The sequence below is a fragment of the Azonexus sp. genome, assembly GCF_049652925.1.
Classification (GTDB): domain Bacteria; phylum Pseudomonadota; class Gammaproteobacteria; order Burkholderiales; family Rhodocyclaceae; genus Azonexus.
This window is the reverse complement of record NZ_JBASFI010000019.1, coordinates 1-55,132: the sequence shown is the minus strand read 5'-3', so window position 1 is coordinate 55,132 and position 55,132 is coordinate 1. Positions and strand designations below refer to the sequence as shown.

Genomic DNA, 55,132 nt, shown 5'->3' with positions numbered 1-55,132 from the left:
CCGTCGTCGTCCTTGATTGCCCAGTCGTAGGAGGAATAAACCAGCGGCTCCTTGAACAGGGTGAAATAGGTGCTGACGAAACGATCGTCCTGGCCCCAGACGGTGGACAGGCAACCGGGCGGCAGCGGCGGAATGACGGCGGCGATGCCCTTCTCGTTGGCACCGCAGACCGAACCGTCTTCACGGAAGATCTGCAGGTTGTAGCCGTAGACCGGGAAGGACGGCGAACCGTACTTGATCGGTGTGTTTTCAACGCCCGGCAAGGCAGCCAGCATCGGCCAGCCGGTTTCGGTCTGCCAGTAGTTGTCGATAACCGGCTTTTGCAGTTCAGTCATGAACCACTCGTGGGTCGGTTGATCAAGCGGCTCACCGGCCATGAAGATGTGCTTGAGCGACGACAGGTCGTACTTGTGCATGAAGGCCGGATCCTGCTTCTTCAACACACGGGCAGCCGTCGGCGCCGAGAACATCACGGTGACCTTGTACTTCTCGACGATCTTCCACCAGATTCCGGCATCCGGACGCAGCGGCGTACCTTCGTACATCACGGTGGCCATGCCGGCAATCAGCGGACCGTAGATGATGTAGGAGTGACCGACCACCCAACCGATATCCGAGGTCGAGAAGAAGGTTTCGCCCTCACCACCGCAGTAGATGTGCTTCATTGACGAAGCCAGCGCCACGGCGTAACCACCGGTATCACGCTGCACGCCCTTCGGCTTGCCGGTCGTACCCGAGGTGTAGAGGATGTAGGACGGCTCGGAAGATTCCAGCCATTCGCATGGCACCTTGGCATCCATGAACTTGGCGCGCTCGGTGGCGTAGTCGACATCGCGACCGGCAACCTTGTTGAACTCCTTGTCCAGACCACGATCGATCATCAGCACCTTGGCCGGCTTGTGTTCAGCCAGTTCGATGGCTTCATCAAGCAGATGCTTGTAGGGCACGGCCTTGCCACCGCGCATGCCGGCATCGGCAGAAACGATCAGCACCGGCTTGGCATCGTCGATACGGGTCGCCAGCGAACCGGAAGCAAAGCCGCCGAACACCACCGAGTGAATGGCGCCGATGCGGGTTGCGGCCAGGATGGCGAAGGTTGCCTGGGCAATCATCGGCATGTAGATCAGGACGCGGTCGCCCTTCTTGACGCCGAGGCTCTGGTAAATCGCCGCCATGCGCTCGATTTCGCGTTGCAGTTCGGCAAAGCTGTAAACCGTTTCTTCATCGGTTTCGGTTGAAATGAAGATCAGCGCACGGTCGTTCGGACGCTTGGCCGCATGGCGGTCAACAGCGTTGTGGCAGAGATTGGTCTTGCCACCGACAAACCATTTGGCAAAAGGCGGGCGGGAATAGTCGCACACCTGCGTGAACGGCTCCTTCCAATCCACGAGTTGGGCCTGTTCGGTCCAGAACTCATCCGGTTTTTCGATGGAATACTGGTGAAACTCCTTGTAAGTCGCCATAAAACTCCCTCTAGCTAGGTTTTCCTGCACAACAAAATACAGAACGGATTAATTATTTTGCGATTTCCGTTCACTCAAAAGACGTTCAATTTCTGCCACCGGCAAAGCCAAATCGAGCTCCTGATTCATCAGTTTCATCAACGGCAACAAGCGCTCGGCCAGCGACGGCAGATGCGGAATGACCGGCGCCAGACGGTTGGCGGCCAGCAACTCCAGTGCGTGGTGAATTGAAATCGGCCTTGAGGCAGGCGAGACGCCACCTGACTCCGTTCGGTTCCCACCCGACCGCATGGCGGCATGCATGCGCTCACCGGCCAGATCGAGCAGCGCCCCGGCCGAGGTCACCAAGTCGGTCGGCACACTGGCCAAACCAATACTGACCGTCAGCGCCACGGTCTGCCCTTGGACCGACAAACGTGCCACCTCGACAGCCTCGCGCACCCTTTCGGCAAAGGTCGCACAAAACGCCGGAGCCGTCCCCGGCGAAACAACTGAATACTGCCCGGCACCAAAATGGCCAAGGCTGTCTTCCTGACGCATCTTGCCACCCAGCATCCGGGCGAAACGGTTGCCAACCTCCTCGGCAACCTGACTCCCGAGACGCTCGCACATCTTTTCATAGCCATCGAACCCGAGCACCATCACGCTGATATCAACGCCATGTCGGGTGGCATGCGACATCGCCTGAGCTGCCTGCAATTCCAGATACTTTTTGGTAAACAATCCGCTTGCCGGATCCTGAACCAGGTGCTCGCGACTGGCATCAAGATGTTCCTTGGCGTCAGTCAAGACCAGCAAGTTATTCAGACGGGTCAAAAGCTCAGTACATCCCGCGCCCTTGGTGACGAAATCGGAAACGCCAAGCGCCTTGGCCTTGGCCCGCTCTTCCTCGGTTTCCTCGCCGGAAACCAGAATGAACGGCAGCAACTGCAGGCGCCTGAGCTTCGACGTGCGGACGCGTTCCAGCAACTCGTAACCATTCAGTTTCGGCATCTGCAGATCGGAAATCACGGCGCGAATAGAGTGATCGAGCACCAGCGTCTGCCAGGCCGCCTCGCCGTCGCCCTCCTCCCGAACCTCATACTGCCCCTTCAAATGTTGAATGAGCGATATTCTGACCACCCGTGAGTCATCGACAACGAGAATGCGTGGCAACTCGGCCACGTCAGCCTCCGCCAATGTCAACCACCACTCGGCCCTTGGCCTGTCCGGCGATGTAATCACCGAAAGTGGCCGGCAGATCGTCAAACGGAATCCGCCGCGACATGGCGGCCAGATGCGGCGGACGCAAATCACCGGCCAGACGCTGCCAGACCCCGCTCCGATAAGGCTCCCGGATATAACCCGAGTCAACACCGAGCAAGGAAACCCCGCGCAGAATGAAAGGCGCCACCGTCGTGTTCAGCGACATGCTGGCCGCCAGCCCGATGCTGGCGATAGTGCCGCCCTGCTCCATGGTGCTGGCGATCCAGGCCAGAACATCCCCCCCGAGATTGTCCACCGCCCCCGCCCAGCGCGCCCGATCCAGCGGCCTGATTTTCAACAGGTCCAGACTCTGGCGCAACATGACCTCGGCGGCACCGAGGCCGCGCAAGTAATCCGCTTCACTCTCCTTGCCGGTCAGCGCCACCACGTGATAACCGATCCTGGCCAGCATATCGACCGCCAGGCTGCCGACACCGCCAGTCGCGCCGGTGACGATGACCGGCCCCTTGCTCGGCCGCAAACCGTTTTCTTCCATGCGGACAATGGCCAGCGCCGCGGTAAACCCGGCCGTACCCAAGGCCATCGCATCATAGAGAGACAGGCCGGCTGGCAAAGGCACCACCCAGTCACCCGGCACCCGGGCGAATTCGGCATAGCCGCCGTGGTGCGCGACGCCGATATCGAAACTCGTGGCAATCACCGAATCGCCGGGCTTGAAGCGAGCATCACCGCTCTCGATGACCGTTCCGGAGAGATCAATGCCACCAACGCAGGGAAAGCGCCGAATTATCTTGCCGGTCCCGGTCGCGGCCAGCGCATCCTTGAAATTGATGCTCGAATAGGCAACCTTGATCGTCACATTCCCGGCATCAAGCCCGCTTTCGTCCATCTGAACGAAACCACTGCTCACTTTGCCATCGCATTCTTCAATCAGCAGTGCCTTGAAGGAATCCATGTTTGCCTCGCGCTTCGGGAACGAAATTGTATTCATAATTACGGACTATGAACATAGTTGCAGGTGTTGAATTTTCATCGCCTTTACAGCGGACTACTTTTCAAATATATTTCGCCGCTATGCAAAAAGTAATGGTTTCGCTTCTGCTTGCCTCCTTGCTGCTCGTCGGCGGGATCAGTGCGCCGTCGGCAGCAGAATCGATTCGCAAGCCCGAAGAACAACAGTCATTTTTTGAACGTTACACCAACGCCGCTCAGGATGTCATCCTGCAAGGGCTGAAGCTGGTTGGAGTTCGTTATCGCTGGGGCGGCAACGACGAAGACAGCGGCCTGGACTGCAGCGGTTTCGTCCGTCTGGTGTTCAAGGACAGCACCGGCACCTCGCTGCCGCGCACGGCCCGCGAAATGAGCGAAGTCGGCCAGCAAGTTGATGCAAACCAGCTGAAGCCTGGCGATCTGGTCTTTTTCAACACCATGCGCCGCACCTTTTCGCACGTCGGCATTTACCTCGGCGACAACCATTTCCTGCATGCGCCGCGCAAAGGTGCCGAAGTACGTGTCGAAAGCATGGACAGTAGCTACTGGATGACCCGCTACAACGGGGCGCGACGAATACTCGAAGGAAATTAGACGAAAGCGGCTTCAAGCCGCTTTTTTTACGCCAAGAGAAGATAATCATTCTCATTTACACGGCGCAAAGCAGCCGGTAAACTGGATCCATTCTCATATCCAGTCGGAGTTTCCGCATGAAGCTGATACCTGCCCTGATCGCCGCCGCAACCTTCACCGTTGCCCACCCTGCGTTTGCCCAGGAAAAAATCCTCAATCTGTATTCCGCCCGCCACTACCAGACGGACGAGGCGCTCTATGCCAACTTCACGCAACAAACCGGCATCAAGATCAACCGGATCGAAGGCAAGGAAGACGAGCTGCTTGAGCGGATCAAGAATGAAGGCGCCAACAGCCCGGCCGACATTTTCCTGACCGTCGATGCCGCCCGACTGGCCAAAGCCCATGAACTTGGCCTGTTTGCTCCGGTTTCCTCGAAAATACTGGAATCGCGCATCCCGGCCCACTTGCGCACCGAAGACTGGTTTTCGTTTTCGACGCGGGCACGGGTGATCGTTTACAACAAACTCTCCGTCAAACCGGAAGATGTACAGAACTACGCCGACCTGGCCAACCCGAAGCTCAAAGGCAAGTTCTGCTCGCGCTCCGGCTCACATCCCTACAACCTGTCGCTGATGGCATCGATCATCGCCCACCAGGGAGAAGCCAAGGCAGAAGAACTTGCCCGCGGCATGGTGGCCAATTTCGCCCGCGCCCCGAAGGGCGGCGACACCGACCAGATCAAGGCGGTTGCCGCCGGCGAATGCGGCGTGGCAATTTCCAATACCTACTATGTGGCTCGCCTGCTCCGCTCGACCAAGGCGGAAGAACTTAAAATGATGGAACGGGTTGGCATCATCTGGCCGGACCAGAGCGGAAATGGCGCTCACATCAACGTTTCCGGCGGCGGCGTACTGAAGACTGCGCCTCATCGCGAAGCGGCCGTCCAGTTCCTCGAATACCTGGCCTCCGATCAGGCACAGCGCTATTTTGCCGATGGCAACAACGAATGGCCTGCGGTCGACAGCGTAAAAGTGGCGAATCCGGCACTGGATGCCATGGGCAAATTCAAGGCCGACAAATTGCCGGTCAAGAATCTGGCCATGTACCAGACCAAAGCCCAGATCATTTTTGACCGGGCCGGCTTCAAGTAACACCAGTTCTCGCCAAAGCCCCGGCAATTCCCTACAATTCCCGGGGCCTATGGGACAACTGGAATATGACGGTCAAAGGTTTTACAAGGAATAAACTGATTGATGCCATCCACTCTGGCAGCTTGAGTGGTGTGCTCAATGCGCTTGATGATGGCGGCGACATCGAGATGCCCGACATGCACGGCTACAGCGGCTTGCCGCTACGTACTGCCTGTTTTGAAGGGAACCTGGCAATCGTTCGCGAGTTGCTGAATCGTGGCGCCAATCCAGACGCCATCGCCAGCGACGGCGCGGGAGCGCCACTGCGCCTGGCTTTGAGAAAAGGGCATCAGGACATTGCCGATCTGCTACTGCAAAAGGGCGCCACACCCCCCGACGGCATGGTCATCCCCGCTGTGATCCTCGATGCACCGAGCGTCCCGTTGCCCGACGAAGGCACCAAGCCCTCCGAGACCAAGCCGGACAACATCGTCGAATTTACCCCCTCCGTCCCCCTTTCTCCGACCGACGAAGCGATTTATCCACCACTTCCCGGCAGCAAACCTGGCAACCTCATTGAATTTTCGTCTTCCGATTTACCCCTCTCGGCTGACGAGGCCGAGGCACCGTGCCACTTCGGGACAGATACCAGCCTTCTAAGCATGGACCTGCTTTTTCTCGAAGAAGACGACAACCCGGACGCGTCGCCACAGCCGCCAGAGAAGCACTAGCGATCTGTCTGGTTCCCGACGAGAAACGACGAAAGTCGGCTAGCGCCGGCGCGCTGCCGTAATCTGCCGCGACAGAGCAATCAGCGGCAACAAACCCACCGCGACGATGGCCAGGGCGGCCGTCGATGCTTCGGCCAAGCGTTCATCCGAGGCCAGCGTGTAGGCCTGTGTGGCCAGCGTATCGAAATTGAAAGGCCGCATGACCAGCGTGGCCGGCAACTCCTTCATCACATCAACGAAGACCAGCAAGCCTGCCGTCAGCAGACTGCCGCGCAGCATCGGCACATGCACCCGGCGCAGGGTTTCGCCCTGCCCCAGGCCCAGGCTGCGCGCTGCGTCGTCCATATTCGGCGTAATCTTGGCCAGGCTGGATTCAACCGTGTGCAGCGCCACGGCGAGGAAACGCACTAGGTAGGCGTAGATCAGGGCGGCAATGCCGCCGGTCAGCAACAGGCCGGGGTTGTGGCCGAACCACAACTCCCATTGGCCGGCCAGCCAGTTGTCGAGGCGCGTCACGGGAATCAGCACGCCAACGGCAATGACCGCCCCCGGGACGGCGTAGCCCAGGCCAACGAGGCGGTTCAGGCCGTTGGCAAAGGTCGTTTTCGACAGGCGGGCGCCGTAGCCCATGAGCAGGGCGAGCAGGACGGCGATGGCGGCCGTCACGCCGGCCAGCACGAAGCTGTTGCGGGCGAGCACCAGAAAGCGTTCGCCGAACTGGGCATCACCTTCAGTCAGGGCCATTTTGAGCAGCAAGATCGCTGGCAGAACGAAGCCGAGCAGCAGGGGCACGGTGCAGGCCAGCGTCGCCAGCCAGGCGGCCGGGCCGCGCAACTGCGCCCCCGCCATCGGCCGGTTGCGGCCGGTGGTGTTGTGATAGCGCGCCCTGCCCCGCGAAGTGCGCTCGGCCACGAGCAGGAAAAGTACGAAGGCGAGCAGCATGGCAGCCAGTTGGGCGGCTGCGACGCGGTCACCGAGCGAGAACCAGGCGCGGTAAATGCCGGTGGTGAAAGTGTTCACCGCGAAATAAGCCACGGTGCCGTAGTCGGCCAGCGTTTCCATGAGCGCCAGCGCGATGCCGGCGACGATGGCCGGCCGGGCCAGCGGCAGCGAGACCGCGAAGAAGCCGCGCCACGGCCCCATGCCCAGCGTGCGCGCGGCTTCCAGCATGCCGCTGGCGCGTTCAAGGAAGGCAGCGCGGGCCAGAAGATAGACGTAGGGATAGAGGACGCAGATGAACATCAGCATGGCACCGGGCAAGGTGCGGATGTCCGGGAACCAGTAGTCGCCGTGTTCCCAGCCGAAAGTGTCGCGCAGGAAAGTTTGCACCGGGCCGATGAACTGCAGGAAATCGGTGTAAACGTAGGCCATGACATAGGCCGGAACGGCGAGTGGGAGGACCATGGCCCATTCAAAAAAGCGCCGGCCGGGGAATTCGTGCATGGCCGTTAGCCAGGCCGTTGCCACGCCAACGATGCCGACGCCGCAGCCAACGCCAAGGCATAGCCAGAGCGAATTGGCGATGTATTCGGAAAGTACGGTGTCGGCCAGATGCGACCAGGTGGCGCTGGTGCCGCCAACAAAGAGATTGAGGCCGACGCTGGCCACCGGCAATCCAGCCAGCAGGGCGACGACGATTCCGACCGTCAGCAGGGGGGAATAATGGGCGGTACGCATGTGTGTGAATGCGAATTATAATCGACCGCTATGGCCCAACTTGAACTAAATGGCGTTGTCCAGCGCTACGGCAACCACACCGTCGTCGACGGCGTGAACTTCTCGCTCGAAGCCGGCAGCATCGCCTGCCTGCTTGGTCCCTCCGGCTGCGGCAAGACGACCTTGCTGCGCTGTATCGCCGGTTTCGAGGACATCGCCGGTGGCGAAATCCGCTTGCACGGCAATGTTGTCAGCCGAGCCGGTCAGCGTGTTTCGCCCGAAAAGCGGCGGATCGGCATGGTTTTTCAGGATTACGCGCTGTTTCCGCACCTTTCCATCGAAGCGAATGTCGCCTTCGGCCTCGGTCGCAATCCCGGTGAGGACGCCCATCTGCGCGTCCGCCAATTGCTGGCGACGGTCGGCCTGCATGGCCAGGGCAGCAAGTTCCCGCATGAACTTTCCGGCGGCCAGCAGCAGCGCGTGGCGCTGGCCCGCGCCCTGGCGCCCCGGCCGGAACTGATCCTGCTCGACGAGCCGTTTTCCAACCTTGACGTCGGCCTGCGTGAGCGGCTGTCGGCCGAGGTGCGCGAAATTCTCAAACGCGAGGGATCGACAGCGGTCATGGTCACGCACGACCAGAATGAAGCCTTCGCCATGGCCGACGAGATCGGCATCATGTACGAAGGCCGCATCCAGCAGTGGGACGTTCCATACAACCTCTATCACCGGCCAGCCAATCGTTTTGTCGCGGACTTTATCGGCCAGGGCGTGCTGGTGACCGGCACGGTCGGCGACAACAACAGCGTGCGGATGGAACTGGGCACGCTGATTTCCGACACCCCGGTCGAGTGCAACGAAACCTGTGCAGCCTGCGACAATGGTTGCAAGGTCGACGTGCTGTTGCGGCCGGACGATATCGTTCATGACGACACCAGCGCCGTCCAGGCCGAGGTGCTGAACAAGGCTTTTCGCGGCGCCGACATCCTGTACACGCTGCGTCTTGCCAGCGGTACGCAGGTCCTGTCGCTGGTCCCGTCGCACCACAATCATGCGCTCGGCGAAAAAATCGGCATCCGGCTCGATGCCGACCACGTCATTGCCTTCATGAAACACGAGGAATGCGCCGATCCAGCCTGCGAGATCAAGCTAGAACAGCAGGCCAAGCCGATCACCTGGCTGGCCAATAGCAGCGCCAGCTAATTCTTAACGATCACGCATGATCCCGTTTCTCGGCCCGCTCGACCTTTTCCCGCCGGTCGACATGGCCCGCGAAGAAATGGGTGGCCTGCTTGCCGTCGGCGGCGGCCTGCAGCCGGATCGCCTGCTCGAAGCCTACCGGCAAGGGATTTTCCCGTGGGGAACGGTCGATGGCCTGCCCCTGTGGTATTCGCCCGATCCGCGCATGGTGCTTTTTCCCGACGAGTTCCGGCTGACCCGCTCGCTGCGAAAAACGCTGCGCGCCGGGAAATTCGCGGTGCGCTTCGACACCGATTTTGCCGGCGTCATGGACGCCTGCGCGACGACGCCGCGCGACGGCCAGGACGGCACGTGGATCACCCCTGAAATGAAAGAAGCCTACTACCGCCTGCATGAACTCGGCTGGGCGCATTCGGTCGAAAGCTATGAGGGAGACACGCTGGTCGGCGGCATTTACGGGCTGGCCATCGGTCACATGTTCTACGGCGAGTCAATGTTCTCCCATCGTACCGACGCCTCGAAGGTCGCTTTCGCCCACCTCGTGCGTTATCTTGTGGCCAACCAATTCGGCATGATTGATTGTCAGATGCACACCGACCACCTCGCCTCGCTCGGCGGCCGCGAAATTCCGCGGGACTCTTTTTTGACCCGGCTGTCGGCGTTGACCGCAGCCGAGTCGGCGCGCGCCCGCTGGTCGGCCGATCAACTAGATCTCGCGTGGTAAGCCATGGCCCAGCCTGACGACGCCGAACTGCCCTTCTCGCTGCTCCAGTATTACGCCACGTCGCCCTATCCGTGCAGCTATCTGGCCGACCGCGAAGCGCGTTCGCAGGTGGCGACGCCGGCCCACCTGATCGACGGCGAAATCTACAGCACGCTGGTCCGGGCCGGTTTCCGGCGCAGCGGCATCTTCACCTACCGGCCGCATTGCGACAAATGCCAGGCCTGCGTGCCGGTGCGCCTGCCGGTCGCCGAGTTGCAGCCCAACCGCAGCCAGCGCCGGACTTCGAAGCACCACGCCAACCTGCGTGCCCGCGAGCTGCCGCTGCTTTACTACGAAGAACATTACACGCTCTACAACCGCTACCAGCAGGCCCGCCACCCGGGCGGCGGCATGGACGAAGACAGCCACGACCAGTACGCCCAGTTCCTCCTGCAAAGCCGCGTAGACACACGGCTGATCGAGTTCTCGGAAGACGGCATCGTGCGCATGGTAAGCCTGATCGATGTCCTCGACGACGGCCTGTCGTCGGTCTACACCTTTTACGATCCGGACATTCCGCACGCCAGTTTCGGCACCTACAACATCCTGTGGCAAGCTGCCCAGTGCGCCGCCCTCGGCTTGCCCTACCTGTACCTCGGCTACTGGATCGCCGAAAGTCGAAAGATGGCCTACAAATCGGCCTTCCAGCCCATCGAAGGTCTGCTCGACGGGCGCTGGATTCCCCTCCCCAAACCGGAAAACCCATGAACCTCCGCCCCCTGCCGGCGCTGCTGCTGGCGCTGCTCGTCCCGCTCAGCGCCTTGGCCGGCGATGAACGCATCGCCTACACCTGCGACAACGGAAGCCGCATCGACATTTCATTTTTGGCCGATATTTCCGGTCGACCGCAGGCAACGCTGCATTTCGCCGACCAAGCCGTCGTTTTGCCGCAAGTACCAGCCGCCTCCGGCGCGCTGTATCGCAGCGGCGCCATCCGCCTGGCCACCAAGGGCGACGACGCCATTTTCGAAGACGGCAAGAACAACCTGCGCCGCTGTTCGCGTGGCAGCGTGGCGCCGGTCATGCCACAGGCCGCTGCGCAACCAGCGGCGGCCAGCAGCTTCATCGACATCGCCGGCAGCGTCAGCTACCTCGCCCGCATTGCCCTGCCGCCCAACGCCATCCTCAAGATCCGCATCCAGTCCGGCCAGCGCACGCTGGCTGATCAACGCTACGAACTGAACGGCGCCCAGGTGCCGATTCCCTTCACCGCCACGGTCGACCGCGACCTCATGGGCAAGAAGGCCAACGCCACCGTCAGCGCCCGGATCGAGGCCGGCGGCAAACTGCTTTTCGCCAGTGCCAAACCGACTCCGGCAATCAAAAACGGCCAGCCGGTCCCGGTCGACATCGTGCTGAAACCGGCGAGCCGTGCGACTCCGCGCTAACCGCCGCGCGCTGCTCGGCGCCCTGCTCCTGGGCGCCGCAACGGCGCACGCCCGAGCGGGCGAAACCGTGGCCTGCCACGTCACCTACGGTGGCGAAACCAGAATCGTCGAAGCCCAGCCCGTCGCCTCGCCCTACACCGTGGCGCCGATCAAATTTGGCTCCTACCTGCTGTTCCGCATCGTTTTTCGCAACGAGCCAGCCGACCTCGCCAGCATCAAGCTCTACACCTACGCCCAGCACGGTGACGTCGACGGGCGCCCGCTCATCCACCAGGCGACCTACGCCTACCCGCCGGTCCACGCCGGCAGCTACGGCTTTACCGGCCTGAACCACGCCTACGAGCCGCGCTACGGTCTCGTCCTCGACTACTGGTGCGAGCTGCGCGAGGCCATTTCAAAATGAGCCAATTTTTCCGGTTGACCGTAGCAATGGCGTTTCTGGCCGTCCTTAACGCCCAGGCTGAGCCCATGACGCTCATTTTCGCCGGCGACGTCATGCTCGACGACGGCCCCGGCCGGCTCATCGCGCGCGGCGGCGATCCGCTCGCCCCCTTCGCCAAAACGCTCCGGGCCGCCGACTACCGCATCGCCAACCTCGAAACCTCCATCGCCAGGAGCGGCAAGCCCCTCGCCGACAAGCCCTACACCTTCCGCGCCCATCCGCGCACCCTGCGCATCCTGCAAGGCCGCTTCGACGCCGTCACGCTGGCCAACAACCACGTCGGCGACTACGGCCACAAGGCCCTGCTCGAAACCATGCAACGCCTCGACGCCGCCGGCATCGCCCATTTCGGCGCCGGCAAAAACCTCGTCGAAGCACACAAGCCGCTGTGGATTGAACGCCGGGGCCTCAAAATCGCCATCCTCGGCTACAACGAATTCGCCCCGCGCACCTTCGAAGCCAGCGCCGACACGCCTGGCACGGCGTGGAGCGAGGACGATCACGTCATCAGCGATATCCGCGCCGCCAAGGCCGCTGGCGCCGACCTCATCATTCCCTTCATGCACTGGGGCTGGGAATACGAACCGGTCGCCAGCCAGCGACTGCAAAGCTTCGCCCGGCGCATGATCGACGAAGGCGCCAGCATGGTCGTCGGCAGCCATCCACACGTCACGCAAGGCGCCGACGTCTATCAGGGCAAACCCATCATCTACAGCCTCGGCAACTTCGTCTTCGACGGCTTCGACGCCCCGGAAGCCAGAGTCGGCTGGCTGCTCCGCCTCAAGCTCGACAAAACCGGCGTCCTCGAATGGGACACCCTGGCCGCCCACATGGACAAGCACGGCACCCCGCACCCGATGCCCGGCACGCTGACACCCTGCGGCAAGGCCGGCGACACTCAGGTTGGTCAGTGCCGTAACCCGTAAGCCCCACACAATCAAAGGACTGAGCGCCATGGACACCCGTTTTCTCGACGACCTCGCCCCCGGCCAACGTTTCACCTCGCCGGGACTGACGCTGACCGAAGCCGAAATCATCGACTTCGCCTGGCGCTACGACCCGCAGCCCTTCCATCTCGATGCCAACGCGGCGGCCAACTCGCCGTATGGCGGGCTGATCGCCAGCGGTTTCCAGAGTCTGGCCATCTGCTTCCGGCTGTTCATCCAGTCCGGCATCCTGGCCGAATCGAGCATGGGTTCGCCGGGCATCGATGAGTTGCGCTGGCTGGCGCCAGTGCGGCCGGGCGATACGCTGCACAGCGAGATCGAAGTGCTCGAAGTGCGGCCGTCTAACACGAAGCCGGACCGCGGCATTGCGCGATTGAAGTATCAGGCGGTGAATCAGCGCGGCGAGGCAGTGCTGAGTTTCATCGTCATTCACTTGCTGCGCCGCAAACCGGCCTGAGGCGGTCGCGCGACGATTTCAATTTTGGTGCTTTTTTCCGGTTGACCGTGGGATCGGGCAGGCCCGACGAAACTTTACCAGCCCGGAAATATCACAATGGTATGGTGTACCGCGAACCATTTTTCGGGAGCCACCTTCATGCGCATTCGTCTCCACTCCATCCTCGTCCTCATCGCCACCCTGCTCTCCGGCTGCGGTTACAACCAGATCCAGATCAACGACGAGGGCGTCACCGCCGCGTGGTCCGAGGTGCTCAACCAATACAAACGCCGGGCCGACCTGATCCCCAATCTCGTTTCCGTTGTCCAGGGCTACGCCGCGCATGAAAAGGAAGTCCTGACCCGCGTCACCGAGGCGCGCGCCAACGTCGCCGGCATGAAGATCACGCCCGAACTGGTCAATGACGAAGCCGCCTTCGCCAAGTTCCAGAAGGCGCAGGGCGAACTGTCCGGCGCGCTGTCCCGCCTGCTCGTGGTCGCCGAGAACTACCCGAACCTCAAGGCCGACGCCAACTTCCGCGACCTGCAAGCCCAGCTCGAAGGCACCGAAAACCGCATCACCGTGGCCCGCAACCGTTACATCGACACGGTGCGCGTCTATAACATTTCGGTGCGCACCTTCCCGAACAACCTGACGGCGATGGTCATGGGCTACAAGCCCAAGGCCAATTTCACGGTTGAGGACGAGAAGGCCATTTCAACGCCACCGGTCGTCAAGTTCGACACCCCGGCCGCAGCCAAGTAAGCCCTGATGTTCCGCTGGCTCGCCGCTCTCTGCTTCGCGCTTCTGCCGATCATCGGCTGGAGCGCCAACGAGGTAGCGTTGCCGGCGCTCACCGAGCGCGTCACCGACCTGACCGCCACGCTGTCGGCCGAGGATAGAGCCGGGCTGACGGCGAGCCTGACGGCGCTGGAAAAGGACAAGGGCGCGCAGATTGCCATCGTGCTGCTGCCGACGACGCAGCCGGAAAGCATCGAGCAGTTCGGCATCCGACTGGCCGAGGCGTGGAAAATCGGTCGCAAGGGCGTCGATGATGGCGTGATCGTCATCGTCGCCAAGGACGACCGGCGCATGCGCATCGAAGTCGGCTACGGGCTGGAAGGCGCCATTCCCGACGCCATCGCCAAGCGCATCGTGGCCGAACAGATGGCACCGCGTTTCCGCGAGGGCGATTTTGCCGGCGGCTTGCGGGCCACCGTGGCAACGCTCGACAAGGTCATTCGCGGCGAGCCGCTACCGGCGCCTGTCGTGCAAACCGCCCCGAGCAGCGCCGATTCCGGCGATGCGCTGACTTTCCTGCTCATCGTCTTCTTCATGGCCGGCGTCATCCGCTCCATGTTCGGCCTGCTCGGCTCGCTCGCCGTTTCCGGCGCGGCTGGCTGGCTGGCGTGGACCCTCTTCACTTCGCTCGGCCTGGCTGGTGGCGCGGCGCTGCTCGCTTTCGCGCTCTCCTTCATCCGCCTCGGCCGCGGCGGCTGGCAATCCGGCGGCGGCTTCCCCGGTGGTTTTGGTGGCGGCTCATCGGGTGGTGGCGGATTTTCCGGCGGCGGAGGCGGCTTTGGTGGCGGCGGCGCCTCGGGGAACTGGTGAAACCATGCTGAAACGCCTGCTCAAACACCTCTCATCGCCCGGCTGGTGGGCCAGACGCGCCTTCCGCGCCGACGATCTGGCAGCCATCGGCGCAGCGGTAAAGGCTTCAGAATCGAAGCAGCGCGGCGAAATCCGCATCGCCATCGAAGGCCCGCTACCGCTCCGCGCCCTGCTCCGCGAAGAATCCTGCCGCGACCGGGCGGCAGCGCTCTTCCTGTCGCTCGGCGTGGCGGCAACGCGCGAGGCCAACGGCATCCTCGTTTATGTCCAGCTGGTCGACCATCAGGTCGAAATCCTCGCCGACAGCGGCATTTCTGCCCTCGTCCCGCCAGCCGAATGGGAAGCCATCTGCCACCGCATGGAAACCGCGTTCGCCGCCGGGAACTACCAGAGCGGCATGGTGGACGCCGTCGAGCGCATCACGGCCCTGCTCGCCCAGCATTTCCCGGCCACCGGCGATAACCCGAACGAACTCGACGACGCGCCAACCATGCTTTAAGTTTGGCTCGACAAAGGGAGGAGCCCTCATGCAAGCGCTGGAACTGAACAAGGCTTTCACCCTGATCGAATCAGGCCCGGTCGTCCTCGTCACCACCCATGATGACGAGAAAGACAACATCATGACCATCTCATGGACCATGGTGATCGATTTCACCCCGGTATTTGCTATCACCACAGGAGAATGGAATCACTCCTACGCGGCGTTGCGCAAGCATCGGGAATGCGTCATCGCCATACCCACCGTCGACCTGCTCGATACGGTCGTTGGCATAGGGACGTGCTCCGGGGCAGACACCGACAAGTTCGCCCGGTTCAAGCTCACGCCAGTCCCGGCCAAACTCGTCAAGCCGCCCCTGATCAAGGAATGCCTCGCCAATATCGAGTGCAAGGTCATCGACATCATCGAAAAGCACAACATCGTCGTGCTGGAGGCAGTCGCCGCCTACATCGACAGCGACCGCAAGGAAACGCGCACGGCTCACGCCGTCGGTGACGGCACCTTCATCGTCGACGGACGCAAGATCGACAGAAAGAAGATGATGGCCGCCAAGCTCCCGCCGGGGGTTTAGGGGTTATTGGCTTGGCCACCGGCGCAAGTCGGCCAATGTGGCCCTTCGCCCAGACCCACTCTGAAAATGCTAAAGAACCAGTAGCCGGCATCTCAAACTCAGTTCAGCGCCAGGCCTTTTTCTTCGTAGGTTTTCCCGTCGCGTATGTGGTAAATCCGCTTGAATGTCGGAATGATTTTCTCATCGTGGGTCACCACGATGATGGCCGTATTGAATTGCTGAGCCATCTGATTGAGGATGCGCACAACGCTCAAGGCGCGTTCGCTATCCAAAGGAGCCGTCGGCTCATCGGCGAGGATAACGGGCGGCTGATTCGCCAGGGCCCGGGCAATGGCCACGCGTTGTTGCTCCCCGCCCGATAGTTGCGACGGCTGGGCATTGGCGCGGTGCCCGACGTCCAGCGCTTCAAGCAACTCCAGCGCGCGCTTTCTCGATTCACCATTCGGTCTGCCCGCCAGCATGGGTAACAAGGCTACGTTGTCGATGACATCGAGGAATGGAATCAGGTAGGGAGCCTGAAATACAAACCCGATCCGGTCGCGGCGCAAGGCGCGCAGGTCAGGAATTTTCCAGCCATTGTCGTAGATGACCTCATCACCCAAGGTCATCTTGCCGGTAGTGGGTTCTATCACCGCGCCCAGGCACTTGAGCAGGGTACTTTTTCCGGAGCCTGAGGGGCCAATCAAGCCCACCACCTCGCCGGGGGCGACGATCATATTGACGTCCTTCAAGGCGTCGACCGCGGTATCGCCCTCGCCATAGCGCTTGCTCAAGCCTTCGATGCGAATTCCGAAACCGACCATCTCATCCTCCAATGGCGGTGGCAGGGTCTACGCGCAGGGCAGCCCGAATCGCCAGCGTGCTGGCCAGCGCACAAATGACCATCACCACGACAAAACCGCGCACTGCATCGCCTGGCTCGAGCAGAACATACTTGGGAAAGAATGGCGCCCATACCGTTGCCGAAACCTTGCCGACCAGAAAACCGATCAGCCCCAACCCCAGGGCCTGCTGAAGAATCATCCCGGCAATGGTCCGGTTACGCGTGCCTATCAACTTCAACACGGCAATCTCACGAATCTTGCCCAAAGTCATCGTGTAAATGATGAAAGCGACAATGGCAGCGCTGACCACCGCGAGAATGACCAGAAACATCGCGATTTGCCTGGCCGAGGTGGCGATCAGCTTGGCCACCAGAATCTCTTCCATTTGCACCCTGGTGAAAGCCTGCAGGTGCTTCCAGCGCCTGACTTCATTTGCCACAGTGTCGGGCTGGCTTCCTGGTGACACCTGAACCAGCACGGCATTCACGTTTCGGTTGGCGTTCTGCGATGCCAGGATGGCCTCGAGCAGGCCCGGTACCCCAGGGCGATTCAGTGTGGGATTGGCCGCTGTTCTTGCCCGCTCATTGAGGATGGCATCGTTGTCCTTGAGGAACTGGGCTTCCTGTGCATCCTTCAGCGGAATGAAGACCATGGGGTCGCCGCCGGACGAAACCATGCGTTTGGTCAGGCCGACGACTTTGTAGTCGTGCCGGCGAATTCGAATGGTATCGCCCAGCTGAAACCCGGTTTTTACGTCAGCCACTGCTTCGTAATGGTTGCGGGTAATGTGGTGGCCAGCCACCAAATACCCCGGTTCTCCCGGCTGCCCCGGTTCGAAGCCAACGACCATGGCACGCACATCGGTATTGCCCAGACGAACCTGCATGGTCAGATAAGTCACGTTGGCAGCGCGAGCCACGCCAGAAAGGCTCAGCAATGAGCGGTACACGTCATCCTTGATGCTCGACGACTCGGCATATGGTCCCTGCGTGTCCTGCTGAACGACCCACAAGTCAGCGCCACTGTTGTTGAGCAGCGCCTTGGCATCATCGACCATGCCGCGATACACCCCGGCCATGGTCAGCGTGACGCCAATCAGCAACCCAAGACCGATTCCGGTCAACACGAACTTCGACCAGGAATGCAGGATATCGCGCCCGGCCAGACTGATCACTTGCCTTGTCCCGCCAGTTGTTCGACGACTTTGACGCGGCCGCCTTCAGACAGCTCGCGCTCGCTGTGAACGATGATTTCGTCACCAGCGCCAAGTCCTTCCAGCACCTGCACCAAGCCATCCAGGCTACTGCTGCCGAGTTTGATGGCGACAAACGCTGGCTTGCCATCGCGTAGCATCCAGACGCCAGAACCTTCAGCTGTCTGTTTGATGGCGGCATTGGGCAGTATCAGGCCAGATTGATTGGCAGCCGTGTGCACAGTCACCTCAGCCATTTCGCCAATACTCAGGCCAGGAGGAATCTGGTCGAAAGTAACCAGGGTGATGCGCTCCTCGGTCACACTATCGCTGACCGGTTCAATCCTGACCACTTTCCCGGTTAAAGGCATTCCCGGATTGCTGCGCAGGGCAATGCTTGCAGCTTGTTCCAGGGCCAGCCCGCGGGACCGCCCCTGATCGAGTCGAACCTTGACCCAGAGACTGTTGGGCTCTATCAACTTGACTACCGATTGGCCGGCAATGACGGTCGAGCCAGCTTCAACGTCACGGCTGGTCACCACCCCGTCAACCGGCGCCACCAGGCGCAGGTTGTTCCGTTGCTGCCGCAAAGCATCCTGGTCGGCCTTCAGGCGGACGACTTCCTGCCGGGCGCTTTGCAGGTTGGCTTCGCTCGCATCGACGGCTGCTTGAGCCGATGTCAGTTCCTGTTGTTTGCTCTCGACAGCGCTCGGGCTGACGAAATGCTTATCACCGAGGTCGCGATAGCGCCTGGCATTCAAGCCGGCAACTGTCTGGCGGGCCAGAACATCCTTGCGCTGAGCATCAGCCGCCAAAACCGCGCTGGACGCCCGGGCGTATGAGGCCTCGATCGAGCGAAGTCGTTCGTCCAGGTCGACGGGGTCGATTTCTGCCAGCAGCTGTCCGGCCTTTACCTGCTCACCCACATCGACATGAACTGCTTTGACCCGACCAGCCGCCGTTGGGCCAATAAAATAGCTGCGTCGCGCTTCGACCGTGCCAATGCCGAACAGCGATGACGACAGGCTGCCAGTTTCGACCCGAGTGATGGTGACCTTGGTTGGCGCCAGCGGGCCTGACCGGGCGACCACAAAGCCAAATCCGAGCAGAAGAAACACGGCAAAAGCCACCAGGCCAAACTTTCGACTGAGAAATCCATTCAGCTTCATGACTTGCCCCCAAGGGCGGCAAGATAAAGTTCCAATACGCCCACAGCCTGTTGCTCCATCTGCCCAGTGCTTCCACTCAGCATGGATTGAATGACTAAGCCCTGGATGGCCCCAAGAAACAGGGCTGCTGCCGATGGGCAATCGACATCGGCGCGAATCAGCTTCGTCTCAATTGCCGCAGCCAGGGTTTGGGACAGGGTTTGCCGATAGCGCTCCATGATTAGCTGCACCCGCTGCTTGACGGGGGATGCAGCGGGTTGCTGAAGCTCGCCAAAAATCAGGCGAGGCGCCCCGGGGTGTGCTTTGGCAAAACCAACGTGAGCCATGAACATGGCCTTGAGGGCAGTCAGCGCATCAGGGGCGCTCTCCTTGGCTGCCATGAGTTCGAATATCAAATGCGCTTCAATCCATTCGACGACAGCCAGGCGGATGGCCTCCTTGGTGGCGAAGTGGCGAAAAAGCGCCCCCTGAGTCACGTTCATCGCTTTGGCAATGTCCGTTGTCGTTATATCGGCGGGGCTGCGCTCAGCCGAGAGCCGAACCATGGTGGCGATGATTTCTGCCTGGCGTGACTCGGTGGATTGACGAGGGTTGATAGACATGGCTTCTTGTAAGTAATAAGTCACTTACCAGTATAGGTGACCAATTCAGATTTTCCTAATATTCATTACATCAAATGCAACTATTTGTTGCTGCGTAAGTTTTTCTGAAAATCAGGGCTATAACTGAATTGAAGGTTTGGAAAAAGTATGCCGTAGCACTTCAGACCCAGTCGTTGTATTGAGTTAATTCTGTTTGATAGGGAGAGAGAAAATGACCAGGAACACAGTAAAAATCATGTTGTCTGCCATCGCTTTAGGCTTGATGACTTCAGGAGCCATTGCCGCTGATGAGACGGTTTACGGTAGTCAGATGATGACTAACCAGGAGCGGATTGAACATCGTACGAAAATAAATGCTGCAAAAACGGCCCAGGAGCGCGAACAGGTTCGCTTGGAGCATCATGAAAAAATGCAGCTCAGAGCCAAGGAGCGTGGCGTTACCTTGCCGGATACGCCGCCGGCTCAAGGTGCTGGCATGCGTCAAGGTATGGGACAAGGTGGCGGCATGGGCGGCATGGGTGGAGGAATGGGTGGCGGTAGAGGCCGCTAACCGTCAATGGAAAAAGGGCGTCAGTTAACAAAGAAATAACTGGCGCCTCGTATCGATCCGTACCTGAATCGCCTTCCGGATTCGATTTGGCAACGCATTTCCAGAATGATGTCAGCTGTTGCCCAACTCCAATCAACTCAGCTGACCGGCAAATTGATGATTGACATCGCGATGCATGGCCTCATCGGCACGGACGGCGATGATGACTTCGCGCAGGCGTGCGTCAGGCGCCAATTTCCAATAATCGATGGCGATGGCGGGGGCCGGGACGTTGGCGTAGGTGCCGTTGTCTACGCCAGCCAGATAGGTCGTGTAACTCGTGACCGCTTCTTCCTCCAGGTAGCCGACGACACGATGTGCCGTTGCTGGAGACAGCAGGTAGAGCAGGAAATAGAAGTTATAGAACACCCCTTGAACGATGAGGATCAGCAGGCGTTCAAACTGCGATGGCCGGGCGATGAGGATGAAGGTCATCAAATGCATGCGCTCGTTTTCTGCTTCGTCCAGCAGGGTGCGGATCCAGCCGTGGTCGGATTCCATGCGGCGTAGCGATTTGAGGTGCTGGAGCGAACCGCCGACCATGCCCGGCACTGCGGCGACGGTTTCGAGAATAACGGCACGATGACCGTAGCGTCCGGCAAAAAAACTATCCGCAAAAAAGCGCAGGAATTTGACGAACCGATAGGCCAGCTTGTCCCGCACAGTCTCGGGAACGTGGTGTTGCAGTTCTTTTGCGTGGTCAGCCGCGAGAAAGAACCTGTCGATGTTGCCTGGTGGTTGAAGGCATTCACTGTGTATTGCATTCAGCATCGCTATCTCCTGAGGCCACTTGAGTCGGGTTGGCTGATTATTTCAACAATTCTGTTGGTGCTCAGTTCGATTGGACACACAGCAATGCCGTTGAACGCGCCGGGACAATTTGCGGTTTTTATGTGCGCTTGCGCACCGAGTCGTCACGGCGGTTGCGGGCAATATGAAGCCATGACTCATCAAGGCGACCCGCCATGGTGGTGCCGGACATGGATTGTTCTTCATTAAATTCACCCGTCTCTGTCCAGCATGGCCTTCACTGTCAATTCAGGAACAAACCATGAAACCAACCATTTTGTTGTTGCCCGGCTTGCTCAATGACGCGAGCGTTTTTACCGACCAGGTTGCCGCCTTGTCGGCAATGTCTACCGTCGAAGTTGGCGATCTGAGCATTGCGGAAACGATCCCCGATCTCGCCGCCAGCGTCCTCAAGTTGGCCTCGGCCAAGCGCTTTGTGCTGCTGGGCCTGTCACTCGGCGGCTATGTCGCCTTCGAAATCATGCGTCAGGCGCCCGAGCGAGTGGCCGGACTGGTCCTGATGGATACGACGGCGCGCCCTGATACAGCCGAGGCCAGTGCAAAACGGGAAGCGCTGATCAAGCTGGCGGCCACCGATCTCGAAGCCGTGACCGAACAACTGCTGCCGCTTCTCTCGCATCCCGATCAAATGAACCTGCCCACCGTGCGTGGCGTCATCCAGTCGATGGCGAGCGGTCTGGGCAAGGAGGTCTTTGCGCGTCAGCAGCGGGCCATCATGGGCCGCCCGGATAGTCGGCCGACGCTGAAAAGCATCGCCTGCCCGACGCTGGTGATCTGCGGCCAGGACGACCAGATCACGCCCCCGGAATTGGCAACGGAGATAGCCGACGGGATCAAGCATGCCAAGCTTGAACTCATCGAGGATTGCGGCCATTTGGCGACGCTTGATCAACCGGAAATTGTCTGCGGACTGTTGCTTGACTGGATCAAGGACAACAAATTCTGACGCTTTCGTGATTCAAGTGAATCTGAACTGGAGTACCAATGGAAGCCCAAACACACTCGATGGCTAGCCTGTTTGCCCAGCTTGGGCTATCGGCAGAGCCGGCAGATATCGACAAATTCATCACCGAACGGCGCCCCTTGAGCAACGGAACCACGCTCTGTAACGCGCCATTCTGGACTGAGGTGCAGAGTCGTTTTCTCAAGGAAGAGATCATTTGGGATGCCGACTGGGCGGGCGTCATTGATGAACTCAATGCCCGTTTGTCCAAATAATTGTCCAGTACTGCCGGGATACTCAACTGCGGCGAGATATCTTGCCTTCCACGGTCAACCGGAAAAAACAGCCAAAATTGAAATCCTGCGGACGGTCGCGCAATCGTCCCTTGGCGCCCGATTCTGGCTAAATCGGGGGAGCGATGGCGACTGACAATCCCATCGATGTCGCCGCGGCGATAGTGGTAAAAAAGTTTCCGATCGTCTGCGTCGGTGGTTCAGCTGGCGGACTCGACGCCTATATCCGGTTGTTGCAGAACCTGCCGGGCGACATGGGAGTGGCCATTGTCATCGTCAATCACATCACCCTCGCGCCGACGCAGCTCCATGAAGTTCTGCCGCGCTTCACCACGATGCCGGTCGAGCTGATCACCGAAAACCTGCTGATCGAGCCGAACCATGTCTTCATCATTCCGGCCAACCGGGATTTGCACGTCGATGGCGAGGAGTTTCACCTCGAACCCATTTCAAAGCCGCGGGGCTGGCCGGATGTCATTACCGTCTTTCTCCGCTCGCTGACCGAGCACTGGGACGGCAAGCTGATTGCCGTCATTGTCTCCGGCTACGACGGTGATGGCGCCGACGCGCTGTGCGGCATCAAGGAAATCGGGGGCATTACGATTGCCCAGAAGCTGAGCACCGCCAAGCAGCCCGACATGCCGGAAAGCGCCATTGCCAGCGGCTGCATTGATTTCATTTTGTCCCCCGAAGACATTGCCGGGGAAATCGTGCGAATTGCCCGCGCCGAGTAGCGCCAACCGGGCAATTTCCCGGCCGGCTTCTGTGCGCGCTGGCATACAGAAGAGCACGGAAGTGCCGGGTAAGGTGAGGCCAGATGGACAACACGGATTGCCCACCTCCCTACGCGAAAGGAAACGCAAATGAACAACATTATTTACATCGTCGGACTGGTCGTTGTCGTCATCGCCGTCTTGTCATTTTTTGGCCTGCGCTAAGCAGTCGTGATTCCCGAGTGCCCGGCAACCGCCCGAGCGCTCGGGATGCTGCGTCGCCAGCAACACAGCCATGCCAGCCCCGTCGGCTCCCGAACATTTACCGAGCCCGTCACCAAAGGGTGCGCTGGCGCACCGATTAGCCAAAGCGCCCGGCCTAATCTCTTCAACTCAGGTGCCGGATTGCATTTCGGCACTGCCGCCCTCAATCAATTTCATTCTCAGGAGCACACGATGAACAAGGATCAAGCCAAGGGTCGTCTCGAAGAAGCCAAAGGCAAAGTCAAGGAAGTCACCGGCAAGCTTGTCGGCAACGACGAGCTGGAAGTGAAAGGAAAGATTCAAAAATCCGGCGGCAAAGCACAGGCCACCCACGGTGATCTGAAAGAAGACGTCAAGGATGCCATCAAAGGCAAATAGCCAAAGCGTTGGCCGAACCTTCTGCCAATCGTTTTTTCCATTCCACCCCACCCCAACCAAATTCAGGAGTATCAAATGAACGATATGATCAAAACCGATGTAATCAGTGCCGTCAACCGTGGCTCAAGAGTCCTCAGCGCCAGTTCGCTCGCCAGCGACGATGTGTATAACCCGAAAGGCGAAAAGCTGGGCAGCATCAAGGAGCTCATGCTGGACATTCAAAGCGGCAAAGTTTGCTACGCTGTGCTGTCCTTCGGCGGCTTCCTCAGCCTCGGCGAAAAGCTTTTTGCCGTGCCCTGGAGCGCCCTGACGGTCGATACCGAAAACAAGCGCCTGGTCATGGATACCGACGAGGATCGCCTGAAGAATGCGCCGGGATTCGACACCGACAACTGGCCCAACATGGCCGATCCCACTTGGGAAAAGACCGTCCACGGTTATTACGGCACAACGTACTGAAGCTGATCAAGCTTGCTTGAACCTGATGCGGCCAGCTTTGGCCGCATCAGCCAGTTTCTCTTAACCGAGAGGCCGGCGGATCGAAATTCAGGGAAAACAGCCACTCGGCATGTCCCTGCCCAGACCAGGCGCGATGCTACAATCAACTGGAAGAACCTGGAACACACGTTCACCTGCTGCCTTGTACGCTGGAACTTGATTCCTGCTTTTTATCCGGCAGCTCCAAGCCCCCCCCCCCGAAAAAGCCTGCCATGTCGAAAAGTATCGAAAACACTGCTTTGCCGCCTGAGCCGAGGCAAAACGGTATTCTCGCGAGCCTTCCCGCGCAGGATTACGCGCGCCTGCTACCCGACCTTAAATTGGTGGATATGCCATTGCAATGGACGATGTCCGAGTCAGGTGACCATGTAAACTTTTTGCACTTTCCCATCTCCGGAATTGTCTCGTTGATCTATACGCTGGAAGACGGTTCGTCGAGCGAAACTGCACTGGTTGGCAATGAAGGCCTGGTGGGCATTTCGATTTTCATGGGCGGAGAGAGCATGCCGACCAGCACCGAGGTGCAAAGTGCAGGCCAAGCATATCGACTTAGTCGCGCAGTGATGAAACGAGAGTTTTCCTTGGGTGGCCAGCTACAACACCTTGCTTTGCTATTTACCCAGGCGTTGATGTCGCAGACGGCACAAACGGCAGTGTGCAATCAACATCACTCTCTGGAACAACAGGTGTGTCGATGGCTGTTGATGAGTGTCGATAGACTGAACAGCAACGAAGTTGTGATAACGCAAGAGATGATTGGAAAACTACTGGGAGTCCGCCGTGAGAGCGTGACCCAAATTGCCGGCCTGTTGCAAAAAGGTGGAGTAATTGCGCGTGGTCGTGGTCGAATCACCGTAGTTGACCGTCCCAAGCTGGAAGAGCGGGCTTGTGAATGTTATTCGGCGGTCAAAGCCGAGTACGCTCGATTGTTGCCGTCCAGCCGAGCAGACGCCACTTGATCGACCTTTCGCATTCCGAATCGTCCTGATCCTGTTTTGCGTTCGGGGTAACAGGAGGTCTCGGCCAAGCTGATATTTCTGCGTCAGTTTGCCGGTTCCACTGCCATTTCACTGTTGGTCGTTGGGGCTTCACGGCAATCGCATGTGCCGCTACAGCCCGGTTTATCATCGATTCCAAGTTGAGCTGGCCCCCTATCATTGATGAAGAACATCACCGAAAACCGTGTATTCGCCATCCTTGCGATCAAGGCCGGGCGCGTCGTAAAGCACCAGCCAGCTCGGCGCGTGCGAGGCGAGTTCAGGCGGTAATTGGCAAAGCGCCTCGGCCCGATTGGTCCCGTGACCGTGAGGAAGAGAAAGCATCTCGATCAGTGTGGACTCAAAACGTACCGGTTCCTGGTTGGCAGCCAGCAGGGACTTGGCATTCGGCCACTTGAAGACACGAATGTCGCCATCCAGCACCATCGTCGGCCCGGCCAGGATGTAAAGGTCATCACCGAAAAAAAGCAGATCGCGTAACCCGAGCCCTTCCAGTTGCAGAAAATGCTTGCGGATCAGGCTACCGCTGTCATCCAGTGGCACCAGCCGTAGTTCATCGCCCTTGGTTTCGAGCGCAATCTCCAGCAGCGCAGACCAACCACGCAACACCGGGCCGCGCAGTCCAAGCAGCAAGCGGTTGCCGTCCACGACCAGCCCTTCGATATCCAGACCATTGTCTTTGCCGGGAATACCCATGTACGGTCCGAAATGGGGATCATCCGCCAAAGCCTGGGTGAGCAGGTTGGACTCGGCATCCCCTTTCAGGCGTCGCGCCCGGCGACCATCTTTTGCCTCCCGGACCAGACAGGGCTTGCCGTCGTCACCCGTTTCAATTGGCAAACAGGCCAACAGACAGCGGTTGCCATCAAGTGTCACTTTGGCCAGCCGCTTGGCGTTTTCTGCGTTGTCCAGCTTGCCCTTCGCATTCTTGCGCTTGAGCCCATGCGAGCCCACCACCCAAAGATAGCCGTCAGCCACCGCCATGCCTTCCAGGTCGGCCTCCTCGTCCGCCGCGCCGGGTAGATCCAGCAGTTCGGACAGCGGAAAGCTCAGCCCATCGCCGAAGCGCAGCAGTTCGCTTCCCGACGGATCAAGGCGACGCAGGCGGTCGATGCCGCACGCCTCGTCGCCGGCAACCCACAAGCATTCACCGGAAAACGCGGCGCCGGACAGGTTGGCCTGAACCAGCGCGCCCGGGGCAAATTCAAGACGAATGGCATTTTTAATGCGTTTGTTGGGCATGTTGTGTCTCTTTTCTGAAGGGTGTTCTGGCAGGAAAACAAAGCCAATCGGCAAGCCTCCGACTCAACCTGGAACAATGTAACACCCCGTTCCGCAACGACTGTTTGGCTTGCCAAGCAGGAAAGACTGCCGTTTCAATTTTGGCCGTTTTTTCCGGTTGACCGTAGCAATCGAACTCAGCCGTTCGTGGCCTGGATTTTCCCCGGCCATCCAGCTCTGGGTTCCCTGGCGCACAGAAGCCGCCTGAATGGTGGCGTACTTTTCTGACTTCGCTACGCGCAAGCCAACAGGAGAAATATCGCCATGCTCAAGTCACAAGAAGGTCAACACGTTCCTCAGGTCACTTTTCCGGTCATGGTCAATGGCGCATGGGAAAAGCTCACCAGCGATGCCCTCTTCAAAGGCAAGACCGTTGTGCTGTTTGCCCTGCCCGGCGCCTTCACGCCAACCTGTTCGAACATGCATCTGCCGCGCTACAACGAGTTGGCCGGGACGCTCAAGGAAAATGGCGTCGATAGCGTGATCTGTCTGGCCGTCAACGATCCATTCGTGATGGAAAGCTGGCAGGCAGCCCAGAAGGCTGAGGGCGTCTATTTCCTGCCTGACGGCAACGGCGAATTCAGCGCCGGCATGGGCATGCTCGTCGACAAGTCCGATATCGGCCTGGGCAAGCGGAGCTGGCGTTATTCGATGCTGGTGAAGGATGGGCTGATTGAAAAAATGTTCATCGAGGCGGAAGAGCCGGGCGATCCTTTCAAGGTTTCCGATGCCGATACGATGCTCGACTACATCAATGCCAAAGCCGTGCCGCCCCCGCGGATCACCTTCTTCAGCAAGCCGGGCTGCCAGCATTGTGCCCGCGCCCGCGAGATGCTCAACAAAAAGGGCGAGCGTTTCGAGGAAATCGAACTGGGCAGCAACGGCGTCAGCTACAGCTCCTTGCAGGCCGTGAGCGGCCAGGGAACGACGCCGCAGGTGTACATCGACGGCGAGCACATCGGCGGTGCCGACGAACTGGCGGTCTGGCTGGCCAAGTCCAAATGACGCCGATCGATGTCGATGTCGCCATCATTGGTTCCGGCACCGCCGGAACGGCGGCCTATCTGAGCGCCCGGGCCCATACCGATTCGATCCTGCTCATCGAAGGCGGCGACTACGGTACGACCTGCGCGCGTTCCGGCTGCATGCCGAGCAAATTGCTCATTGCGGCGGCCGAAGTCGCCCACCAGGCGCGCCATGCTGACCGCTTCGGGATACAGGCCAGCGACCTCGTGGTCGACGGCCCGGCGGTGATGGCGCGGGTGCAGCGCGAACGTGATCGTTTTGTCGGATTCGTCCTCGCCGCCGTCGATGCCATGCCGCGCGGCGACCGGTGGACAGCGAAGGTCAGCTTTCAGAATGCGAACACCCTGGTGACGCCGCAAGGCCAGCTGATTCACGCCCGTCGCATCATCATCGCCACCGGCAGCAAACCGATCTTGCCGCCATTGCTGCAAGGTCTGGACAAGCACTTGCTGACCAGCGAGACCGTTTTTGAATTGCCAACCTTGCCGAAAAGTATGGCGGTTTTCGGCACAGGGCCGCTTGGCATTGAATTGGGGCAGGCGATGAGCCGCCTGGGTGTCGAGGTCAAGATGTTCGGCATCGGCGGCGGCCTTGCGGGCATTCGTGACCCGGAAATTCGCGACTACGCGAACAGGATTTTCAATGACGAGTTCTATCTCGATGCCGACGCCGAGGTCGAATCGGTCAGCGAAACGGCGACCGGCGTCGTGCTCCGTTACCGGCACAAGGACGGTAGTCAAATCGCCGAGGAATTCGATTATGTGCTGGCAGCAACCGGTCGGGCGCCGGATCTTGCCGGGTTGGCTCTGGCCAACACCGGCCTGCAACTCGATGACCGTGGCGTGCCGCTGTTTGACCGCTACACGCTGCAATGCGGCGACAGCACGATCTTTATTGCCGGCGATGCCAACAACGAGATTCCCCTGCTCCATGAAGCCGCCGACCAGGGGCGCATTGCCGGCGGCAATGCCGGGCGCTATCCCAACGTCCAGCCCGGCCTGCGCCGCACAGCGCTGGCCATCGTCTTCTGCGACCCGCAAGTCGCTTCGGCCGGCATCGCCCTGAAGACGCTGAACCAGCACTTCCAGGGACGCTTCGCGACAGGCGGCACCTCGTTCGAAGACCAGGGGCGCAGTCGGGTCATGCTGCGCAACAAGGGGATGCTTAAAATCTATGCCGAGGTCAGTAGCGGCTTGTTGCTGGGCGCCGAAATGTTCGGCCCCGGTGCCGAGCACATCGGCCATCTGCTCGCCTGGGCGGTGCAAAAACGCATGACCGTGGATGAAATGCTGGAAATGCCCTTCTATCACCCGGTCATCGAAGAAGGATTGCGCACCGCCTTGCGCGACGTGAAGCTTGAACTGCAGGTCGGTTCGGCGGCAGTCGATCAATGCATGGATTGCGGGCCGGGTGGCTGATGGGGCTACAACGACCAGTTCCGGATTTCAATTTTCGCCGTTTTTTACGTTTCACGTAGTAAACCCGGTTGACCGTAGCAATCGCCATCAGCCGTTCGGAGCCTGCTCAAAACTCCGGAATTCCCCCTCGCCCAGCGCGATATTGACCTGCTGAACGATCGCTTGGCTCGGCCCGCGCCGCGCCCAGCTTATCAGTTCGAGCACGGCCATTTCTTCGCCGACAGCCATCGCCTCGACCCGACCATCAGCCAGATTGCGCACCCAGCCGACAACGCCGAGCGCCCTTGCCTGCTCGGCCATGGACCAGCGATAGCCGACACCCTGAACCCGCCCTTCGACCACCAGATGACGCCCGATTCTTGCCATTTTTCGCTCCTTGCCAGCACGCTGCCGATGCTGCCATCTATACCAAAGCTCAGTGCAAAGTGCTAGATTGCCGGGCTTGCCAGACCGCGCTTCCCCGAGAAAGGCGCGGCTAGGCAAGCAGCATCGCAAAATTCAGCGCCTCAGGCGCAACAGGGGAATAGATGTCGTCACACAACAAGCAAGCCTTGCCGGCCATCACGGTCGCTGCCATCGGGGTCGTCTTCGGCGACATCGGGACCAGTCCGCTCTACGCGCTGAAGGAAATCTTCAACGGCCATCACCCGATCCCGGTCACCCCGGAAAACATCCTCGGCGTGCTGTCGCTGGTCTTCTGGGCGATCATCGTGCTGGTCACCATCAAGTACGTGCTCATCATCATGCGCGCCGACAACCGCGGCGAGGGCGGCTCGCTGGCGCTGCTCGCGCTGGTCACCGAAAAGGCTAAGAACCCGCGCCTGTCGTGGATCGTCACACTGCTCGGCATCTTCGCCGCCGCGCTGTTCTATGGCGACAGCATGATCACGCCGGCCATTTCGGTGCTTTCCGCCGTCGAAGGTCTGGAGATCATCACACCCGACTTGAAGCCGTACGTCATCCCGATCACGCTCGGCATCCTGACCGGCCTGTTCTTCATCCAGAAGCACGGTACCGGCGCCGTCGGCAAACTCTTCGGCCCGGTCATGGTCGCCTGGTTCGCCATTCTGGCCGTGCTCGGCGTGCTGCAGATCGCCACCAACCCGGCCGTCCTGCTCGCCCTCAATCCGCTGTTCGCCACCTTTTTCATCGCCGAACACCCCGGCCTCGCCTTCCTCGCCCTCGGCTCGGTGGTGCTCGCCGTGACCGGCGGCGAAGCGCTGTACACCGACATGGGCCACTTCGGCCGTTTCCCGATTCGCCTCGCCTGGTTCGGCTTCGTCATGCCGGCGCTGGTCCTCAATTACTTCGGCCAGGGCGCGCTACTACTCGTCGATCCGGAAGCCATCGCCAGCCCCTTCTTCCACCTCGCCCCCGACTGGGCGCTGATCCCGATGGTCGGACTGGCCACGGCGGCCACCGTCATCGCCTCGCAGGCGGTCATTTCCGGCGCCTTCTCGGTGGCCCGCCAGTCGATCCAGATGGGCCTGCTGCCGCGCATGCAGATCATCCACACCTCGGGCATGGAAGAAGGCCAGATCTACGTGCCCTTCACCAACTGGTCGCTCTATCTGGCCGTCGTCGCCCTGGTCATCGGCTTCAAGAATTCGTCCAACCTCGCTGCCGCCTACGGCATCGCCGTCACCGGCACGATGCTCATCGACACTATTCTCGTCGCCTTCGTCATGGTCCTGCTCTGGAAGTGGAACAGGCTGCTCGTCGCGCTCGTCGCCGGTTCTCTGCTCGTCGTCGACATCGCCTTCTTCGCTGCCAATGCGATCAAGATCCCCCAGGGCGGCTGGTTTCCGCTGGCCATGGGCATCGTTTCCTTCACCGTGCTGACCACCTGGCGGCGCGGCCGGCGCATGGTCTCGGACGAAATGGCCAAGCAAAGCATCCCGATGGACGACTTCCTGGAATCCATCGACGATGTGCACCGTATCTACGGCACGGCCATTTTCATGACCAGTGCCAAGGACGGCGTGCCGCCGGCCCTGCTCCACAACCTCAAGCACAATCAGGTGCTGCACGAACGCGTCGTGCTGGTCACCGTGCAAACGATGCAGACCCCGCACGTGAACGATATGGAACGCATCTATCTGCACGACATGAAGAAGGGCTTCAAACGCCTGATCATCCGCTACGGCTTCATGGAAAGCCCGGATGTACCCGGCGCGCTCGAGCAATGCAGCCGTTTCGGCGAGAGTTTCGACATGATGGATACCACCTTCTATCTGTCGCGCGAAACCATTGTCCCGTCAATGTCCCGCGGCATGCTGCCAATCCGCGCCCGGCTCTTCGCCATCATGTCGAAGAACGCCACCAGCGCCAGCGACTTCTTCCACATTCCGACCAACCGCGTCGTCGAACTGGGTACGCAACTGGTCATCTGAACGCCACCTTGAAGCTACCAACGCCCTGCCCAGCAGGGCGTTTTTCATTGGCGCTGCGCAGCCATATCAGCAAAAACTGAAACTAGCGCAGATCAAGGTTGTCCGATACGCAAGCGGCAACAATCACCAGATCAACCATTTCCGGATGCCCGCATGAAGCGCCTGCTCTCCCTTCTTTTCGCTGCCAGTCTCGTCTTCCCGGCGTTTGCCGAAGTACTGAGCTTCGACAGGCCGATCCATGATGCCGCGCGGGCGGGCAGCGGTGATGATGTTCGCCGCCTCCTCAAGACCGACCCGAAACAGCGTGAAATACGCACGGAACAAGGCTCGACCCCCTTGCACCTGGCCGCCACCAATCCGGATACGACAGCCATGCAGGTGCTGATCGCCGCCGGCGCCAATGTGATGGCCCGCGACAACGACGGAGCAACGCCGCTGCACATGGCCGCCTATTCGAGCCGGGCCAAAAATGTCCAGATCCTGCTCGAAGCCGGCGCCGACCCCTTCGCCAAGACTGACAACGGCCGCGACCCCGGCTCGATGGCGCGCAAGGTCAAGGCCGACGAAGCGGCCGGCGTCCTTTCGCTATGGGTGCTCAAGGGCTGCAAGGCCGGCAAACCATGCTGAAGGCCATTCCGCTGCTACTCGCCGTGTTGGCGAGTAGTGCCGGCGCCGAGCCGACGGCCTCGCTGCCTTCCGTTGAGGTGTTCACGCCAACGGTCTGCCTGACTTGCATAGAATGGGCTGAACACCTGCGCCAGAACGGCTTCCCGGTCAAAGTGACGCCGACGGTCGACATGGATGCACTGAAACGCCGCCTGAAGGTGCCGAAGGACATGGAATCTGTGCCCACTGCGCTGGTTGCCGGCTATTTCATCGAAGGCCATGTACCGGCTGAGGACATCAAGCTGTTACTGAATGAGAAACCGCCCGCCCTTGGCCTCGCCGTTCCCGGCCTGCCGCAGGGTGCGCCCGGCCGGGAATTCTCGAATCCGACCTGCGAAACGGCGTGCACGATGCTCGACAAGGACGGCGTCGAGCAAACCGTCCGCCGCGAATTTTTCGAGACTTTTCTTGTTGACCGCAAGGGCAGGCCCTCCCGCTTTGCCCGCCACTGAGCGGCACAGCACCAGACAGACTGCCACCAAACGCTCCGGGAGTGCAATAATCTGCGCTTTGTAAACGCGCCCTCCAACTCCCGGTTGCATCAACTTGTCCCAACCAGCCTCCTTAATCGCAACGTCCATTGATTCACGGAAATCGGCTTTCCGTTTTTTCGGCTTGTTGATACTTGGCGTGTTACTCATCAACGCCGTGATGATTTCAGTCAGTGTCGTCAATCTGCTGGATCACAAGAAACGCACAGTGGAACAGGTGGTTGGCATGACCGACAACCTGGCCGCCCTGCTCGAACTGAACGTGGCCGACTCAGTCCGCCGCATCGATCTCGGGCTTCTCGACATTGTTGACGCGCTGGAGGGCCGGCTTAAGGAGGGACACATCGACGCGGATCAAATCGCGCAGATGCTCAAGCTGCATGAGGAGCGCCACCCGGCCGTCGATGCCTTCCGCGTCAGCAATCAGCAAGGCAAGGTCGTCTGGGGCAAAGGCATAACGCCCGAGAAGACTGTCACCTATGCCGACCGCTCTTTCTTCGAAGAGCATCAGCGCAAGCCGGGGGAAAAACTGATCATCTCCGAGCCAATCCTGGGGCGTGTATCCAAAATATGGGTCGTTGCGCTGACCCGCTCGTATCGAAATGCCGACGGGTCTTTCGCCGGAGTCGTCACTGCGGCGGTCAATCTCGAGCACTTCATCGGGGTGCTATCGACCATCAAGCTGGGCGAGCATGGATCGGCACTCATCCGTCATCAGAACTCCGCTTTACTGGCACATTTTCCGGTTGTCGACGGACCGGCATGGCAAGCCGGCAATCAACAGGTTCCACCCGAATTCAAAGCTCAGCTTGATTCCGGAAGCCCAACCGGGATATTCCACACGGCGAATATGCCGGATGGCGTCGAGCGAACCTATACCTTCCGCCGCGTTCCGCAGACACCCTTTCTCGTCGCGGTTGGCATGGCCCCGCGTGACTATCTGGACGACTGGAACATCGAATTGCGCAACGCGATGTTGCTCATTCTCGGGTTCCTGACGGCCACGGTCCTTGGCGCCTGGTTGTTGCGACATTACTGGCAGAAAATCCAGAATCAGACCTTGTTTCTCGAGACGTTGATCGAGAGCATCCCGGTCCCTCTCTTCTACAAGGACACAACGGGCCGCTATCTGGGCTGCAACCACGCTTTTGAGGATTCCCTGGGTAAATCCCGTCACGACATTATCGGCAAATCCGTTTTTGACATGGCGCCGCCCGACATTGCCCAACGCTACAAGGACAAGGACGACGAGTTGTTCAGCCAGCCCGGCACCCAGACCTACGACTGGTTGACCGTCAAAGGCTGCGAGGCACGCAATGTCATCTTCCACAAAGCCACTTTCCGTCGCGTTGACGGTGAAATTGCCGGACTGATCGGGGCGATCACGGATGTCACCGAACTCAAGCAGGCTCACGCCGAGCTGCAGACGCACCGTGACAATCTGGAGCGGCTGGTGGCCAAGCGTACGGCTGAATTGCAGCAAACCAAGGAAGCTGCCGAGGCAGCCAGCATGGCAAAAAGCACCTTCCTGGCCAACATGAGTCATGAACTGCGCACCCCGATGAACGCCATCCTCGGCATGACCGGGCTGGCCTTGCGCAAGGCCGCTGACCCCAAATTGCAGAATCAGCTCGGCAAGATCGAGCTTGCTGCCAATCACCTGCTCAGCGTCATCAACGACATTCTCGACATCTCGAAAATCGAGGCCGAGCACATGCACCTCGAGCATATCGATTTCCGCATCGGTGAAGTGCTCGCCAATCTGCGCAGCCTGATTGGCCAACGGGCCGCCGACAAGGGACTGCACCTGGAAATTGACTCGCCCCCGGAAATCGCCGGCCTGTTGCTCAATGGCGATCCGTTTCGTCTTGGCCAGATTTTGCTCAATCTGTCGGCCAATGCCGTCAAATTCACCAGCCAGGGCGGGATCGTCGTCCGCATTCAACTTTTGCCAAGCAGCGAAAAAGCCATCGCATTGCGCTTAGAGGTCACCGACAGCGGCATCGGCATCGCACCCGAAGATCAAAAGCACGTTTTCAACGCCTTCGAGCAAGCCGATGGTTCGATGTCCCGGAAATACGGCGGGACCGGTCTGGGTCTGGCCATCAGCAAGCGTCTCGTCAAATTGATGGGCGGCGAAATCGGCCTCGAGAGCACGCCGAATGTCGGCAGCACGTTCTGGTTTACGGTAAGCCTGCAGCGGGTTCCGGAAGATGCCCGGCCACCGGTCACGCAATTCAAGTATTCGTCGGAAAACGCACTCAAGGAGCGTTTCTCGGGCACCCGAATCCTGCTCGTCGAGGACGAGCCGATCAACCAGGAGGTGTCGATGTGCCTGCTCGAAGAAGCGGGGCTGTCGGTCGATCTGGCGGAGGATGGTGAAGTTGCGGTTGCCATGGCGCGCCAGACGCAATACGCGCTGATCCTGATGGACATGCAGATGCCGAGGATGAATGGTGTGGATGCGACGCGGGCAATCCGGACCCTGTCCGGCTATGAGGACACGCCCATTCTGGCGATAACCGCCAACGCTTTCGATGAAGACCGGCAGATTTGCATCGAAGCCGGCATGAACGACCACATCGGCAAACCGGTAGCCCCCGACCTGCTGTTCGACACCTTGCTCAAATGGCTGAGCAGCCACCCGTTCGCGTTGCGCTAACGAAATGCGACTCCTCCACACCTGAATACCTGGCGCCATGGAACAGACTCTCCCGGAAAACCACCCTGACATGATCAGGATCGTCCACGCCGCCCATCGCGACATTGCCCCGAAACCGCCGAAGGGCCAGGCCAACTCGCTGGCCAATGCCCTCGCCTCGGCACTGGGCAACGCCCCGGGCAACGAGGAAGACCTCGAGAACATCGAGTTCCTGGTCTATGTCCTGTCGGTCAATCGGGCCTCTGGCGAAATTGACGACGACGCCTTCGAACGCTTGTTGCTGCGCATCGAGACCCGGCAAGGCCGGGCCGAGTTGACCCGGCAATTCACCGATGAGCTGGAGGCTGAACACGGCTACGAGGACGAAGACTGAAGTCTCCCGACGCTAACGGGGATTGGATCATCGCCACGGACAGACCGTTACACGCTGCTACACAACGCTCGTCATCGTTAAGCAGACATGATCGTTAAGCAGACATAGCACCTCAAACCCTGCGGAGAGATCATGATCCACAACCCGAATACCGAATCCACCCTGTTCATCGAGTCACTCAAGGGCGCCGGCGTCGCCATCAGCAACGAGCGAGAAGTGATTGAACGCCTCGAGGAAGCCCGTGAATGGCACTACGCCTTCACGACGCTGGTCAAGCAGGGGGACCGGATCGGTATCAACTTCATGGCCAACCCGGGCATGAAATCGGCCCAGTTATCGGCGGAACTGCAGCGCGTCTTTGCCCAGTACAGTTTTCCCGACCAGACCGAATCAATTTTCGAAGCCAGGCTTCTGCACTGATACCCCAAAGCGCTGGCAAACCTTCGCTAGTCCGGGAAAGAACCACAAGAGCCAGAGCTGTTTCCTGGCTCTTTTCTCGTCAGGGCCGCAGGAAATCCCGGTACATGGCCTCGGCCCAGGCGACATCCTCGCCGGCCGGATTCGGCTCTCGTACCTGTTTGACCTGCTGCATCAGGAAGCCGTCGCCGCGCTGCCGGTAGCTGGCCTCGATGCGGGTGTATTCGAGCGGTTCGACGCTGCTCACGACATGACAAACACTTTCCGGCGATAGCGCCGGGTGCATCTTGCCGGTCGCGCTGGCAGCAATCTGCCGGGCAACGATGGCGCCCATGCGGTTGGCGACATGGCCAGTTTTCGGGTAATGGCCAAATACCGGTGAAACGAGGCCAGCCGCATCGCCGATGATGAACACCCGCTGGTCTGCGACGCTACGAAAATCGAGCCCGCCCTGGTCGGCCCAGCCTGTCGAATTTCCGGAAGCATCGCGACGAATCAGCCCGGCCTGCCAGAGCAGGTCGGCCGCTTCCTGCGGCGGCGATAGCAAGGCCTCGTCGAAGCGGATGTCGTCGATATCGGTGGTCACCGTCTTGCGCGCCGGATCGATCTGCCGAACCCTGGCGTGATCGAGGTAGGTGACCTGCGCCTTGAAGCGATCAAGCAAAATGGATTTGAAGGCCGGCATCATCGGATTGGGATCGATGATGACCAGCTTGCCGGGAATTTTTTGCGTTTTGAGCCACCAGGCGATCAGCATCGCCCGCTCATAGGGCGCCGGCGGGCAACGGTAGGGCGCCGGCGGGATGGTCATCAGCAGATCGCCGCCCTTGAACCCGGCGAGGCGTTTCTTGAGCGCCGGCAGGTCGGTGGCGTTGAGCATGGCGCCTGAATGGCGCTGGCGTAGTTCGGCCACGACCTGCGGGTCATTGACCTGCCAGGCGGCGTAATTTTCGCGAATGCCGGGAGCCAGCACCAGCCAGTCGTAGGGCAAGCGACCGGCAGAGGTATTTACCGTGCGCTGCACGCGATCAATGTTTTCAACGCTGGCTTGGACGAAGCGGTAGCCCCAGGTCGCGGCGAGCGCCGCGTAGTCGTGCGTTTCGATTTTGCTGTTGCCGTGATCAACCAGCCAGCGGTTGCTCAGGGCGAACGAGGTGAAGGCCGGCTGGCGGTCGACGAGCGTGATGTCGATTTCCGGGGCCAAGCGGCGAAGATGGCTGGCGGCCGACAGGCCGCCCCAGCCACCACCCACGATGACCACTCGCTCACCGGCGGCGCGCAGTGGCCGAACCAGCGGCAGCAACCCGGCCGCAAGCAGGAACTGGCGGCGACCGGATTTCATTGGTAGCGCAGCGCCTCAATCGGATCGAGCTGCGCCGCCTTTTGCGCCGGGTACCAGCCAAAGAAGATGCCGACGCCGGCGGCGACGGCAAAGGCGATGAGCGCCGCGCTACCGGAAACGACGATGACCATGCCGGTGAAAAAATTGATGCCGAGCGCGACACCGAGGCCGATGAGCAGGCCGAGCAGACAGCCCGCGAAGGAAATCATCACGGCTTCGAGCAGGAACTGACTCAGGATGTCCTTCTGCCGGGCGCCGATGGCCATGCGGATGCCGATTTCGCGCGTCCGTTCGGTGACCGAGACGAGCATGATGTTCATGATGCCGATACCGCCGACGAGCAGCGAAATCGAGGCGATGGCGCCAAGCAGGATGGACATCGTGCGCGTCGTTTCGGCCTCGGACTCGGCCGCTGCCGACAGGTTGCGCATAAAGAAATCGTCGGGCGTGCCGTCGCGCAGACGGTGGCGCTGACGCAGCAGGCTGGTCACGCTGTCCATGACTTTCGGCATCGTTTCGGCCGAATCGGCCTGAATCATGATCATCCGCACCGAACCCAGGAAAGGCGTGCCGAACACCTTGCGCTGGGCGGTGCTCAGCGGAATGATCACGGTGTCGTCCTGGTCGCGGCCGTCGAGGTTTTGACCCTTGCTGCCGAGCACGCCGATGACCAGGAAAGGGTTTTGCTGGATGCGCATGGTCTTGCCGACTGGATCTTCGGCGCCGAACAGGTTTTCGGCCACGGTTTTGCCGATGACCGCTACCCGCGTCGACGAACGCACATCCGAATCGCCGAAGCCGGCACCATTGACGATGTTCCACGCCCGCGCCTCAAGATAGGCCGGCGTCGAGCCGACCACCTGCGAACTCCAGTTCTGCGAGCCATAAACGAGTTGCCGCGACCCCTGGTGCGTCGGCGCCACGTTGGCGACACCGTCAAGTTCGGCGATCGCTTCGCCATCGGCCACGTTGAGCGTCGGCCCGCCGGCCGAACCGCTGCGCACGCCGGCCGTGGTGAAGGAGCCGGAAAGGACGATGAACAGGTTCGAGCCCATCGTGCTGATCGTCTGCTGCACTGCGTACTGCGCGCCCTGCCCGATGGCCATCATGATGACCACAGCGCCGACGCCGATGACCATGCCGAGCATGGTCAGCGCCGTACGCAGGCGGTTGGCACCCATCGCCAGCCAGGCTTCGCCGAGCATCGCTTTCAGCATGGCGAAACCTCCCGATTGCGGCTTTTAGGCAACTCCCACGGTCGACTGGAAAAAACGGCCAAAATTGAAATGCTCGCGCTCATGCCGGTGCGTGCTCCGTCAGGTGATCGCTGACGATCTCGCCGTCGAGAAACTTGACCTGCCGTTTGGCGTGCGCCGCGATGTCCGGTTCGTGCGTAACGAGCACAATGGTGATGCCCTCAGCGTTCAGTTCGCCGAACAGGCGCATGATTTCCTCGCTGGTATGGCTGTCGAGGTTGCCGGTCGGCTCGTCGGCGAGGATGAGGCGCGGCGCATTGACCAGCGCCCGGGCAATCGCCACGCGTTGCTGCTGGCCGCCGGAAATCCGGCTGGGCAGCGATTCGGCGTACTGGCCGAGGCCGACCTTGGCAAGCATTTCGCGCGCTCTGGCCCGCCGCGTTTCCTTGTCGGCGCCGGCGTAAACCAGCGGTAGCGCGACATTGTCCTGCAGGGTCATGCGCGGCAGCAGATTGAAACCCTGAAAGACGAAGCCCAGTGTCCGGTTGCGCAGGACGGCCAGGGCGTCCTGGTCCATCTGCGCGACATTCTTGCCGGTCAGAAAATAGTCGCCCATGGTTGGCGTATCGAGGCAACCGAGCAGATTCATGAAAGTCGATTTACCCGAGCCGGACGGCCCCATGATGGCAATGTACTCGCCGGGCTGGATATCGAGATTGACGCCCTTGAGCGCCGGGAACAAACCCGCCGCCGTTTCATAGGATTTGCCCAGGCCGACGACCCGGATAACTGATTCAGTCATCAGAACATCCGCATGCCGACGCTGGACGGCTTGCCGGTCTGGCCGCTGCCGTTCTCGCCGGTCACGATGCGGTCGCCCTCCTTCAACTCGCCGCCGACGATCTCGGTGTTGCGGTTGTCGGTGATACCGAGCTGGACGCTGACCGGCTTGAGTTCCTCGCCGGTCAGCACATAAACCGTGCCGCTCTGGCCGTCGCGCTTCTTGCCTTTGCCGGCACCGGCCTTGGCGGCGCCACCATCTGAACCGGCGCCCATGCCCGGCCCGACGCTGGAGGGCCCTGCGGTCGACGGCGATTTTTGGCCATTTTCCGATTTTTTCTCGCCGGCATCGGCCGGCTTGAAGCGCAGCGCGGCATTCGGCACGAGCAGCGCGCCCTCGCGCTTCTGCACGCCGATATTGACGTAGGCCGTCATGCCCGGCAGCAGCACCTGCTCCGGGTTGGCCACGTTGATGCGGACGTTGTAAGTCACCACATTTTGCTGGTTGGTCGGGTTCAGCCGAATCTGCTGGACGTCGCCAACGAAGCTGCGGCTCGGGAAAGCATCGACTGTGAAACGCGCCTTTTGCCCCTCACGGATGTTGCCGATATCAGCCTCGGCGAAGCTTGTGTCGATGCGCATTTCAGACAGATCCTGGGCGATCTTGATCAGCGTCGGCGTCTGGAAACTGGCCGCCACTGTCTGGCCGAGATCGACGACGCGGTCAATGACGACGCCATCGACCGGCGAGCGGATCACCGTGAAATTGAGGTTGGCGCGGTCGCGCTCGTTCTGCGCCCGGGTCAGTGCCAGCTGCGCCCGGGCCGACTTCAGTACCTGGGTGGACTGGTCATATTCCTGTTTCGAGACGTACTCCTGGGCGAGCAATGACTTCATGCGCGCCTCATTGGCCTGCGCCAGATCCAGCGACGCCTGGGCACTGATCACGCTCGCCGCGCTCTGCCGCTCGGTGGCCGAGACCAGCGCGTCGTCGAGCTCAAGCATTACCTGGCCCTTTTTCACCTTGTCGTTGAAATCGACGTAGAGCTTTTTCACTGTGCCCGACACCTGCGTACCGACGCTGATCAGCACGACCGGATTGAGCGTGCCGTTGGCCGACACCGTCTGTGTCACGTCGCCCTTCTCCACCGTCGCCAGCTTGTAGCGGGTTTCCGGGTTTTGCGCCGCGCGCTGCTTGCTGTACCAGACGCCGCCGCCAATCAGGCCGGCAATCACCGTAACGCCGAGCAGAATCTTGCCGATTTGTTTCATGGTCTTCCTTCAACTGCCGGTTGCAGCAGCGTGTAATCGAGCGCGCCCATGGACTGAGCCAGCGTGGCGCGATAAACATTCCAGTCGAGCTGCGCCTGAATACGCTGCAGGCGGGCACTGGCCAGCGCACTCTGCGCTGACAGCAGGTCGAGTACCGTGCCGACGCCGGCCTTGTAGCGGCCAAGCGCGACGCGCTCCGACTGCTCGGCACTGGCGACCAGGTCGGCGCTCGTCTTCAGGCTTTGCGTCGCCGTCGTCAAGCTTTGATAAGCCCGCCAGACATCGAGCGCGATCTGGTTCTTGATGCGGTCGCGCTGCGCGGCACGCACATCGGCCTGCGCCGCGGCCGAACGGACGCGGTAGGTCGTATCGAAACCGGCAAAGATCGGCACGTTGAGCGTCAAACCGATGCTGCCGCCCTGAGTGACGGCGCCGGCGTTGTTTTGCCAGCTTGGCCCTGCCGCCAGCGACACGGTCGGCCGGCCCTGGGCACGAGCGATGTCGACGCTGGCCTCAGCCGCCTTGAGCTGAGCCTCGGCCGCTTTGAGGTCAGGCCGCCGGGCCTGCGCCTCGCCAATCATGGCATCGACTTCCTTCTGGAAAACAAGTTCGGCCGGCAAGGCTGGCAGGTCAGCCAACACAATCTTCTGCTGCGCCTCAAAACCAAGCGCATTGGCCAACGCCCCAAGCCCGTTGCGGGCATCGCCCTCGGCCCGGATGCGGTTGAGCGTCGCCTGCGACAGCGCCGTCTGTGCCTGCAGACGATCAGCCGGTGTCGCGACGCCGACGTTGTAACGCGCATCGGCCGCCTGAAAAGCCTCGCGCGCCGAACGCTCGGCCTCGCTCGCCGAAATCACCGCCGCCTGCGTCGCCTGGGCAGTGTAGTAGGTCTGCAGGGCGGCGAGGAACAGCGACTGGACCGTCGCATCCTGCGTCGCCGCCGCCGCATTGAGTAATTGCCGGGCATTCTCGACATTGGCCGAACGCTGGCCGAAATCGATCAGCAGCCAGGACAGCGTCAGCGCCGCGGAACGCCGGTTATACGATCCATCGTCATACTGAAAACGCGTCGCGCTGGCGCTGGCATCGAGATTCGGCAACCAGCCGGCCCGGGCGACGCCGACCAGCGCCGCCTGCACCCGAGCCGACGCCCACACTTCACGCGTCTGCGGATGGTTGCACAAGGCCAGATCGACCGCATCCAGCGCCGTGAGCGCCGTCGCCGGAATCTCGGTAGCACAGGGCGCTTCGCCAACCCGGGCAGCCAGGCTCGGCGACACCTTGAGCGGAGCCATGGCATCTGTGCCGAACGGATCGTTCAGCCCCTCTGCCCAAACGGGCATTGCCACGGTCAACAGGAAAAAACAGGGTAAAAATCGCATGGACGGAAGTTTAGCCTTAGCCTGACAGATGAGTCGTTACAGTTTGTTTCCCGCGAGAATACCGGTTGCAGCACGGAACAAGCCGGCCCGAGTCAGAGACAGGCACTCGCCAATTTTCCGGGAAGCTGATTATCGCCAGCTCTTGCGGGCTTCGCCAACCCCGGAAATCAAGAAAAACGTAGCAGGAATGCTGCTGATTCGCCGGGCAAGGGTACCGCCAATGCGGTAAAATCGCGCCCACTATGCTCTATCCCCTTATCCGCAAGTTCTTTTTCGCTCTCGACGCTGAAACCGCCCACGGCATTGGCATGAATGGCATCGATTTCCTCAATGCCGCCGGCTTCTCCTGCCTGGTCGCCAAAAAGGTCGCCACCTGCCCGGTCGAGGTCATGGGCCTCAAGTTCCCGAATCCGGTCGGCCTGGCCGCCGGCCTCGACAAGAACGGTGACCACATCGATGCGCTGGCCAGGCTCGGCTTCGGCTTCATCGAAATCGGCACGATCACGCCGCGCCCGCAGGATGGCAACCCCAGGCCGCGCCTGTTCCGCATCCCGGAAGCGCAGGGCATCATCAACCGGATGGGCTTCAACAACGCAGGTGTCGACAAGTTGCTGGAAAACGTCCGCGCTGCCGAATTCCCGAAAAAGGGCGGCATTCTTGGCATCAACATCGGCAAGAACGCCACGACGCCCATCGAGAAGGCGGCCGACGACTACCTGATCTGCCTCGAAAAAGTCTATAACGACGCCAGCTACGTGACGGTCAACATCTCGTCGCCGAACACCAAGAACCTGCGCGAACTGCAGAAGGATGAGGCGCTTGACGATCTGCTGGCGCAACTCAAGGCCAAACAGCTGCAACTGGCCGAGCAGCACGGCAAATACGTGCCGATGGCGCTCAAGATTGCCCCCGATCTCGACGACGAGCAGATCACCGTCATCGCCGATGCGCTGCGTCGCCACCGTTTCGATGGCGTCATCGCCACCAATACCACGTTGTCACGCGAAGGCGTCGAAGGCCTGCCGAATGGCGCCGAAACCGGCGGCCTGTCGGGCAAGCCGGTTTTCGCGAAATCGACGGCCGTGCAGAAAAAGCTGTCGATTGCCCTGGCTGGCGAATTGCCGATCATCGGCGTCGGCGGCATCATGGGCGGCGAAGATGCCGCCGAAAAAATCCGCGCCGGCGCAAGCTTGGTGCAGTTCTACAGCGGTTTCATCTACCGCGGCCCCGATCTGGTGGCCGAAGTGGCGGAAACCCTGGCCCACGTCATGCGGAAAAACACCTAAAGCCACATGCAGCGTGCGGTTGTTTGCACTGTCACTAAGCCCGATAATACCCGCCTCAAGCTTGCCTAATTTATGAGCCACTACTTATTCATCCTCGTCGGCGCGGTGCTGGTCAACAACGTCGTGCTGGTGAAGATCCTCGGCCTTTGCCCCTTCATGGGCGTTTCCAAGAAACTGGAGACAGCCTACGGCATGGGCGCCGCCACGACTTTCGTGCTGACCATGGCGACCGGCGCCAGCTACATCATCGATCACTACCTGTTGATGCCGTTCGGGCTCGAATACCTGCGCACGCTGTCCTTCATCGTCACCATCGCCGCCATCGTCCAGCTGACCGAGATGGTCATCGCCAAGACTTCGCCGACGTTGCAGCAGACGCTGGGCATCTACCTGCCACTGATCACCACCAACTGCGCCGTGCTCGGTGTACCGCTGCTCAACGTTTCGAACGGCTACAACTTTATTGACTCCCTGCTCTTCGGGGCCGGCAGCGCGGTTGGCTTCTCGCTGGTTCTGATCCTCTTTGCCGGCATCCGCGAGCGGATCGAAGGCGCCGACGTACCCACCCACTTCCGCGGCGTCGCCATCGCCATGGTCACCGCCGGCCTGATGGCACTGGCCTTCATGGGCTTTGCCGGCCTGGACAAGTACCAATAATGGACATCCTGCTCGCCGTCGCCATCATGGCCCTCGGGGCTGTCGTACTGGGCGCCTTGCTCGGTTTTGCCGCGATCAAGTTCAAGGTCGAAGGCGACCCGCTAGTCGAAAAGATCGAAGCCATCCTGCCGCAGACCCAATGCGGTCAGTGCGGCTTTCCCGGTTGCAAGCCCTACGCCGAAGCCATCGTCAATGGCGAGGAAATCAACAAATGCCCGCCGGGCGGGGCTGAAGGCGTGCAGCGGCTGGCCGACCTGCTCGGGCGCGAAGTCAAGCCGCTCGACGCCGAAGAAAAACCGAAGCAGATCGCCATCATCGACGAGAACACCTGCATCGGCTGCACGTTGTGCATTCAGGCCTGCCCGGTCGATGCCATCGTCGGCGCCGCCAAGCAGATGCACACCATCATTGCCCAGCAATGTACCGGCTGCGAACTGTGCCTGCCGCCCTGCCCGGTCGAGTGCATCCACATGGAAGTCATCCCCGAAACCATCGACAACTGGAAGTGGAAGTATCCGGTCATCGAGATCAAGGCGGCCGCCTGATGCTGATGAATCTGTTCAAGTTCAAGGGTGGCGTCAAGCCGCCGACTAACAAGCTGCAATCGAACCATCTGCCGATTGCCCAGGCGCCGATGCCCTCGCGCCTCGTCGTCCCGCTGCACCAGAGTATCGGCGGCACGCCGCGGCCGATCGTCGCGGCCGGCGATCATGTCCTCAAGGGCCAGATGATCGGCGAGGCTGACGGCTGGATTTCCGCCGCCGTGCATGCCCCGACCTCGGGCGCCGTAGTCGAGGTGGCGATGCATGTGCGCCCCCACCCGTCCGGCCTCGACTCGCTGTGCGTCGTCATTGAGCCCGATGGCAAGGACGAGTGGATCGCCCGCAGGCCAATCGATCACAAGGCAGTACCGCCGGCCGACGTCTTCCATCACCTGCAGCAATGCGGCATCGTCGGTCTCGGCGGCGCCGGTTTCCCGGCCCACGGCAAGCTGACGCCGTCCAAGGGCGTGCCGATGGATGAGTTGATCATCAACGGCGCCGAGTGCGAGCCTTTCATCACCTGCGACGACTTGCTGATGCGCGAACGCGCCGATGAAGTCGTGCGCGGCATCGCCGTTTTCCGTGACCTGCTGCAGCCAAAAAAGGTGCTGATCGGTATCGAGGACAACAAGCCGGAAGCCATCGCCGCCATGCGTGCTGCGGTCGACGCCCAAAAAGAACCATTTTCCGTCGTTGCCGTGCCGACGCTTTACCCGGCCGGTGGTGCCAAGCAGCTGATCCGCGTGCTGACCGGCAAGGAAGTCCCGGGTTCGATGCGCTCGACCGCCGACATGGGCGTCCAGGTCTTCAACGTCGGCACCGCCTACAGCGCCTGGCGCGCCATCGCCCACGGCGAGCCGCTGATTTCGCGCATCCTGACCATCACCGGCAACGTCCACGCGCCGTGCAATTACGAAGTGCTGATCGGCACGCCGATGGATGAGTTATTGGCCCTGGCCCAGCCGCATCCGGACACCGACGGCATCCTGATGGGCGGCCCGATGATGGGCTTCCTGGTGCCCAATCCGCAGGTGCCGGTGGTCAAGACGACCAACTGCCTGATCGCCCACGACGACCGGCTGTTCCCGCCCAAGGCCCCGGAGATGCCCTGCATCCGCTGCGGCGCCTGCGCCCGGGCCTGCCCGCACGAGCTGCAGCCGTTCGAGATGTACTGGTTCTCGCGTGCCAAGAATTTCGGCAAGACGCAGGAATACAACATCTTCGACTGCATCGAATGCGGTTGCTGCTCCTACGTCTGCCCGTCGCGCATCCCGCTGGTCCAGTATTTCCGCTTCGCCAAGAGCGAAATCTGGGCGCGCGAACGCGAAAAGAATGCCTCCGACCAGGCCAAGGCCCGCTTCGAGTTCAAGCAGTTGCGCGAAGAACGAGAAAAGGCCGACAAGGCTGAAAAGCTGGCCAAGGCCGCCGCCGCTCAAGCTGCCAAGAAGGCCGCCGAGGCTGCGGCAGCAGCAGCTGCAGAAAGCAGCGCAGCGCCAACAGGTGAGGCAGTCGCCGCCCCCGCCGATGCTCCCGCTGCCACGGTCAACCCGGAAAAAGAGGCAAAACGCGCCACTATCGAAGCCGCCATGGCCCGTGCCAAGGCGCAACGTGAAGCCGTCCAGCCGAAGAACATCGACAACCTGACGCCCGACCAGCAGAAAGTTGCTGCTGACATCGAGGCGCGTCGCATCGCCGCCCACCTGATAGAGCCCGAGCCGGCCGTACCAGCCCCGGCCAGCGAGAAATCCGAATAATGTTCGCCCCCGCCCCCTTCCTTCTCAAAGATGTCAGCGTCAGCCAGGTGATGATCCAGGTCTGCGTCGCGCTGATCCCGGGCATTGCCGCCTATGCCAGCCTGGTCGGCCCGGCCATCCTGGTTCAGCTGGTCATCGCCACGCTCGCCGCGCTGCTCGCCGAAGCCGTCATGCTCAAGGTGCGCGGCAAACCGCTGGCTCTCTTCCTGACCGACGGCTCGGCGATCGTCACCGCCTGGCTGATCGCCCTGACTTTTCCGCCACTGGCACCGTGGTGGCTGGTCGTCACCGGCACCGTCTTCGCCGTTGTCGTCGCCAAGCACCTCTACGGCGGACTGGGCCAGAACCCGTTCAATCCGGCCATGGTCGCCTTCGCCGTGTGCATCGTCGCCTTCCCGGCGCTGATGTCGCAGTGGCCCAGCGTCGGCCTGCAACTGGGGTTGATTGACCAGATGAACATCATTCTGGGCTGGGCGCCGCGCGTCGATGCCCTGTCCGGCGCGACGCCACTCGATGCGATGAAAACGGCGCTCAAGCTCGGCGAAGGCAGTTTCGATGTCAGCACACTGCTGGCCAACCAGGATATCTACGGCAATTTCGCTGGTCGCGGCTGGGAATGGGTCGCTGCCGGCTATCTGCTCGGCGGTCTGTGGCTCTGGCATCGCAAGCTGATCACCTGGCATGTACCGCTCGCCTTCGTCGCTTCCCTGAGCCTGATTTCCGGCGCGCTCTGGCTCTACAACCCGAGCCAGTTCGCCAGCCCACTCTTTCACCTGCTCTCCGGCGGCGCCATGCTCGGCGCCTTCTTCATCGCCACCGACCCGGTTTCCGGCTGCACGACACCGCGCGGCAAGCTGATCTTCGGTGCTGGCTGCGGTCTGCTCGCCTACATCATCCGCGTTTTCGGCGGCTATCCGGACGGTGTGGCCTTTGCCGTCCTGTTGATGAACCTGTCCGCCCCGGTCATCGACCTGCTCACCCAGCCCCCGGTTTTCGGCATGAAGGACAAGGCATGACCAGCGCGCCGAAGGAATACACCGCCCCCGTCATGGCTGCCCGCACGGCAGCGACGCTGTTCATTTTTGTCGCCATCTTTACCGGCCTGCTATCCGGCGCCTATCTGTGGACCAAGCCGGCCATCGAAGCTTCGGCTACCGAAGAAAAAATGAAACTGGTCGACGAAGTGCTGCCGCGCACCGAGTACGACAACGCCCTGCTTGAAGACACCATCGCCCTGCCGGCAACGCCTGAACTCGGGCTGAAAGATCCGACTACGCTGTTTCGCGCCCGCAAGGGTGGCCAGCCGGCCGCGCTGGTTTTCGAAGCCGTTGCTCCCGATGGTTATGCCGGCAAGATCCGCCTGATCATCGCTATTCGCGCCAATGGCGAAGTCGGTGGCGTACGCGTCACGCAGCACAAGGAAACGCCCGGACTCGGCGATTACGTCGAGATCAAGAAGGACAAGAACAAGGCCCGGCCGTGGATCACGCAATTCAACGGCATGTCGCTGGCCAAGGTCACCGACAAGGACTGGAAGCTAAAGAAGGATGGCGGCCAGATCGACTATCACGCCGGCGCCACCGTGACGCCGCGAGCCGTGTCGAAGGCCGTGCTGAAAGCTGTCCAATGGGTCGAAGCCAATCGTGACCGACTGTTCGCCGAAGGAGCCGCCAAATGATCACGCGTGACGAATTCAAGACCATTGCCGGCAACGGCATCTGGAAGCAGAACACCTCCATCGTCCAGATTCTCGGCCTGTGCCCGCTGCTCGCGGTGACCACCAACGCCGTCAACGGCATCATGCTGTCGCTGGCAACGATCATCGTCATGGCACTCTCGGGTGTGGCGATTTCCAGCCTGCGCAACCTGATTCCGCACGAAATCCGCATCCCGGTCTTCATCCTGATCGTTGCCGCCCTGGTCACCGTCGTCGACCTGCTGTTCAACGCCAACCTGCATGAACTTTACCTGGTCCTCGGCATCTTCATTCCGCTCATCGTCACCAACTGCATCGTGCTGGCCCGCGTCGAAGCCTTTGCTGCCAAGAACGCGCCGGCACAGGCCAGTTTTGACGGCATTTTCATGGGCATCGGCATGTTGTGGACGCTCGGTCTGTTGGGCGCCATGCGCGAATTTCTCGGTAGCGGGACCATCCTCGGTGGCATCGACATGGTTTTCCCGAGTCTGCAACCGATCCAGGTACTGCCGGAAAGCTACCCCGGCTTCCTGCTCGCCCTGCTGCCACCCGGCGCCTTCATCCTGCTCGGCTGCATGATCGCCTGGAAAAACTGGATGGAAGCCAAGGCCGCTGAGCGCGCCAAGCGCAAGCCGCCAGCCCCGGTCGCTACCGCCGGTTGCCACTGATCATTCCCGGCGGCCCGTTGCGGGCCTGACGAAGACGCCCGCATGCGCATCGAAACCATCCGCCAGTCCCTGTTCGCCACCGGCGCCAAGGATTGCCACGTCGACCGCGTCATGCGCGCCTGGGCGCAAGGCAAGCCGCTCGACGCCGGGCCGCGCAACCACCCGCCGGAAACCCTCCTGCCGCTGGCCCTGCGCAATGCGCTGCCCGGCTTGCACGATGAACTCTCGGCGCTGGCTCGCGTCCGCTCAGAGCACCCGGGCGAGGATGGCTCGTCGCGCCTGCTCGTCGAACTGGCCGACGGTCAGACCGTCGAAAGCGTGCTGCTGCCGCGTGACGGCCTGTGCATTTCGACGCAGATCGGCTGCGCCGTCGGCTGTACTTTCTGCATGACTGGCCGCGACGGCCTGCTCCGTCAGGTGAGCAGCGGCGAAATGGTCGCCCAGGTCATCCTCGGCCGGGCCCGACGCAAGGTGACGCGCGTTGTTTTCATGGGCATGGGCGAGCCGTCGCACAACATGGACAACGTGCTCGAAGCGATTGATCTGCTCGGCACGGCCGGCGGCATCGGCCACAAGAACCTGGTTTTCTCGACAGTCGGCGATTTGCGCGTTTTCGAGCGTCTACCGCAGGAAACCGTCAAGCCGGCGCTGGCCATTTCGCTGCATTCGACCCGGGTCGAACTGCGGGCCGAACTGCTGCCCAAGGCCTCGCGCATCGATCCGGCTGAACTGGTCGAACTGGCCGAGCATTACGCCCGGACGACGAGCTATCCAATCCAGTATCAATGGACGCTCATCGACGGCATCAACGACAGCTTCGAGGAAATGGACGGCATCGTCCATCTGCTCACCGGCAAGTACGCGATCATGAATCTGATTCCGTACAACGCCACGGCCGCCCTTGCCTACCGGCGGCCACCGCTCGAGCGCATCACCGAACTGACGCGCTATCTGCACGCCAAGGGGATCCGGACGACGGTGCGCAACTCGGCCGGGCAGGATGTCGATGGTGGCTGCGGCCAGTTGCGAGCCCGTGAAAGCGCTCGCCCATTGCTACGGTCAACCGGGAAAATTGGCCAAAAACAAAATGTGCCGGACGCCAGCTCAGCCGGTTGAACCCGCCAGCACTACACAGTTTTTACCCTGTTGCTTGGCCGCATAGCAGGCATCGTCGGCCCGCCGGATCAAGCTACTTTCGGTGTCGCTCGGGAGATGGCGGGCAACGCCGATACTGACCGTGCAGCAGATTTTATTGCCGTCCGGCGACAGCGCTTCCTGCGCCGCGAACATGCTGCGCAGGCGCTCGGCGAAGGCTTGGGCTGCCGCGGTATCGGACTCCGGCAGCAAGACGACGAACTCCTCTCCGCCGTAACGAAAGGCGCTGTCCGAACGGCGCAGGCAATGCCTGATCACCTCCGCCAGGCTCTGCAAAACCTTGTCGCCTTCGAGGTGGCCATGGCAGTCGTTGATGCTCTTGAAGTTGTCGCAATCGAGGACCAGCAGCGACAGCGGCCGGCCATAGCGGGTCGCCCGCTCCAGTTCCCCGGGCAGGCGTTCGTGCAGGTAGCGCGAGTTGTACAGTCCGGTCAGCGAATCGGTCTGGCTCAGGCTGCGATAACGCTCTTCACTTTCGCGCAGCGCCTCTTCGGCCCAGCGACGTTCGCTGACATCCTGCAGCGTTTCGATGGCGCCAACGAGGTCACCTTTGGCGTTGCGCAAGGGCGCCGCGGTAAAGAACAACCAGCGACCGCTAGCGCCGAAATGCGGGAAGAAATCCTCCGCTTCATAACCGCCGGGAATCAGCAGCGAAGGTCGGAAGCGGCCGTGATAGAGCCGGTCGACGGCATTCTCGCTGGCGTCATCAAGTACCAGGTCAGCCATGATCGGACGCTTTGATGGATAGAAAGCCTTCCACTGGCCACTGGTGCCGATGACATCGCCGGCCAGCATCCCGGTCATCGCTTCGCAGGCTCGGTTCCAGTGGGTGACGCGGTGCCCGGCATCGATGACCAGCGTGGCCACCGATGAACCATCGACGATTTGCGCCAGATAGGCCTCGCTGTCGCGCAATGCCGCCTCGGCGCGCCGCCGTTCGGAGACATCCTGCAGCGTTTCGATGGCCCCGATGATTTCGCCAGCCGCGTTGCGGATTGGCGCGGCAGAGAAAAACAGCCAGCGACCACCATTGCCGCAAGCGGGGAAAAAATCTTCCGCTTCATAGACCGCGTCTTCCGGTTCCAGACGCCGATATTTTCCCGGGTAATACTGCTCAACCACCTTGTCGGGAGCGCTGTCTACCACCAGATCAGCCAGAATCGGCCTTGGCGACTGATAGAAAGCCCGCCACTGCTCGGTGCAACCGATCATCTGCGCCGCCGGCACACCGGTCAGGGCTGCACAGGCCGGATTCCAATGGGTCACCCGATGCGCCGCGTCAATGATCAGCGTTGCCACCGGATTCACTTCCAGCCACTGGGTCAGCCCATTGAGGCTGCCTTCTGTTGTAAGCGCCATCGGGTCTGCCTTCTCTGTCAGGTAGAATTGTTTGTGACAATATGGCGCATCCTGCCGCGCCTGACAATCCATCATCGCCCCCTTCGTGAAAAAAACCGACATCGAGCAGTTCTACAGCCGCCTGCGCGACGCCAATCCGGCGCCAACCACCGAGCTGCACTACGCCACGCCCTTCCAGTTGCTGATCGCCGTCATCCTCTCGGCACAGGCCACCGACGTCGGCGTCAACAAGGCGACGGCGCGGCTCTACCCGGTCGCCCCGACCCCGACCGCCATGCTGGCGCTCGGCGAAGAGGGCCTGACCGAATACATCAAGACCATCGGCCTGTACCGGACCAAGGCGAAAAACGTCATCGCCACCTGCCGCCTGCTGCTTGAGCTGCACGACGGCGAGGTGCCGGACGACCGCGCTGCCCTCGAAGCCCTGCCCGGCGTCGGCCGCAAGACAGCCAATGTCGTACTCAACACGGCTTTCGGCCACCCCACCATCGCCGTCGACACGCACATCTTCCGCCTCGGCAACCGTACCGGACTGGCCCCCGGCAAGACGGTCGAGGAAGTCGAAAAGAAGCTGCTCAAGGTGACGCCCGAAGCATTCAAGAAGGACGCCCATCACTGGCTGATCCTGCACGGCCGCTACGTCTGCAAGGCGCGCAAGCCAGACTGCGGCCGCTGCGTCGTGCTCGACTTGTGCAGCTACCGGAGCAAGAGTGTATGAAGGCTGGCAGCGCCCTCGTCGCCGGTCAGCGACCGGAAGCCGAACTGGCCCATGTAGCTGTCCAGGCAGCGCTGGACGCCGGCGGGCTGACGCGAGCCGATAACGTCATCCTTTTCCTGACCCACGATTTCAACCGGAATCCGCAGCCCGCTGTACTCGCCGCGGCGCGCGCCGCCGGCTGCCTGACGGTCAGCGGCGGCACGGCCAGCGGTCTGTTTACCGAGCGCGGCTGGCGTCTCGACCAGCCGACAGCGGCGGCCCTCGTCTATTCGACGCCGGCGGGCAAGGCACCGGCTGAATCGCCGCTGCTCTCCTTCAGCGGCCATGGCCGCTTGCCCTTCGATTGGCAGGATGGCCCGGCGCGGGTCGGCCTGCTCGACACCGACGCTGCCGCCTGGTCGCATGGCCGCACGGCGGACAACGGCTGCGCCGAATTTCAGCTGCCCGGCGTGAGCGCCCGCCTGGTCCGCTCGTCTGGCCTGCGCCTGCTTGGCGAAGCACAGCCCGTCGAGCAATCCAGCGGCTATGAGTTGCGCCGCGTTGGCGGCCACAGCGCCGTCGACAGCCTGCATCGTGCGCTGCCCGCCGATTTGCGCGAACGCCCTCCCCTGCACCTGATCGCCGCACTACGCCAGGCCGATTCGCCAAGCATCGCCATCCTCTCGGCCAACGCCGATGGTTCGCTGACCCTGGCCGAAAACCTGAATAAAGGCGAGACGATCACCTGGGCCATTCGCCAGCCGCTCGCCGCCGAGCAGGAAATGCGCGAAGCGCTGACTGCCACGGTCAACCCGAAAAAACGGCCAAATTTCGCCCTGATGTTTTCCTGCATCGGCCGCGGCCCGCTGTTTTACGGCAACGATGATCGCGACCTCGTCGCCTTCCGCGACACCTTCCCCGACACGCCGCTGCTCGGCGCTTACGGCACCGGGCAAATCGCCCCGCTGACCGGCCACAACCGCCTGTTCCACAACACTGCACTCACCTTATTGTTCGAAAGCGCTCATGTTTAATCCCTCCCGCGAGCAGGTCCGCCTCTTCTTTTGCGATGCCTGGAAAAAGCACGTCGACCGCCTGCCGCTGGTCGGCGCCGAAGTCACCGCCGCCGACATCGCCGCCCGCCACCCGGAATACCACCCGCTGCTCAACGATCCGAAGGCTGCCGTGGACAAGGAATGGACGCCGGAAGGCGGCGCCATGAACCCCTTCCTCCACCTCTCGCTGCACCTCGCTATCCACGAGCAGGTCAGCATCGACCAGCCGCCCGGCATCCGCATGGCCTTCGAGCAACTGCGCGCCCGCATGGACCCGCACGACGCCGAGCACGTGCTGCTCGACTGCCTGGGCGAAACGATCTGGCGCGCCCAGAGCCAGGGCCAGCCGATGGACGCGATGGCCTACGTCGACGCGGTGAAGCGCAAGGCTAGCCTGATTTAGGGGTTCAACCGGCCGCGAAACCGCTCTTCCACGGTCAACCGGAAATAAAGGCCAAAATTGAAATGCTGGCCTAGCTATCGTCCGACGGCGGTGCGACCTTGATGACTTCTTCGAGCGAGGTTATCCCCTGCGCCACCTTCAGCGCGCCGGAAATGCGCAGCGGGCGCATGCCTTCGCGGAAGGCCTGTTCGCGCAACTTGGGAATCTCGGTGAGCGGCTTGATCATGCGGCGAATTTCCGGCGAATTGACCAGAATTTCATAGACGCCGACCCGGCCGGAATAACCCGTCATCCGGCATTCCAGGCAACCAACCGGCTGCCAGATCTGGGTCGGCTCGGCCGATTTCCACGGGGCGACCAGAGCCCGCCAGGCGGCGCGTTGCTCTTCGCGCGGCTGCACGGCCTTCTTGCAGTGCGGGCACAGGGTACGGACCAGACGCTGGGCCATGACGCCAAGCAGCGTAGAGTTGATCAGGTAGGCCGGCACGCCGAGATCGAGCAGGCGGGTAATGGCCGATGGCGCGTCGTTGGTGTGCAGCGTCGACAGCACGAGGTGGCCGGTTAACGCCGCCTGGATGGCCATCTCGGCCGTTTCCAGGTCGCGGATTTCGCCGATCATGACGATGTCCGGGTCCTGCCGCATGAGGGCGCGCACGCCATCGGAAAAGCCGAGTTCGATGGAAGGGCTGACCTGCATCTGATTGAACGAAGCCTCGACCATTTCGATCGGGTCTTCGATGGTGCACACGTTCACTTCCGGCGTCGCCAGCTGCTTGAGCGTCGTGTACAGCGTCGTCGTTTTTCCCGAACCGGTCGGGCCGGTGACCAGGATGATGCCATTCGGCGTCGCCGTCATCTGCTTCCAGCGCGCCTGGTCTTCATCCGAAAAGCCGAGCGAACGGAAGTCGCGAACGAGCACTTCCGGGTCGAAAATCCGCATCACGAGTTTTTCGCCGAAGGCGGTGGGCAGCGTCGACAAACGCAGCTCGACCTCCTGCCCGGCCGGCGTCCGCGTCTTGATCCGGCCGTCCTGCGGCCGGCGTTTCTCGATGACGTCCATGCGCCCGAGCAGCTTGATGCGGCTGGTCATCGCGTTCATGACCGCCATTGGAATCTGGTAAACCTGATGCAGCACGCCGTCGATGCGGAAACGGACAATGCCCAGATTGCGCCGCGGTTCGATGTGGATGTCGGAAGCGCGCTGGTCGAAGGCGTACTGCCACAGCCAGTCCACGATATGGACGATGTGCTGGTCGTTGGCATCGAACTGCTTGTTGACCTTGCCCAGTTCGACCAGTTGCTCGAAGCTCGACAGGCCGGAGGTCACATCGCCCCGGGCATTGGCTTTCTTGACCGACTTGGCGAGGTTGAAGAATTCGACGAGATATCGGCTGATATCGTCGGGGTTGGCCATGACACGGCGAATCTGCTTGCGCAGGATCTGCTGCAACTCCTCGACCCATTCGCGGACATACGGCTCGGCCGTCGCGATGACAATCTCGCGCGTCGTCACCTGCACCGGCAGGATACCGAAGCGCGCCGCATAGGCGCTCGACATGACCTCGGCGACGCCGGTGAAATCGATCTTGAGCGGGTCGATGTACTGGTAGTCGAGGCCAGTGTGCGCGGCCAGCCATTCGGTGAGCACCTCCAGCGTCAGTAGACGAGCCGGCGGGCCGACCTGTCGCCATTTCTGATCGGCAATGACAACCAGAGGATGCGTCTTGCCGCCATGCAGGCGACGCTCGCTCTTGAGCTCATCAGCCGCCTCCTGGCTGACCAGCCCATCCTCCACCATCCAGTCGAGCACTTCGGTCAGTGCCAGGCGATGTTCGCCGATATTCTTGTCACTCATGCGCGGCAATATAGCACGCAGCAGGTAACGATTTGTAACCAGAAAGCACTCTGTTTGCAGACCTTTACAACTTGCCGGGAACAATCGGTTTCATGCACCTAGAATGAAGTCGTACCCACTCGCAAGGAGCGAAAAATGAAAACCCGCCTCATGATGATCGCCAGCGCCCTGCTGGCTTCCCTGATCTGCCTGCCGGCCAGCGCCCAGCCCGCTCAAGGCTCGGGAGGCATGGGTGGCGGCATGAACGGCATGGGCCCCGGTGGCGGCGCCGGGATGATGCAAGGAAGCGGCCCGCGCGCCCGCGCCCCGCGTGACTGCAGTCAAGCCCCGAACCCCGCCGCCTGCACGGCTCACCGTGAAGCCCGCGCCCAGGCTCGGGAAGCCTGCAAGACCACCGCCGGCCCGCAACGCCGACAATGCATGCAGG

The 55,132-nt window shown here is 61.2% G+C and carries 58 protein-coding genes and 1 pseudogene (1 of these 59 cut by a window edge); 41 read left to right on the top strand and 18 right to left on the bottom strand.

What is annotated here, in order from left to right:
• The 3 genes in view from WBK19_RS09440 to WBK19_RS09430 are tightly spaced (at most 48 nt apart) and all read right to left on the bottom strand, a layout consistent with a single transcriptional unit that may run on beyond the window.
• Positions 1 to 1,463 carry the 5' portion of a propionate--CoA ligase gene (locus WBK19_RS09440; RefSeq protein ID WP_511289111.1) on the bottom strand. 430 nt of this gene lie to the left of the window's left edge, so only the first 1,463 of its 1,893 coding nucleotides appear in the window; its start codon is at positions 1,461 to 1,463; the stop codon falls past the left edge of the window.
• Positions 1,464 to 1,511: 48 nt separating this feature from the next.
• Positions 1,512 to 2,627 (bottom strand): diguanylate cyclase, encoded by a 1,116-nt coding sequence (locus WBK19_RS09435; RefSeq protein ID WP_511289109.1) that lies wholly within the window; start codon positions 2,625 to 2,627, stop codon positions 1,512 to 1,514.
• 1 nt (position 2,628) lies between these two features.
• A complete protein-coding gene (locus tag WBK19_RS09430) occupies positions 2,629 to 3,624 on the bottom strand; it encodes an oxidoreductase (protein ID WP_511289107.1) in 996 nt (331 codons plus the stop codon).
• A gap of 131 nt (positions 3,625 to 3,755) precedes the next feature.
• Between WBK19_RS09430 and WBK19_RS09425 the strand changes: the two genes are divergently transcribed.
• The 3 genes from WBK19_RS09425 to WBK19_RS09415 all read left to right on the top strand — a co-directional run bounded on the left by WBK19_RS09425 (position 3,756) and on the right by WBK19_RS09415 (position 6,096).
• Complete coding sequence (locus WBK19_RS09425) at positions 3,756 to 4,253, top strand: C40 family peptidase (RefSeq protein ID WP_511289105.1); 498 nt, start codon at positions 3,756 to 3,758, stop codon at positions 4,251 to 4,253.
• A gap of 116 nt (positions 4,254 to 4,369) precedes the next feature.
• Complete coding sequence (locus WBK19_RS09420; RefSeq protein ID WP_511289103.1) at positions 4,370 to 5,386, top strand: Fe(3+) ABC transporter substrate-binding protein; 1,017 nt, start codon at positions 4,370 to 4,372, stop codon at positions 5,384 to 5,386.
• Positions 5,387 to 5,451: 65 nt separating this feature from the next.
• Positions 5,452 to 6,096 (top strand): ankyrin repeat domain-containing protein, encoded by a 645-nt coding sequence (locus WBK19_RS09415; RefSeq protein ID WP_511289101.1) that lies wholly within the window; start codon positions 5,452 to 5,454, stop codon positions 6,094 to 6,096.
• Positions 6,097 to 6,135: 39 nt separating this feature from the next.
• Here WBK19_RS09415 and WBK19_RS09410 read toward each other — a convergent pair whose 3' ends face one another.
• The gene (locus WBK19_RS09410; RefSeq protein ID WP_511289099.1) at positions 6,136 to 7,773 is read right to left on the bottom strand and encodes an ABC transporter permease; all 1,638 of its coding nucleotides are present in this window, start codon (positions 7,771 to 7,773) and stop codon (positions 6,136 to 6,138) included.
• A 30-nt stretch (positions 7,774 to 7,803) separates the two neighbouring features.
• Between WBK19_RS09410 and WBK19_RS09405 the strand changes: the two genes are divergently transcribed.
• From WBK19_RS09405 to WBK19_RS09355, 11 genes are all read left to right on the top strand, one after another.
• On the top strand, positions 7,804 to 8,952 hold the full coding sequence (locus tag WBK19_RS09405) for an ABC transporter ATP-binding protein (RefSeq protein WP_511289097.1): 1,149 nt from the start codon (positions 7,804 to 7,806) through the stop codon (positions 8,950 to 8,952).
• Between the two features lie 16 nt (positions 8,953 to 8,968).
• On the top strand, positions 8,969 to 9,673 hold the full coding sequence (gene aat / locus WBK19_RS09400) for a leucyl/phenylalanyl-tRNA--protein transferase (protein WP_511289095.1): 705 nt from the start codon (positions 8,969 to 8,971) through the stop codon (positions 9,671 to 9,673).
• 3 nt (positions 9,674 to 9,676) lie between these two features.
• The gene (locus WBK19_RS09395; protein WP_511289093.1) at positions 9,677 to 10,420 is read left to right on the top strand and encodes an arginyltransferase; all 744 of its coding nucleotides are present in this window, start codon (positions 9,677 to 9,679) and stop codon (positions 10,418 to 10,420) included.
• On the top strand, positions 10,417 to 11,100 hold the full coding sequence (locus WBK19_RS09390) for a YbaY family lipoprotein (protein ID WP_511289091.1): 684 nt from the start codon (positions 10,417 to 10,419) through the stop codon (positions 11,098 to 11,100). Before WBK19_RS09395 ends, WBK19_RS09390 begins: the two co-directional genes overlap by 4 nt.
• Entirely contained in the window at positions 11,084 to 11,503 is a 420-nt protein-coding gene (locus WBK19_RS09385) for a hypothetical protein (protein ID WP_511289089.1), read from the top strand. The genes WBK19_RS09390 and WBK19_RS09385 overlap by 17 nt, the downstream gene beginning before the upstream one ends.
• On the top strand, positions 11,500 to 12,468 hold the full coding sequence (locus WBK19_RS09380) for a CapA family protein (protein ID WP_511289087.1): 969 nt from the start codon (positions 11,500 to 11,502) through the stop codon (positions 12,466 to 12,468). Before WBK19_RS09385 ends, WBK19_RS09380 begins: the two co-directional genes overlap by 4 nt.
• A gap of 28 nt (positions 12,469 to 12,496) precedes the next feature.
• Positions 12,497 to 12,946 (top strand): MaoC family dehydratase, encoded by a 450-nt coding sequence (locus WBK19_RS09375; RefSeq protein WP_511289085.1) that lies wholly within the window; start codon positions 12,497 to 12,499, stop codon positions 12,944 to 12,946.
• A gap of 138 nt (positions 12,947 to 13,084) precedes the next feature.
• Complete coding sequence (locus WBK19_RS09370; protein ID WP_511289083.1) at positions 13,085 to 13,690, top strand: LemA family protein; 606 nt, start codon at positions 13,085 to 13,087, stop codon at positions 13,688 to 13,690.
• A gap of 6 nt (positions 13,691 to 13,696) precedes the next feature.
• On the top strand, positions 13,697 to 14,536 hold the full coding sequence (locus tag WBK19_RS09365; protein ID WP_511289081.1) for a TPM domain-containing protein: 840 nt from the start codon (positions 13,697 to 13,699) through the stop codon (positions 14,534 to 14,536).
• A gap of 4 nt (positions 14,537 to 14,540) precedes the next feature.
• The gene (locus WBK19_RS09360) at positions 14,541 to 15,035 is read left to right on the top strand and encodes a TPM domain-containing protein (RefSeq protein ID WP_511289079.1); all 495 of its coding nucleotides are present in this window, start codon (positions 14,541 to 14,543) and stop codon (positions 15,033 to 15,035) included.
• Between the two features lie 28 nt (positions 15,036 to 15,063).
• Positions 15,064 to 15,606 carry a flavin reductase family protein gene (locus WBK19_RS09355; RefSeq protein ID WP_511289077.1) on the top strand — a complete coding sequence of 181 codons (543 nt, stop codon included), beginning with the start codon at positions 15,064 to 15,066 and terminating at the stop codon, positions 15,604 to 15,606.
• 98 nt (positions 15,607 to 15,704) lie between these two features.
• On the opposite strand, the gene WBK19_RS09350 is transcribed toward WBK19_RS09355, so the two are convergent.
• The 4 genes from WBK19_RS09350 to WBK19_RS09335 are packed head-to-tail and all read right to left on the bottom strand — an operon-like array spanning position 15,705 to position 19,393.
• Positions 15,705 to 16,409 (bottom strand): ABC transporter ATP-binding protein, encoded by a 705-nt coding sequence (locus WBK19_RS09350; protein ID WP_511289075.1) that lies wholly within the window; start codon positions 16,407 to 16,409, stop codon positions 15,705 to 15,707.
• A 1-nt stretch (position 16,410) separates the two neighbouring features.
• Positions 16,411 to 17,604, bottom strand: coding sequence for an ABC transporter permease (locus WBK19_RS09345; protein WP_511289073.1), 1,194 nt, complete (start codon positions 17,602 to 17,604; stop codon positions 16,411 to 16,413).
• Complete coding sequence (locus WBK19_RS09340; protein ID WP_511289071.1) at positions 17,601 to 18,791, bottom strand: efflux RND transporter periplasmic adaptor subunit; 1,191 nt, start codon at positions 18,789 to 18,791, stop codon at positions 17,601 to 17,603. Before WBK19_RS09340 ends, WBK19_RS09345 begins: the two co-directional genes overlap by 4 nt.
• Positions 18,788 to 19,393 (bottom strand): TetR/AcrR family transcriptional regulator, encoded by a 606-nt coding sequence (locus tag WBK19_RS09335; protein WP_511289069.1) that lies wholly within the window; start codon positions 19,391 to 19,393, stop codon positions 18,788 to 18,790. Before WBK19_RS09335 ends, WBK19_RS09340 begins: the two co-directional genes overlap by 4 nt.
• Before the next feature lie 211 nt (positions 19,394 to 19,604).
• Between WBK19_RS09335 and WBK19_RS09330 the strand changes: the two genes are divergently transcribed.
• Positions 19,605 to 19,943 carry a hypothetical protein gene (locus tag WBK19_RS09330; protein WP_511289067.1) on the top strand — a complete coding sequence of 113 codons (339 nt, stop codon included), beginning with the start codon at positions 19,605 to 19,607 and terminating at the stop codon, positions 19,941 to 19,943.
• 132 nt (positions 19,944 to 20,075) lie between these two features.
• Here the strand turns inward: WBK19_RS09330 and WBK19_RS09325 are convergent, their stop codons facing one another.
• Positions 20,076 to 20,753 carry an alternative oxidase gene (locus tag WBK19_RS09325; protein ID WP_511289065.1) on the bottom strand — a complete coding sequence of 226 codons (678 nt, stop codon included), beginning with the start codon at positions 20,751 to 20,753 and terminating at the stop codon, positions 20,076 to 20,078.
• 280 nt (positions 20,754 to 21,033) lie between these two features.
• Between WBK19_RS09325 and WBK19_RS09320 the strand changes: the two genes are divergently transcribed.
• The 6 genes from WBK19_RS09320 (at position 21,034) to WBK19_RS09295 (ending at position 24,840) form a co-directional block, all read left to right on the top strand.
• The gene (locus WBK19_RS09320) at positions 21,034 to 21,738 is read left to right on the top strand and encodes an alpha/beta fold hydrolase (RefSeq protein WP_511289063.1); all 705 of its coding nucleotides are present in this window, start codon (positions 21,034 to 21,036) and stop codon (positions 21,736 to 21,738) included.
• A 38-nt stretch (positions 21,739 to 21,776) separates the two neighbouring features.
• Positions 21,777 to 22,010 carry a DUF2789 family protein gene (locus WBK19_RS09315; protein WP_511289061.1) on the top strand — a complete coding sequence of 78 codons (234 nt, stop codon included), beginning with the start codon at positions 21,777 to 21,779 and terminating at the stop codon, positions 22,008 to 22,010.
• 143 nt (positions 22,011 to 22,153) lie between these two features.
• Positions 22,154 to 22,762: a chemotaxis protein CheB gene (locus tag WBK19_RS09310; protein WP_511289059.1), complete on the top strand. Its 609-nt coding sequence runs from the start codon at positions 22,154 to 22,156 to the stop codon at positions 22,760 to 22,762.
• 249 nt (positions 22,763 to 23,011) lie between these two features.
• Positions 23,012 to 23,383: a CsbD family protein gene (locus WBK19_RS09305; RefSeq protein ID WP_511289057.1), complete on the top strand. Its 372-nt coding sequence runs from the start codon at positions 23,012 to 23,014 to the stop codon at positions 23,381 to 23,383.
• A 75-nt stretch (positions 23,384 to 23,458) separates the two neighbouring features.
• The gene (locus WBK19_RS09300; RefSeq protein WP_511289055.1) at positions 23,459 to 23,842 is read left to right on the top strand and encodes a PRC-barrel domain-containing protein; all 384 of its coding nucleotides are present in this window, start codon (positions 23,459 to 23,461) and stop codon (positions 23,840 to 23,842) included.
• Positions 23,843 to 24,093: 251 nt separating this feature from the next.
• Entirely contained in the window at positions 24,094 to 24,840 is a 747-nt protein-coding gene (locus tag WBK19_RS09295; RefSeq protein ID WP_511289053.1) for a Crp/Fnr family transcriptional regulator, read from the top strand.
• A 195-nt stretch (positions 24,841 to 25,035) separates the two neighbouring features.
• On the opposite strand, the gene WBK19_RS09290 is transcribed toward WBK19_RS09295, so the two are convergent.
• Positions 25,036 to 26,121 (bottom strand): DUF3616 domain-containing protein, encoded by a 1,086-nt coding sequence (locus tag WBK19_RS09290; protein WP_511289051.1) that lies wholly within the window; start codon positions 26,119 to 26,121, stop codon positions 25,036 to 25,038.
• Between the two features lie 303 nt (positions 26,122 to 26,424).
• Between WBK19_RS09290 and WBK19_RS09285 the strand changes: the two genes are divergently transcribed.
• Positions 26,425 to 27,165, top strand: a complete 741-nt coding sequence (locus WBK19_RS09285; RefSeq protein ID WP_511289049.1) for a glutathione peroxidase — start codon at positions 26,425 to 26,427, stop codon at positions 27,163 to 27,165.
• A complete protein-coding gene (locus WBK19_RS09280; protein ID WP_511289047.1) occupies positions 27,162 to 28,604 on the top strand; it encodes a dihydrolipoyl dehydrogenase in 1,443 nt (480 codons plus the stop codon). The genes WBK19_RS09285 and WBK19_RS09280 overlap by 4 nt, the downstream gene beginning before the upstream one ends.
• Positions 28,605 to 28,691: 87 nt before the next feature.
• On the opposite strand, the gene WBK19_RS09275 is transcribed toward WBK19_RS09280, so the two are convergent.
• Positions 28,692 to 28,970, bottom strand: a complete 279-nt coding sequence (locus WBK19_RS09275; RefSeq protein WP_511289045.1) for an acylphosphatase — start codon at positions 28,968 to 28,970, stop codon at positions 28,692 to 28,694.
• A gap of 161 nt (positions 28,971 to 29,131) precedes the next feature.
• On the opposite strand from WBK19_RS09275, the gene WBK19_RS09270 reads away from it, so the two are divergent.
• The 6 genes from WBK19_RS09270 (at position 29,132) to WBK19_RS09245 (ending at position 35,609) form a co-directional block, all read left to right on the top strand.
• A complete protein-coding gene (locus WBK19_RS09270) occupies positions 29,132 to 30,997 on the top strand; it encodes a potassium transporter Kup (RefSeq protein WP_511289043.1) in 1,866 nt (621 codons plus the stop codon).
• A gap of 153 nt (positions 30,998 to 31,150) precedes the next feature.
• Entirely contained in the window at positions 31,151 to 31,624 is a 474-nt protein-coding gene (locus WBK19_RS09265; protein ID WP_511289041.1) for an ankyrin repeat domain-containing protein, read from the top strand.
• A complete protein-coding gene (locus WBK19_RS09260; RefSeq protein ID WP_511289039.1) occupies positions 31,618 to 32,115 on the top strand; it encodes a DUF411 domain-containing protein in 498 nt (165 codons plus the stop codon). The genes WBK19_RS09265 and WBK19_RS09260 overlap by 7 nt, the downstream gene beginning before the upstream one ends.
• Before the next feature lie 178 nt (positions 32,116 to 32,293).
• Entirely contained in the window at positions 32,294 to 34,816 is a 2,523-nt protein-coding gene (locus tag WBK19_RS09255) for an ATP-binding protein (RefSeq protein ID WP_511289037.1), read from the top strand.
• A 37-nt stretch (positions 34,817 to 34,853) separates the two neighbouring features.
• Positions 34,854 to 35,189: a hypothetical protein gene (locus tag WBK19_RS09250; RefSeq protein WP_511289035.1), complete on the top strand. Its 336-nt coding sequence runs from the start codon at positions 34,854 to 34,856 to the stop codon at positions 35,187 to 35,189.
• 132 nt (positions 35,190 to 35,321) lie between these two features.
• On the top strand, positions 35,322 to 35,609 hold the full coding sequence (locus tag WBK19_RS09245) for a hypothetical protein (RefSeq protein ID WP_511289033.1): 288 nt from the start codon (positions 35,322 to 35,324) through the stop codon (positions 35,607 to 35,609).
• Between the two features lie 79 nt (positions 35,610 to 35,688).
• Here WBK19_RS09245 and WBK19_RS09240 read toward each other — a convergent pair whose 3' ends face one another.
• The 5 genes from WBK19_RS09240 to WBK19_RS09220 form a co-directional block, all read right to left on the bottom strand.
• Positions 35,689 to 36,948 carry an NAD(P)/FAD-dependent oxidoreductase gene (locus tag WBK19_RS09240; RefSeq protein WP_511289031.1) on the bottom strand — a complete coding sequence of 420 codons (1,260 nt, stop codon included), beginning with the start codon at positions 36,946 to 36,948 and terminating at the stop codon, positions 35,689 to 35,691.
• A complete protein-coding gene (locus tag WBK19_RS09235) occupies positions 36,945 to 38,165 on the bottom strand; it encodes an ABC transporter permease (protein ID WP_511289029.1) in 1,221 nt (406 codons plus the stop codon). Before WBK19_RS09235 ends, WBK19_RS09240 begins: the two co-directional genes overlap by 4 nt.
• Before the next feature lie 79 nt (positions 38,166 to 38,244).
• Positions 38,245 to 38,946: an ABC transporter ATP-binding protein gene (locus WBK19_RS09230; RefSeq protein WP_511289027.1), complete on the bottom strand. Its 702-nt coding sequence runs from the start codon at positions 38,944 to 38,946 to the stop codon at positions 38,245 to 38,247.
• Entirely contained in the window at positions 38,946 to 40,196 is a 1,251-nt protein-coding gene (locus tag WBK19_RS09225; protein ID WP_511289025.1) for an efflux RND transporter periplasmic adaptor subunit, read from the bottom strand. Before WBK19_RS09225 ends, WBK19_RS09230 begins: the two co-directional genes overlap by 1 nt.
• Positions 40,193 to 41,539, bottom strand: coding sequence for a TolC family protein (locus tag WBK19_RS09220; protein WP_511289023.1), 1,347 nt, complete (start codon positions 41,537 to 41,539; stop codon positions 40,193 to 40,195). The genes WBK19_RS09225 and WBK19_RS09220 overlap by 4 nt, the downstream gene beginning before the upstream one ends.
• 281 nt (positions 41,540 to 41,820) lie before the next feature.
• Here WBK19_RS09220 and WBK19_RS09215 point away from each other — a divergent pair, with 281 nt between their 5' ends.
• The 8 genes from WBK19_RS09215 (at position 41,821) to WBK19_RS09180 (ending at position 49,297) form a co-directional block, all read left to right on the top strand.
• On the top strand, positions 41,821 to 42,864 hold the full coding sequence (locus tag WBK19_RS09215; RefSeq protein ID WP_511289021.1) for a quinone-dependent dihydroorotate dehydrogenase: 1,044 nt from the start codon (positions 41,821 to 41,823) through the stop codon (positions 42,862 to 42,864).
• Positions 42,865 to 42,936: 72 nt separating this feature from the next.
• On the top strand, positions 42,937 to 43,521 hold the full coding sequence (gene rsxA, locus WBK19_RS09210; RefSeq protein WP_226496026.1) for an electron transport complex subunit RsxA: 585 nt from the start codon (positions 42,937 to 42,939) through the stop codon (positions 43,519 to 43,521).
• Positions 43,521 to 44,066, top strand: coding sequence for an electron transport complex subunit RsxB (gene rsxB, locus WBK19_RS09205; protein ID WP_511289019.1), 546 nt, complete (start codon positions 43,521 to 43,523; stop codon positions 44,064 to 44,066). Before rsxA ends, rsxB begins: the two co-directional genes overlap by 1 nt.
• Complete coding sequence (gene rsxC, locus WBK19_RS09200; RefSeq protein WP_511289017.1) at positions 44,066 to 45,817, top strand: electron transport complex subunit RsxC; 1,752 nt, start codon at positions 44,066 to 44,068, stop codon at positions 45,815 to 45,817. Before rsxB ends, rsxC begins: the two co-directional genes overlap by 1 nt.
• Positions 45,817 to 46,833 carry an RnfABCDGE type electron transport complex subunit D gene (locus WBK19_RS09195; RefSeq protein ID WP_511289015.1) on the top strand — a complete coding sequence of 339 codons (1,017 nt, stop codon included), beginning with the start codon at positions 45,817 to 45,819 and terminating at the stop codon, positions 46,831 to 46,833. The genes rsxC and WBK19_RS09195 overlap by 1 nt, the downstream gene beginning before the upstream one ends.
• Positions 46,830 to 47,495: an electron transport complex subunit RsxG gene (gene rsxG, locus WBK19_RS09190; RefSeq protein WP_511289013.1), complete on the top strand. Its 666-nt coding sequence runs from the start codon at positions 46,830 to 46,832 to the stop codon at positions 47,493 to 47,495. Before WBK19_RS09195 ends, rsxG begins: the two co-directional genes overlap by 4 nt.
• Positions 47,492 to 48,181, top strand: coding sequence for an electron transport complex subunit E (locus WBK19_RS09185; RefSeq protein WP_511289011.1), 690 nt, complete (start codon positions 47,492 to 47,494; stop codon positions 48,179 to 48,181). Before rsxG ends, WBK19_RS09185 begins: the two co-directional genes overlap by 4 nt.
• Positions 48,182 to 48,223: 42 nt before the next feature.
• A complete protein-coding gene (locus WBK19_RS09180; protein WP_511289009.1) occupies positions 48,224 to 49,297 on the top strand; it encodes an RNA methyltransferase in 1,074 nt (357 codons plus the stop codon).
• Here WBK19_RS09180 and WBK19_RS09175 read toward each other — a convergent pair.
• Entirely contained in the window at positions 49,286 to 50,695 is a 1,410-nt protein-coding gene (locus tag WBK19_RS09175; RefSeq protein WP_511289007.1) for a sensor domain-containing diguanylate cyclase, read from the bottom strand. The two genes, WBK19_RS09180 and WBK19_RS09175, sit on opposite strands and share 12 nt — an antisense overlap.
• Before the next feature lie 85 nt (positions 50,696 to 50,780).
• On the opposite strand from WBK19_RS09175, the gene nth reads away from it, so the two are divergent.
• From nth to WBK19_RS09160, 3 genes are read left to right on the top strand one after another with little or no spacing between them, the layout of a single operon-like run.
• Positions 50,781 to 51,413, top strand: coding sequence for an endonuclease III (gene nth, locus WBK19_RS09170; RefSeq protein WP_511289006.1), 633 nt, complete (start codon positions 50,781 to 50,783; stop codon positions 51,411 to 51,413).
• Complete coding sequence (locus WBK19_RS09165; RefSeq protein ID WP_511289004.1) at positions 51,410 to 52,426, top strand: FIST C-terminal domain-containing protein; 1,017 nt, start codon at positions 51,410 to 51,412, stop codon at positions 52,424 to 52,426. Before nth ends, WBK19_RS09165 begins: the two co-directional genes overlap by 4 nt.
• The gene (locus WBK19_RS09160; RefSeq protein ID WP_511289002.1) at positions 52,419 to 52,850 is read left to right on the top strand and encodes a DUF1841 family protein; all 432 of its coding nucleotides are present in this window, start codon (positions 52,419 to 52,421) and stop codon (positions 52,848 to 52,850) included. The genes WBK19_RS09165 and WBK19_RS09160 overlap by 8 nt, the downstream gene beginning before the upstream one ends.
• 70 nt (positions 52,851 to 52,920) lie before the next feature.
• Here the strand turns inward: WBK19_RS09160 and tfpB are convergent, their stop codons facing one another.
• Positions 52,921 to 54,705 (bottom strand): type IV pilus assembly ATPase TfpB, encoded by a 1,785-nt coding sequence (tfpB, locus tag WBK19_RS09155; RefSeq protein WP_511289000.1) that lies wholly within the window; start codon positions 54,703 to 54,705, stop codon positions 52,921 to 52,923.
• Between the two features lie 135 nt (positions 54,706 to 54,840).
• Here tfpB and WBK19_RS09150 point away from each other — a divergent pair.
• Positions 54,841 to 55,132: pseudogene (locus WBK19_RS09150) on the top strand (hypothetical protein); the annotation flags it as partial.

Excerpts from the sequence above, each read along its gene's own strand:
- WBK19_RS09195 (WP_511289015.1), top strand. The coding sequence starts at position 45,817 with ATGTTCGCCCCCGCCCCCTTCCTTCTCAAAGATGTCAGCGTCAGCCAG.
- WBK19_RS09295 (WP_511289053.1), top strand. The coding sequence starts at position 24,094 with ATGTCGAAAAGTATCGAAAACACTGCTTTGCCGCCTGAGCCGAGGCAA.
- WBK19_RS09380 (WP_511289087.1), top strand. The coding sequence starts at position 11,500 with ATGAGCCAATTTTTCCGGTTGACCGTAGCAATGGCGTTTCTGGCCGTC.
- WBK19_RS09405 (WP_511289097.1), top strand. The coding sequence starts at position 7,804 with ATGGCCCAACTTGAACTAAATGGCGTTGTCCAGCGCTACGGCAACCAC.
- WBK19_RS09160 (WP_511289002.1), top strand. The coding sequence starts at position 52,419 with ATGTTTAATCCCTCCCGCGAGCAGGTCCGCCTCTTCTTTTGCGATGCC.
- WBK19_RS09175 (WP_511289007.1), bottom strand. The coding sequence starts at position 50,695 with ATGGCGCTTACAACAGAAGGCAGCCTCAATGGGCTGACCCAGTGGCTG.
- WBK19_RS09420 (WP_511289103.1), top strand. The coding sequence starts at position 4,370 with ATGAAGCTGATACCTGCCCTGATCGCCGCCGCAACCTTCACCGTTGCC.
- WBK19_RS09390 (WP_511289091.1), top strand. The coding sequence starts at position 10,417 with ATGAACCTCCGCCCCCTGCCGGCGCTGCTGCTGGCGCTGCTCGTCCCG.
- WBK19_RS09310 (WP_511289059.1), top strand. The coding sequence starts at position 22,154 with ATGGCGACTGACAATCCCATCGATGTCGCCGCGGCGATAGTGGTAAAA.
- WBK19_RS09355 (WP_511289077.1), top strand. The coding sequence starts at position 15,064 with ATGCAAGCGCTGGAACTGAACAAGGCTTTCACCCTGATCGAATCAGGC.
- WBK19_RS09340 (WP_511289071.1), bottom strand. The coding sequence starts at position 18,791 with ATGAAGCTGAATGGATTTCTCAGTCGAAAGTTTGGCCTGGTGGCTTTT.
- rsxB (WP_511289019.1), top strand. The coding sequence starts at position 43,521 with ATGGACATCCTGCTCGCCGTCGCCATCATGGCCCTCGGGGCTGTCGTA.
- WBK19_RS09320 (WP_511289063.1), top strand. The coding sequence starts at position 21,034 with ATGAAACCAACCATTTTGTTGTTGCCCGGCTTGCTCAATGACGCGAGC.
- WBK19_RS09415 (WP_511289101.1), top strand. The coding sequence starts at position 5,452 with ATGACGGTCAAAGGTTTTACAAGGAATAAACTGATTGATGCCATCCAC.
- WBK19_RS09185 (WP_511289011.1), top strand. The coding sequence starts at position 47,492 with ATGATCACGCGTGACGAATTCAAGACCATTGCCGGCAACGGCATCTGG.
- WBK19_RS09235 (WP_511289029.1), bottom strand. The coding sequence starts at position 38,165 with ATGCTGAAAGCGATGCTCGGCGAAGCCTGGCTGGCGATGGGTGCCAAC.
- aat (WP_511289095.1), top strand. The coding sequence starts at position 8,969 with ATGATCCCGTTTCTCGGCCCGCTCGACCTTTTCCCGCCGGTCGACATG.
- WBK19_RS09225 (WP_511289025.1), bottom strand. The coding sequence starts at position 40,196 with ATGAAACAAATCGGCAAGATTCTGCTCGGCGTTACGGTGATTGCCGGC.
- rsxA (WP_226496026.1), top strand. The coding sequence starts at position 42,937 with ATGAGCCACTACTTATTCATCCTCGTCGGCGCGGTGCTGGTCAACAAC.
- WBK19_RS09430 (WP_511289107.1), bottom strand. The coding sequence starts at position 3,624 with ATGGATTCCTTCAAGGCACTGCTGATTGAAGAATGCGATGGCAAAGTG.
- WBK19_RS09180 (WP_511289009.1), top strand. The coding sequence starts at position 48,224 with ATGCGCATCGAAACCATCCGCCAGTCCCTGTTCGCCACCGGCGCCAAG.
- WBK19_RS09370 (WP_511289083.1), top strand. The coding sequence starts at position 13,085 with ATGCGCATTCGTCTCCACTCCATCCTCGTCCTCATCGCCACCCTGCTC.
- WBK19_RS09215 (WP_511289021.1), top strand. The coding sequence starts at position 41,821 with ATGCTCTATCCCCTTATCCGCAAGTTCTTTTTCGCTCTCGACGCTGAA.
- rsxG (WP_511289013.1), top strand. The coding sequence starts at position 46,830 with ATGACCAGCGCGCCGAAGGAATACACCGCCCCCGTCATGGCTGCCCGC.
- WBK19_RS09360 (WP_511289079.1), top strand. The coding sequence starts at position 14,541 with ATGCTGAAACGCCTGCTCAAACACCTCTCATCGCCCGGCTGGTGGGCC.
- WBK19_RS09280 (WP_511289047.1), top strand. The coding sequence starts at position 27,162 with ATGACGCCGATCGATGTCGATGTCGCCATCATTGGTTCCGGCACCGCC.
- WBK19_RS09260 (WP_511289039.1), top strand. The coding sequence starts at position 31,618 with ATGCTGAAGGCCATTCCGCTGCTACTCGCCGTGTTGGCGAGTAGTGCC.
- WBK19_RS09265 (WP_511289041.1), top strand. The coding sequence starts at position 31,151 with ATGAAGCGCCTGCTCTCCCTTCTTTTCGCTGCCAGTCTCGTCTTCCCG.
- WBK19_RS09300 (WP_511289055.1), top strand. The coding sequence starts at position 23,459 with ATGAACGATATGATCAAAACCGATGTAATCAGTGCCGTCAACCGTGGC.
- WBK19_RS09285 (WP_511289049.1), top strand. The coding sequence starts at position 26,425 with ATGCTCAAGTCACAAGAAGGTCAACACGTTCCTCAGGTCACTTTTCCG.
- WBK19_RS09335 (WP_511289069.1), bottom strand. The coding sequence starts at position 19,393 with ATGTCTATCAACCCTCGTCAATCCACCGAGTCACGCCAGGCAGAAATC.
- WBK19_RS09305 (WP_511289057.1), top strand. The coding sequence starts at position 23,012 with ATGCTGCGTCGCCAGCAACACAGCCATGCCAGCCCCGTCGGCTCCCGA.
- WBK19_RS09350 (WP_511289075.1), bottom strand. The coding sequence starts at position 16,409 with ATGGTCGGTTTCGGAATTCGCATCGAAGGCTTGAGCAAGCGCTATGGC.
- WBK19_RS09250 (WP_511289035.1), top strand. The coding sequence starts at position 34,854 with ATGGAACAGACTCTCCCGGAAAACCACCCTGACATGATCAGGATCGTC.
- WBK19_RS09330 (WP_511289067.1), top strand. The coding sequence starts at position 19,605 with ATGACCAGGAACACAGTAAAAATCATGTTGTCTGCCATCGCTTTAGGC.
- WBK19_RS09410 (WP_511289099.1), bottom strand. The coding sequence starts at position 7,773 with ATGCGTACCGCCCATTATTCCCCCCTGCTGACGGTCGGAATCGTCGTC.
- WBK19_RS09275 (WP_511289045.1), bottom strand. The coding sequence starts at position 28,970 with ATGGCAAGAATCGGGCGTCATCTGGTGGTCGAAGGGCGGGTTCAGGGT.
- WBK19_RS09290 (WP_511289051.1), bottom strand. The coding sequence starts at position 26,121 with ATGCCCAACAAACGCATTAAAAATGCCATTCGTCTTGAATTTGCCCCG.
- WBK19_RS09220 (WP_511289023.1), bottom strand. The coding sequence starts at position 41,539 with ATGCCCGTTTGGGCAGAGGGGCTGAACGATCCGTTCGGCACAGATGCC.
- WBK19_RS09375 (WP_511289085.1), top strand. The coding sequence starts at position 12,497 with ATGGACACCCGTTTTCTCGACGACCTCGCCCCCGGCCAACGTTTCACC.
- WBK19_RS09365 (WP_511289081.1), top strand. The coding sequence starts at position 13,697 with ATGTTCCGCTGGCTCGCCGCTCTCTGCTTCGCGCTTCTGCCGATCATC.
- WBK19_RS09425 (WP_511289105.1), top strand. The coding sequence starts at position 3,756 with ATGGTTTCGCTTCTGCTTGCCTCCTTGCTGCTCGTCGGCGGGATCAGT.
- WBK19_RS09395 (WP_511289093.1), top strand. The coding sequence starts at position 9,677 with ATGGCCCAGCCTGACGACGCCGAACTGCCCTTCTCGCTGCTCCAGTAT.
- WBK19_RS09240 (WP_511289031.1), bottom strand. The coding sequence starts at position 36,948 with ATGAAATCCGGTCGCCGCCAGTTCCTGCTTGCGGCCGGGTTGCTGCCG.
- WBK19_RS09230 (WP_511289027.1), bottom strand. The coding sequence starts at position 38,946 with ATGACTGAATCAGTTATCCGGGTCGTCGGCCTGGGCAAATCCTATGAA.
- tfpB (WP_511289000.1), bottom strand. The coding sequence starts at position 54,705 with ATGAGTGACAAGAATATCGGCGAACATCGCCTGGCACTGACCGAAGTG.
- rsxC (WP_511289017.1), top strand. The coding sequence starts at position 44,066 with ATGCTGATGAATCTGTTCAAGTTCAAGGGTGGCGTCAAGCCGCCGACT.
- WBK19_RS09165 (WP_511289004.1), top strand. The coding sequence starts at position 51,410 with ATGAAGGCTGGCAGCGCCCTCGTCGCCGGTCAGCGACCGGAAGCCGAA.
- WBK19_RS09315 (WP_511289061.1), top strand. The coding sequence starts at position 21,777 with ATGGAAGCCCAAACACACTCGATGGCTAGCCTGTTTGCCCAGCTTGGG.
- WBK19_RS09325 (WP_511289065.1), bottom strand. The coding sequence starts at position 20,753 with ATGCTGAATGCAATACACAGTGAATGCCTTCAACCACCAGGCAACATC.
- WBK19_RS09245 (WP_511289033.1), top strand. The coding sequence starts at position 35,322 with ATGATCCACAACCCGAATACCGAATCCACCCTGTTCATCGAGTCACTC.
- WBK19_RS09270 (WP_511289043.1), top strand. The coding sequence starts at position 29,132 with ATGTCGTCACACAACAAGCAAGCCTTGCCGGCCATCACGGTCGCTGCC.